The organism is Microbaculum marinisediminis (assembly GCF_025397915.1).
Classification (GTDB): Bacteria; Pseudomonadota; Alphaproteobacteria; order Rhizobiales; family Tepidamorphaceae; genus Microbaculum; species Microbaculum marinisediminis.
This window is the reverse complement of sequence record NZ_JALIDZ010000014.1, coordinates 1-56,509: the sequence shown is the minus strand read 5'-3', so window position 1 is coordinate 56,509 and position 56,509 is coordinate 1. Positions and strand designations below refer to the sequence as shown.

The 56,509-nt window shown below is 65.2% G+C and carries 54 protein-coding genes and 2 pseudogenes (1 of these 56 cut by a window edge); 38 read left to right on the top strand and 18 right to left on the bottom strand.

Annotation, left to right across the window (positions count from 1 at the left end; translation table 11 throughout):
* From MUB46_RS23030 to MUB46_RS22995, 8 genes are all read right to left on the bottom strand, one after another.
* Window positions 1-355: the start of a branched-chain amino acid ABC transporter permease gene (locus MUB46_RS23030; protein ID WP_261618318.1), read on the bottom strand. The gene continues 653 nt to the left of window position 1, outside the view; only the first 355 of its 1,008 coding nucleotides appear in the window; the start codon lies at window positions 353-355; its stop codon lies off the left edge, out of view.
* Window position 356: 1 nt separating this feature from the next.
* A complete protein-coding gene (locus tag MUB46_RS23025) occupies window positions 357-1,280 on the bottom strand; it encodes a branched-chain amino acid ABC transporter permease (protein WP_261618317.1) in 924 nt (307 codons plus the stop codon).
* A 77-nt stretch (window positions 1,281-1,357) separates the two neighbouring features.
* Entirely contained in the window at window positions 1,358-2,536 is a 1,179-nt protein-coding gene (locus MUB46_RS23020) for an ABC transporter substrate-binding protein (protein ID WP_261618316.1), read from the bottom strand.
* A gap of 71 nt (window positions 2,537-2,607) precedes the next feature.
* Entirely contained in the window at window positions 2,608-3,651 is a 1,044-nt protein-coding gene (locus tag MUB46_RS23015) for an amidohydrolase family protein (protein ID WP_261618315.1), read from the bottom strand.
* Between the two features lie 169 nt (window positions 3,652-3,820).
* On the bottom strand, window positions 3,821-4,369 hold the full coding sequence (locus tag MUB46_RS23010; RefSeq protein ID WP_261618351.1) for a 3-hydroxyanthranilate 3,4-dioxygenase: 549 nt from the start codon (window positions 4,367-4,369) through the stop codon (window positions 3,821-3,823).
* A 37-nt stretch (window positions 4,370-4,406) separates the two neighbouring features.
* On the bottom strand, window positions 4,407-4,838 hold the full coding sequence (locus MUB46_RS23005) for a RidA family protein (RefSeq protein WP_261618314.1): 432 nt from the start codon (window positions 4,836-4,838) through the stop codon (window positions 4,407-4,409).
* Between the two features lie 139 nt (window positions 4,839-4,977).
* Complete coding sequence (locus MUB46_RS23000) at window positions 4,978-5,940, bottom strand: LysR family transcriptional regulator (RefSeq protein WP_261618313.1); 963 nt, start codon at window positions 5,938-5,940, stop codon at window positions 4,978-4,980.
* A 108-nt stretch (window positions 5,941-6,048) separates the two neighbouring features.
* Window positions 6,049-7,077: a zinc ABC transporter substrate-binding protein gene (locus MUB46_RS22995; RefSeq protein WP_261618312.1), complete on the bottom strand. Its 1,029-nt coding sequence runs from the start codon at window positions 7,075-7,077 to the stop codon at window positions 6,049-6,051.
* A gap of 117 nt (window positions 7,078-7,194) precedes the next feature.
* Here MUB46_RS22995 and MUB46_RS22990 point away from each other — a divergent pair, with 117 nt between their 5' ends.
* Genes MUB46_RS22990 through dctP (MUB46_RS22980) form a run of 3 tightly spaced genes read left to right on the top strand, consistent with a single transcriptional unit; the run spans window position 7,195 to window position 9,950 of the window.
* Complete coding sequence (locus MUB46_RS22990; RefSeq protein WP_261618311.1) at window positions 7,195-8,040, top strand: ATP-binding cassette domain-containing protein; 846 nt, start codon at window positions 7,195-7,197, stop codon at window positions 8,038-8,040.
* Entirely contained in the window at window positions 8,040-8,858 is an 819-nt protein-coding gene (locus MUB46_RS22985) for a metal ABC transporter permease (protein ID WP_261618310.1), read from the top strand. Before MUB46_RS22990 ends, MUB46_RS22985 begins: the two co-directional genes overlap by 1 nt.
* A 51-nt stretch (window positions 8,859-8,909) precedes the next feature.
* Window positions 8,910-9,950 carry a TRAP transporter substrate-binding protein DctP gene (gene dctP / locus MUB46_RS22980; protein ID WP_261618309.1) on the top strand — a complete coding sequence of 347 codons (1,041 nt, stop codon included), beginning with the start codon at window positions 8,910-8,912 and terminating at the stop codon, window positions 9,948-9,950.
* 16 nt (window positions 9,951-9,966) lie between these two features.
* Here dctP (MUB46_RS22980) and MUB46_RS22975 read toward each other — a convergent pair whose 3' ends face one another.
* Window positions 9,967-11,571: a L,D-transpeptidase scaffold domain-containing protein gene (locus tag MUB46_RS22975; RefSeq protein ID WP_261618308.1), complete on the bottom strand. Its 1,605-nt coding sequence runs from the start codon at window positions 11,569-11,571 to the stop codon at window positions 9,967-9,969.
* A 157-nt stretch (window positions 11,572-11,728) separates the two neighbouring features.
* On the opposite strand from MUB46_RS22975, the gene MUB46_RS22970 reads away from it, so the two are divergent.
* From MUB46_RS22970 to MUB46_RS22925, 10 genes are all read left to right on the top strand, one after another.
* The gene (locus MUB46_RS22970; protein WP_261618307.1) at window positions 11,729-12,685 is read left to right on the top strand and encodes a hypothetical protein; all 957 of its coding nucleotides are present in this window, start codon (window positions 11,729-11,731) and stop codon (window positions 12,683-12,685) included.
* A 73-nt stretch (window positions 12,686-12,758) separates the two neighbouring features.
* On the top strand, window positions 12,759-13,982 hold the full coding sequence (locus tag MUB46_RS22965; protein ID WP_261618306.1) for a type II secretion system F family protein: 1,224 nt from the start codon (window positions 12,759-12,761) through the stop codon (window positions 13,980-13,982).
* A gap of 21 nt (window positions 13,983-14,003) precedes the next feature.
* Window positions 14,004-14,447 (top strand): type II secretion system major pseudopilin GspG, encoded by a 444-nt coding sequence (gene gspG / locus MUB46_RS22960; protein ID WP_261618350.1) that lies wholly within the window; start codon window positions 14,004-14,006, stop codon window positions 14,445-14,447.
* The gene (locus MUB46_RS22955) at window positions 14,422-14,910 is read left to right on the top strand and encodes a prepilin-type N-terminal cleavage/methylation domain-containing protein (RefSeq protein WP_261618305.1); all 489 of its coding nucleotides are present in this window, start codon (window positions 14,422-14,424) and stop codon (window positions 14,908-14,910) included. The genes gspG and MUB46_RS22955 overlap by 26 nt, the downstream gene beginning before the upstream one ends.
* Window positions 14,907-15,344 carry a type II secretion system protein gene (locus MUB46_RS22950; protein WP_261618304.1) on the top strand — a complete coding sequence of 146 codons (438 nt, stop codon included), beginning with the start codon at window positions 14,907-14,909 and terminating at the stop codon, window positions 15,342-15,344. Before MUB46_RS22955 ends, MUB46_RS22950 begins: the two co-directional genes overlap by 4 nt.
* A complete protein-coding gene (locus MUB46_RS22945; RefSeq protein ID WP_261618303.1) occupies window positions 15,341-16,006 on the top strand; it encodes a PulJ/GspJ family protein in 666 nt (221 codons plus the stop codon). The genes MUB46_RS22950 and MUB46_RS22945 overlap by 4 nt, the downstream gene beginning before the upstream one ends.
* Window positions 16,003-16,914 carry a type II secretion system minor pseudopilin gene (locus MUB46_RS22940; RefSeq protein WP_261618302.1) on the top strand — a complete coding sequence of 304 codons (912 nt, stop codon included), beginning with the start codon at window positions 16,003-16,005 and terminating at the stop codon, window positions 16,912-16,914. Before MUB46_RS22945 ends, MUB46_RS22940 begins: the two co-directional genes overlap by 4 nt.
* A gap of 86 nt (window positions 16,915-17,000) precedes the next feature.
* Entirely contained in the window at window positions 17,001-18,104 is a 1,104-nt protein-coding gene (locus MUB46_RS22935; protein ID WP_261618301.1) for a PilN domain-containing protein, read from the top strand.
* On the top strand, window positions 18,101-18,667 hold the full coding sequence (gene gspM, locus MUB46_RS22930; protein WP_261618300.1) for a type II secretion system protein GspM: 567 nt from the start codon (window positions 18,101-18,103) through the stop codon (window positions 18,665-18,667). The genes MUB46_RS22935 and gspM overlap by 4 nt, the downstream gene beginning before the upstream one ends.
* The gene (locus MUB46_RS22925) at window positions 18,664-19,578 is read left to right on the top strand and encodes a hypothetical protein (protein WP_261618299.1); all 915 of its coding nucleotides are present in this window, start codon (window positions 18,664-18,666) and stop codon (window positions 19,576-19,578) included. The genes gspM and MUB46_RS22925 overlap by 4 nt, the downstream gene beginning before the upstream one ends.
* Window positions 19,579-19,593: 15 nt before the next feature.
* Here the strand turns inward: MUB46_RS22925 and MUB46_RS22920 are convergent, their stop codons facing one another.
* The gene (locus MUB46_RS22920; RefSeq protein ID WP_261618298.1) at window positions 19,594-21,306 is read right to left on the bottom strand and encodes a GspE/PulE family protein; all 1,713 of its coding nucleotides are present in this window, start codon (window positions 21,304-21,306) and stop codon (window positions 19,594-19,596) included.
* 384 nt (window positions 21,307-21,690) lie between these two features.
* Between MUB46_RS22920 and gspD the strand changes: the two genes are divergently transcribed.
* From gspD to MUB46_RS22895, 5 genes are all read left to right on the top strand, one after another.
* Window positions 21,691-23,904, top strand: coding sequence for a type II secretion system secretin GspD (gene gspD / locus MUB46_RS22915; RefSeq protein ID WP_261618297.1), 2,214 nt, complete (start codon window positions 21,691-21,693; stop codon window positions 23,902-23,904).
* Window positions 23,901-24,491, top strand: a complete 591-nt coding sequence (locus MUB46_RS22910; RefSeq protein WP_261618296.1) for a prepilin peptidase — start codon at window positions 23,901-23,903, stop codon at window positions 24,489-24,491. The genes gspD and MUB46_RS22910 overlap by 4 nt, the downstream gene beginning before the upstream one ends.
* Window positions 24,492-24,511: 20 nt before the next feature.
* Window positions 24,512-25,066 carry a tetratricopeptide repeat protein gene (locus tag MUB46_RS22905; protein WP_261618295.1) on the top strand — a complete coding sequence of 185 codons (555 nt, stop codon included), beginning with the start codon at window positions 24,512-24,514 and terminating at the stop codon, window positions 25,064-25,066.
* 275 nt (window positions 25,067-25,341) lie between these two features.
* Window positions 25,342-26,574 carry a S8 family peptidase gene (locus MUB46_RS22900; protein WP_315902778.1) on the top strand — a complete coding sequence of 411 codons (1,233 nt, stop codon included), beginning with the start codon at window positions 25,342-25,344 and terminating at the stop codon, window positions 26,572-26,574.
* Window positions 26,575-26,620: 46 nt separating this feature from the next.
* The gene (locus MUB46_RS22895; RefSeq protein ID WP_261618294.1) at window positions 26,621-27,583 is read left to right on the top strand and encodes a D-alanyl-D-alanine carboxypeptidase family protein; all 963 of its coding nucleotides are present in this window, start codon (window positions 26,621-26,623) and stop codon (window positions 27,581-27,583) included.
* A gap of 31 nt (window positions 27,584-27,614) precedes the next feature.
* Here the strand turns inward: MUB46_RS22895 and MUB46_RS22890 are convergent, their stop codons facing one another.
* Window positions 27,615-28,349, bottom strand: a complete 735-nt coding sequence (locus tag MUB46_RS22890; protein ID WP_425256304.1) for a LysR substrate-binding domain-containing protein — start codon at window positions 28,347-28,349, stop codon at window positions 27,615-27,617.
* A 96-nt stretch (window positions 28,350-28,445) separates the two neighbouring features.
* Window positions 28,446-28,502, bottom strand: a pseudogene (locus MUB46_RS24420) (hypothetical protein); the annotation flags it as partial.
* A 182-nt stretch (window positions 28,503-28,684) separates the two neighbouring features.
* On the opposite strand from MUB46_RS24420, the gene MUB46_RS22885 reads away from it, so the two are divergent.
* The 12 genes from MUB46_RS22885 (at window position 28,685) to MUB46_RS22830 (ending at window position 42,122) form a co-directional block, all read left to right on the top strand.
* The gene (locus tag MUB46_RS22885) at window positions 28,685-29,878 is read left to right on the top strand and encodes a CaiB/BaiF CoA transferase family protein (RefSeq protein WP_261618292.1); all 1,194 of its coding nucleotides are present in this window, start codon (window positions 28,685-28,687) and stop codon (window positions 29,876-29,878) included.
* On the top strand, window positions 29,875-30,819 hold the full coding sequence (locus tag MUB46_RS22880) for a beta/alpha barrel domain-containing protein (protein ID WP_261618291.1): 945 nt from the start codon (window positions 29,875-29,877) through the stop codon (window positions 30,817-30,819). Before MUB46_RS22885 ends, MUB46_RS22880 begins: the two co-directional genes overlap by 4 nt.
* Window positions 30,820-30,871: 52 nt before the next feature.
* A complete protein-coding gene (gene dctP / locus MUB46_RS22875) occupies window positions 30,872-31,858 on the top strand; it encodes a TRAP transporter substrate-binding protein DctP (RefSeq protein ID WP_261618290.1) in 987 nt (328 codons plus the stop codon).
* A 13-nt stretch (window positions 31,859-31,871) separates the two neighbouring features.
* Window positions 31,872-32,438 (top strand): TRAP transporter small permease, encoded by a 567-nt coding sequence (locus MUB46_RS22870; RefSeq protein ID WP_261618289.1) that lies wholly within the window; start codon window positions 31,872-31,874, stop codon window positions 32,436-32,438.
* On the top strand, window positions 32,435-33,721 hold the full coding sequence (locus tag MUB46_RS22865) for a TRAP transporter large permease (RefSeq protein ID WP_261618288.1): 1,287 nt from the start codon (window positions 32,435-32,437) through the stop codon (window positions 33,719-33,721). Before MUB46_RS22870 ends, MUB46_RS22865 begins: the two co-directional genes overlap by 4 nt.
* Before the next feature lie 198 nt (window positions 33,722-33,919).
* A complete protein-coding gene (locus tag MUB46_RS22860) occupies window positions 33,920-35,146 on the top strand; it encodes an MHYT domain-containing protein (protein WP_261618287.1) in 1,227 nt (408 codons plus the stop codon).
* A gap of 161 nt (window positions 35,147-35,307) precedes the next feature.
* On the top strand, window positions 35,308-36,171 hold the full coding sequence (locus MUB46_RS22855; RefSeq protein WP_261618286.1) for an FAD binding domain-containing protein: 864 nt from the start codon (window positions 35,308-35,310) through the stop codon (window positions 36,169-36,171).
* Window positions 36,172-36,190: 19 nt separating this feature from the next.
* On the top strand, window positions 36,191-36,685 hold the full coding sequence (locus tag MUB46_RS22850) for a (2Fe-2S)-binding protein (protein WP_261618285.1): 495 nt from the start codon (window positions 36,191-36,193) through the stop codon (window positions 36,683-36,685).
* Entirely contained in the window at window positions 36,682-39,102 is a 2,421-nt protein-coding gene (locus MUB46_RS22845; RefSeq protein ID WP_261618284.1) for an aerobic carbon-monoxide dehydrogenase large subunit, read from the top strand. Before MUB46_RS22850 ends, MUB46_RS22845 begins: the two co-directional genes overlap by 4 nt.
* A gap of 108 nt (window positions 39,103-39,210) precedes the next feature.
* Window positions 39,211-40,089 (top strand): AAA family ATPase, encoded by an 879-nt coding sequence (locus MUB46_RS22840; RefSeq protein WP_261618283.1) that lies wholly within the window; start codon window positions 39,211-39,213, stop codon window positions 40,087-40,089.
* Window positions 40,086-41,261 carry a vWA domain-containing protein gene (locus tag MUB46_RS22835; RefSeq protein ID WP_261618282.1) on the top strand — a complete coding sequence of 392 codons (1,176 nt, stop codon included), beginning with the start codon at window positions 40,086-40,088 and terminating at the stop codon, window positions 41,259-41,261. The genes MUB46_RS22840 and MUB46_RS22835 overlap by 4 nt, the downstream gene beginning before the upstream one ends.
* A gap of 27 nt (window positions 41,262-41,288) precedes the next feature.
* Complete coding sequence (locus MUB46_RS22830) at window positions 41,289-42,122, top strand: XdhC family protein (RefSeq protein ID WP_261618281.1); 834 nt, start codon at window positions 41,289-41,291, stop codon at window positions 42,120-42,122.
* Window positions 42,123-42,180: 58 nt separating this feature from the next.
* Here MUB46_RS22830 and MUB46_RS22825 read toward each other — a convergent pair whose 3' ends face one another.
* The 5 genes from MUB46_RS22825 to MUB46_RS22805 all read right to left on the bottom strand — a co-directional run bounded on the left by MUB46_RS22825 (window position 42,181) and on the right by MUB46_RS22805 (window position 47,935).
* Window positions 42,181-42,927 (bottom strand): hypothetical protein, encoded by a 747-nt coding sequence (locus MUB46_RS22825; RefSeq protein WP_261618280.1) that lies wholly within the window; start codon window positions 42,925-42,927, stop codon window positions 42,181-42,183.
* Window positions 42,928-43,060: 133 nt separating this feature from the next.
* A complete protein-coding gene (locus tag MUB46_RS22820; protein WP_261618279.1) occupies window positions 43,061-44,059 on the bottom strand; it encodes an HAD family hydrolase in 999 nt (332 codons plus the stop codon).
* A gap of 81 nt (window positions 44,060-44,140) precedes the next feature.
* Complete coding sequence (locus MUB46_RS22815; protein WP_425256303.1) at window positions 44,141-45,802, bottom strand: arylsulfatase; 1,662 nt, start codon at window positions 45,800-45,802, stop codon at window positions 44,141-44,143.
* A 130-nt stretch (window positions 45,803-45,932) separates the two neighbouring features.
* Entirely contained in the window at window positions 45,933-47,582 is a 1,650-nt protein-coding gene (locus tag MUB46_RS22810) for an arylsulfatase (RefSeq protein WP_261618277.1), read from the bottom strand.
* A gap of 101 nt (window positions 47,583-47,683) precedes the next feature.
* Window positions 47,684-47,935 carry a hypothetical protein gene (locus tag MUB46_RS22805; protein WP_261618276.1) on the bottom strand — a complete coding sequence of 84 codons (252 nt, stop codon included), beginning with the start codon at window positions 47,933-47,935 and terminating at the stop codon, window positions 47,684-47,686.
* Between the two features lie 319 nt (window positions 47,936-48,254).
* Here MUB46_RS22805 and MUB46_RS22800 point away from each other — a divergent pair, with 319 nt between their 5' ends.
* From MUB46_RS22800 to MUB46_RS22780, 5 genes are all read left to right on the top strand, one after another.
* Window positions 48,255-50,069: a tetratricopeptide repeat protein gene (locus MUB46_RS22800; protein ID WP_261618275.1), complete on the top strand. Its 1,815-nt coding sequence runs from the start codon at window positions 48,255-48,257 to the stop codon at window positions 50,067-50,069.
* A 214-nt stretch (window positions 50,070-50,283) separates the two neighbouring features.
* Window positions 50,284-51,264, top strand: a complete 981-nt coding sequence (locus tag MUB46_RS22795) for a helix-turn-helix transcriptional regulator (protein WP_261618274.1) — start codon at window positions 50,284-50,286, stop codon at window positions 51,262-51,264.
* 185 nt (window positions 51,265-51,449) lie between these two features.
* Entirely contained in the window at window positions 51,450-52,232 is a 783-nt protein-coding gene (locus tag MUB46_RS22790) for a hypothetical protein (RefSeq protein WP_261618273.1), read from the top strand.
* A gap of 44 nt (window positions 52,233-52,276) precedes the next feature.
* Window positions 52,277-52,831 carry a hypothetical protein gene (locus tag MUB46_RS22785; protein WP_261618272.1) on the top strand — a complete coding sequence of 185 codons (555 nt, stop codon included), beginning with the start codon at window positions 52,277-52,279 and terminating at the stop codon, window positions 52,829-52,831.
* 390 nt (window positions 52,832-53,221) lie between these two features.
* Complete coding sequence (locus tag MUB46_RS22780; protein ID WP_261618271.1) at window positions 53,222-53,563, top strand: c-type cytochrome; 342 nt, start codon at window positions 53,222-53,224, stop codon at window positions 53,561-53,563.
* A gap of 4 nt (window positions 53,564-53,567) precedes the next feature.
* On the opposite strand, the pseudogene MUB46_RS24415 reads toward MUB46_RS22780, so the two are convergent.
* Window positions 53,568-53,681, bottom strand: a pseudogene (locus MUB46_RS24415) (IS1 family transposase); the annotation flags it as partial.
* Between the two features lie 179 nt (window positions 53,682-53,860).
* Here MUB46_RS24415 and MUB46_RS22775 point away from each other — a divergent pair.
* The 3 genes from MUB46_RS22775 (at window position 53,861) to MUB46_RS22765 (ending at window position 56,020) form a co-directional block, all read left to right on the top strand.
* Entirely contained in the window at window positions 53,861-54,010 is a 150-nt protein-coding gene (locus MUB46_RS22775) for a hypothetical protein (RefSeq protein WP_261618270.1), read from the top strand.
* Between the two features lie 241 nt (window positions 54,011-54,251).
* Window positions 54,252-55,502: a tyrosine-type recombinase/integrase gene (locus MUB46_RS22770; protein ID WP_261618269.1), complete on the top strand. Its 1,251-nt coding sequence runs from the start codon at window positions 54,252-54,254 to the stop codon at window positions 55,500-55,502.
* Window positions 55,502-56,020, top strand: a complete 519-nt coding sequence (locus MUB46_RS22765) for a hypothetical protein (RefSeq protein WP_261618268.1) — start codon at window positions 55,502-55,504, stop codon at window positions 56,018-56,020. Before MUB46_RS22770 ends, MUB46_RS22765 begins: the two co-directional genes overlap by 1 nt.
* Window positions 56,021-56,509: the final 489 nt, after the last annotated feature.

Below are 56,509 nucleotides of genomic sequence, written 5' to 3'. Positions count from 1 at the left end.
GGCAGAGCGCGCCCAGGGGCACCGCCACCAGCGCCGAGATCAGCACCGCGAGTGGCCAGACGAGGTGCCCGGACTCGGTGCCGGGCAGGCCGAACAGCGGCGAGCCGTCATAGGCGTGGAACGACAGGATCGCCACGACATAGGCGCCGATGCCGAGATAGGCGGCGTGGCCGAAGCTGACCAGGCCGCCGAAGCCGAGGATCAGGTCGAGCGAGATGGCGGCGATCGCGAAGATCAGGATGCGCGAGACGGTCGAGGTGAAATAGGCGTTGCCGAGCGCCTCGGCGATGAACGGGAAGGCGAGAAGCAGGATCAGGCCGGCGACCAGGAACGGCTTTTCGTATCGCATCGGCATGTCAGCGCGCCCCCGAGGCGGTGGGGAACAGGCCGCTGGGCCGGATGATCAGAACCAGGGCCATCAGCAGATAGACCATCATCGAGGACAGGCCGGCGCCGATGCCGTCGGCTTCGGCGGGCGGAAGGAACAGTTTCAGGAGGTCGGGCACGAAGGCGCGGCCGAGCGTGTCGACGAGGCCGACCAGAAGCGAGCCGATCAGCGCGCCGCGGATCGAGCCGATGCCGCCGATGACGATGGTGACGAAGGCGAGGATCAGGATCTGCTCGCCCATGCCGACCTGCACCGAGACGAGCGGTCCGGCCATGGCGCCGGCGAACCCGGCGAAGACGGCGCCGGCGGCGAACAGGGCGGTGTAGAGCAGGGCGATGTCGACGCCGAGCGCGGCCACCATCTCGCGATTGGTGGAGCCGGCGCGGATCAGCATGCCGGCGCGGGTGCGGGTGATCACGGCCCACAGGATCAGCGCAACGAGGATGCCGGCGGCGATGATGGCGATCCGGTAGACCGGGTAGGGGACGCCGGGGATGATCTCGACGGAGCCCTTCAGGGCGTCGGGCACGTTGAGGAACAGGGGCGTACGGCCCCAGATCATCGTCACCGCCTCGTTGATGAACAGGATCAGGCCGAAGGTCGCGAGCACCTGGTCGAGGTGATCGCGGTCGTAGAGCCGGCGCATCACCACGAACTCGATGACGACGCCGGCGAGCGCCGCGGCGGGCAGGGCCGCGAGCAGACCGGCGACGAACGAGCCGGTCCAGGCGGTGACGGTGGCGGCGACATAGGCGCCGATCATGAACAGCGAGCCGTGGGCGAGATTGATCAGGCCCATGATGCCGAAGATCAGCGTCAGGCCGGCGGCCACGAGGAACAGAAAGATTCCGAGCTGCAGCCCGTTCAGAATCTGTTCGACGAAAAGGAGCATGGACGCGCTTCCCCCCGGACTGCGTCGAACACCAGGAATCGGGCGGCCGGCACCCGGCCGCCCGGATACTCAACCGATCAGTTCATCGGGCACTTTTCGTGGTACGCGTCCACGTGATCCTCGGCGATGACGCCGGTGGTCACGAGATGGAGCTTACCGTCCGGGCCCTTCTCGGCCTTGATGGCGTACCAGTCGTGGATCGGGTGGTTGTTGTTGGCGAACTTGAAATCGCCGCGCACGGAGTCGAAATCGGCGGCCTTCAGCGCCGTGCGGAAGCCGTCCTGGTCGCCGGAAACCTTGCCGCCGGTCGCCTTCAGGGCGCTGGCGATCAGCTTCGCGGTGTCGTAGCCCTGGCTGGCATAGGGGGTCGGCTCGCGGTCGTACTTGGCGCGGAAGCCCTCGACGAAGGCCTTGTTTGCGGCATTGTCGAGGTCGATGTTCCAGTGGCTCGACGTGGAGACGCCGAGTGCGGCCTCGCCGACGGCCTCCATGATGCGCTGCTCGAGGCTCGGCGCGGAGACGACCAGCGGGATGTCGGCCTTGAGGCCGGCCTGGTCGTACTGCTTCATGAAGTTGATGCCCATGCCGCCGGGCAGGAAGTAGAACACCATTTCCGGCTTGTCGGCGCGGATTTTGGCGATCTCGGCGGCGTAGTCGGTCTGGCCGAGCTGCGTATAGATCTCATCGACGATCTCGCCGCCGAAGCGGCGCTTGAAGCCGGCGATCGCGTCCTTGCCCGCCTGATAGTTCGGCGCCAGCGCGACGGCCGACTTGTAGCCGGCCTTCTCGGCGGCGATGCCGGCGGCTTCGTGCAGGGAGTCGTTCTGCCAGGAGACGACGAAGTAGTTCTCGTTGCACTTCTCGCCAGCGAAGATCGACGGGGCCGAATTCGGGGAGATGTAGATCTTGCCCGCGCCGATGGTCATCGGCGCCACGATCGGCGAGATGTTGGAGAAGATGACGCCGGTGACGATCTCGACACCGTCGCGCTTGAGCATCCGGTCGGCGATCTGCTGGGCGTTCTCGGGCTTCAGACCGTCGTCCTCGACCAGGAGTTCGACATCGGCGCCGCCGAGCTTGCCGCCTTCCTCGTCCATCGCCAGCGTGAAGCCGTCGCGAACGTCCTCGCCCAGATACCCGGCGGGACCGGACAGGGTGGTGATCATGCCGATCTTGACCGGGTCGTCGGCGAAGGCCGCTGTCGCGACCAGGGCGGTGCCGATGCCGAGTGCGGCAAAAGTCAGTCTGGATGCCATTTGCTCTCTCCCGTTGGATTGTCCGTTGCACCCCTGGCGGATCGGGTCCGTTTCAAGCGGGGCAATCTGTTTTAGGGTTGAAATTCTTCCTCTTGGTTTGCCCTGTCAACGGTGTCTATTGGCGCCAGTCCAAAGAACCGGATGGCGTTTTCCCCCAGAATGACCCGTTTCTCGTCATCCGACAGACGTTTCGACCCGCGTACCAGCGCCCCCATCTTCTGCTCGCCGAGCGGGAACGGGTAGTCGGTGCCGAACAGTACCCGGTCTTTGCCCATCACGTCGACCAGCAGGCGCAGCGCGCCGTCGTCGAAGACCGCGGAATCGACGCAGAACCGGTCGACGTAGCTCGAGGGCGGGTTCGGACAGTCCTCGCGGACGATATCGCGGTGGCGCCAGGCGTTGTCGACGCGGCCGAGCAGATAGGGAAAGCTGCCGCCCCCGTGGGCGAAGCAGATCTTCAGCGAGCGTGGCAGGCGCTCGAAGGCGCCCGACAGGATGAGCGTGAGGATCGAGAGCTGCGTCTCCGCCGGCATCGCCACCAGCCATTGCAGCATCCATTTCGACATGCGGTCGGCGCCCAGCATGTCCCAGGGATGCACGAGCACCGGCGCGCCGATCGTCGCGCAGTGCTGCAGAAACGCGATCAGGCCTTCGTCGTCGAGGTCGCGGGCACCGACGTGATTGCCGATCTGGATGCCGCGATGGCCGTCGGCCATGGCCCTCTCGGCCTCGCGGCATGCGCGGTCGGTATCCTGCAGCGGCACCTGTGCGAGCGGGAACAGCCGGTCGGGCGCCGCGGCCGTCATGTCCAGCGCCGCGTCGTTGAAGATGCGGGCACAGTCGGCGGCTTCCTCGGGCTTTCGCAGGTAGGCGAACAGGACCGGTGTCGCGCACAGGATCTGCTGGTCGATCCCGTCGCGATCCATTTCCTCCAGCCGCTTGTCGACGCTCCAGCAGGCCGAATAGACCGGCCTGAATTCGCGGTCGCCGACCATGACCATCGCGTTGTCGTCATCGAGATGCTTCATCCACGGCCAGTCGGGCGTGCCGAAGCGCTCGGCGAGATCGGGCCACGTGTGCGGGAAGAAGTGGCTGTGCATGTCGACGGTGGTCATTGGGCCACGAACCTCGCAGGTCTCGCCGTGCCGCCTCTGGATTCCCGCCTTCGCGGGAACGAGCGGAAGAAGGATGGCGTCTCCGTGCCCCGCTCACTCCCTCGGCGGAGGGCGTGCGGGGCCGGAGACTTCGGAGCGGCCGGCATCAGCGGTGCGGGCCGGCTGCCGCTCAAATCTCGGCCCAGCCGGGGGGCGGAACCTTGCCGGGATGGACGGCGCCGCAGGTCTTGCACGTGCGCGCCTCCTCGTCGGCATAGAACGCCTCGTAGAGCGGCGGCAGGTCGTTGACGATGTCCTTGAGCTCGACCTCGATGCGGTGGACGAGGCCGCCGCACGCGAAGCAGTACCATTCGAACCCGTCCAGCATGCCGGGAACGCGCGGGCTCTCGACGACGAGGCCGATGGAGCCTTCCTGCGGGCGCTGCGGGCCGTGGCGGACATGGGCGGGCAGCATGAACACCTCGCCCTCGCGGATCGGCACGTCGTAGATCTTTCCGTTCTCGGCGATCTTCAGGATCATGTCGCCCTTGAGCTGGTAGAAGAATTCCTCGACCGGGTCGTCGTGGAAATCGACGCGCCGGTTCGGGCCTCCGACGACCATGACGATCATGTTCGACTTATTGTCGAACAGGTGCTTGTTGCCGACCGGCGGCTTGAGCAGGTGCTGGTTCTCGTCGATCCATTTCTGGAAGTTGAACGGCGTCAGGCTCGGATGGATGTTCACGGACGTCTCCCTTGCAACAGCCGCGGATGGGTCAGCCGCGGGGCTTGAACGCGATCGCCTTCATCTCCACGAGCAGGTGCGGGTGGGCGAGCTGGTGAACGGCGACGGTCGCCCGCGTGGGGCCGGAATAGTCGAAATACTCCGCGTAGGCGGCGTTGTAGCCGCCGAAATCGTTCATGTTCACGAGGTAGGTGGTGATCTCGACGAGATCCTCGAGGCCGGCGCCTTCGGCGGCGAGAATGTCGCCGATGTTCTCGATGACGGCGCGGGTCTGGGCGCGGATGTCGAGCACCCGCGTTCCCATCTCGTCGCTCTCCTCGGCGCCGGCGATCGTGTTGTCCTTGCGGCGCGCCGTGGTGCCGGAAACGAACAGGAAGTCGCCGGCGCGCTTGACGTGCGGGTAGGCGCCGCGCGGTTTCGGCTTGCCTTCGATCAGGCGGGCGGAAGAGCTGTCGTCGGTCATGTCGTTCCCTGCGCGAAGGACGGCGGTATGGACTTCCGGGTGGTTTCGGGCGGGCGGTTTAGGGCCGCGGCGGTACCGACGAGTTTGTCATGAACCGATATTCGGGCGAAATGAATTATTCCCGTTTTGATATAACCAATCAGAATACCTGGTCGGTCGTGTACTCCTCGGCGATCTGGGACGCGACGATCCGCAGTTCTGCCATCAGCGAGGCGGCGACCGGGGAGGGCGTTGCCTCGGCGCGCGTCGTCAGACCGACGGGCGCGGAGACCTTCGGAAGGGCGATCGGCAGACGCATCAGCCTGCCCTCGAGCACGTCCTGTCTCACAACCTGATAGGGCCAGGCGGAGATCGCGTCGGTTTCGGCGGCGAGCCGGCGGTTGGTCAGAACCGACACGGATTCGACGACGACCGGCGGAACCTGAAGGTCCGCCTGATGGAAGGCGTGGTCGAGCTGGCGGCGCAGCGTGGTTTCCTGCGGCGGCAGGATGAAGTCCCAGGCGAGCGTGTCGGCCAGCGTGATCTGGGGCGACGACAGCAGCGGATGGCCCGGCCGCACCACCAGGCAGGTGATCTCGTCGTACAGGGCCTCCTGGTGGGTGCCCTCGCGGCCGCGGAATTCGGGCAGGCGGCCGACGATCAGATCGAGATTGCCCAGCCTCAGCGCGGGCAGCAGCAGGTCGTTGGTGCCCTCGACGACCGTGACCGTGACCTTCGGCCGTTCGCAGCGCAGCCGCGACATGGCCGACGGCAGAAGGCGGGCGGAGGCGGCAAGCAACGTGCCGACGACGACACGGCCGCCGAGGCCCTCCTGGAGATCGCGGATCTCTTCACCGGCATGGCGCAGTTCGGTGAGGATCAGCCGGGCACGGCGGCTCAACGTCGTGCCGAAGGGGGTGGGAAGCACGCCGCGGTTGGTGCGGGTGAACAGCCGGACGTCGAGAATGCGCTCAGCCTCCTTGAGCGCCTTCGTCGCCGTGGGTTGCGTAATATTCAGGCTTTCCGCGGCCACCCGAATGGAGCCATGGTCTTCAATCGCGGCGATTATCCGTAGTTGCTTGACGGATAATCGCTGGGTTGCCTCGGCCAGACCTTCCGGCATCCAATCCACTCCCAAGGTGAGGCCGATTGGACCGCAACTTCACCGTATTGGGAAGCGAGTCGCTACTCATACTATAGGATACCGGAAGGCTTTGGCGTTATACCGTCGCTACATCGTGCTCTGGAAACAGTTGGCGAACGCGTCGCGGTTCGATCGGATCAGGTCCAGGTAGAGGTCCGGTCCGGGCGCGAGCGCGGCGCCGAGCGGGTCGAGCGTGCCGGTTCGGGCCGGGGTGCCTTCGACGATGACATCGACGAGTTTCGGCGGAAACTGCGGTTCGGCGAAGATGCAAACCCGGTCGTAGCGGCCGATCTCGGCACGGATCTCTCTCAGGCGCTGGGCACCGGGCTGGCGGTCCGGGCTGAGCGAGATCGCCCCTTGCGAGTCGAGACCGAAGCGCGACCCGAAGTACCGGAAAGCCTCGTGGAACGTGAAATAGGGGATGTCGCGATACGGCTTCAGGGTTTCGGTCGTATCTGCCTCGAGCTGCTCCAGGCGGGCCGTCAGATCCGCGCCGTTGCGGCGATAGATATCCGCGTTCTTCGCGTCCACGTCGGCCAGGACGGCGACGATTTCGGCGACCATGGCGCGTGCGTTCGCCGGATCGAGCCAGACATGAGGATCGGTTCCGGCATGGTGATGGGCGTGCTCTCCGGGTTCATCATCATGGTGGTCGTCATGGTGGTCGTCGGCGGCCTCCTCGTGATCATCGGGATGATCCCCGGCGTGTTCGTCTTCGCAGTCCGCATGGTCGTCGGTGTGCGCCTCGTCGCCGTCCTCGGGAAACTCCAGGAGCGTCATGCCGGGGGCGTGCAGCAGCGCGATGGCGCGCGCATCGGCGCCGAGGTTCGCGATCGGCCGTTGGAGAAAGGTCTCGAGTTCCTCGCCGACCCAGAATATCACGTCGGCATTCGACAGCGCTTCGGCGTCGGACGGCCGCATCGAATAGGTGTGCGGGGATTCGCCGCCGCCGACGAGCAGGTGCGGCTCTCCGACACCCTGCATGACACCGGCGACAAGAGAATGCAGCGGCTTGATCGAAGTAACGACTTCAGGTGTTTCCGCGTGTGCGGTTGCCGCGTTCAGCAGCAAGGCGAACGACGCGGCGGCAAGGCTTCGGGATCGGGACCGTCCCATGTGATGAACCCCTCTACAACGTTGGCTAAGGCGTGTTACACTATAACATATGTTATACTATAACAATCCGTGTTGGCGGCGCGTTGCCGGGTTGTCCCCCGTGAAAGAGACCGGAAAATGAACCAAATCATACCAGAGGCCCACGAAAAGCGGCGTTCCGCGGCCGCCGAGGCCGAAATCCTGCTCGGATGCCACGGCCTGGGCGTGCGTCGCGACGGACGCTGGCTGATCCGTGACGTCGATCTGGAGGTCCGTCGCGGCGAGATCGTCTCCATCGTCGGACCGAATGGCGGCGGCAAGACGACGCTGATCAAGACGCTGCTCGGGATCGAGCGGCCGTCGGCGGGGCATATCGTGCGCCCGCGGGGCGTGAAGCTTGGATACGTGCCGCAGCGCCTTGCCGTCGACCGCACCATGCCGCTGTCGGTGGAACGGCTGATGACGCTGGTGCGCCGCGCCCCCCGTGCCGACGTCGCCGCCGCGCTCGAGGAAACCGCCGTCGCGCATCTCCTTCGCCGTCCCGTCCAGGAACTGTCGGGGGGAGAGTTCCAGCGGGTGCTGATCTCCCGGGCGTTGCTCGGCAAGCCGGACATGCTCGTCCTCGACGAACCGGTGCAGAGCGTCGATTTCTCAGGCCAGGTCGATCTCTACCGGCTGATCGCCTCGCTGCGGGACCTGCATGGATGCGGCGTCCTGATGGTCAGCCACGACCTGCACGTGGTGATGCGGGCGACCGATCGCGTGCTGTGCCTCGCCGGGCACGTGTGCTGCACCGGCGAGCCCGGCGACGTCTCGCGCAGCCCGGAATACATGCGCCTGTTCGGACCGCAGGCCGCCGATACGCTGGCGATCTACGCGCACAAGCACGATCACGTGCACACGCCGTCCGGCGAGGTGGTGCCGGCGCATGGCCACGACCACGATCATCATCATCATGGGCACGCCGGGGAGGGCGGACACTGATGCTCGACGACTTCTTCGTCCGCGCGCTGATCGCCGGCATCGGCGTCGCGCTGGTGGCCTGTCCTCTCGGCTGCTTCATCGTCTGGCGGCGCATGGCCTATTTCGGCGACACCACGGCGCACGCGGCTCTCCTCGGCGTAGCGCTCGGCCTGCTCGCCGGCATCGGCCCGACGCTCGGCGTGTTCTTGATGACGGTGATCGTGGCGTTGCTGCTGGTCGTCCTGCTGCGGGTCGCCCGCGTCGCCGGCGATACCGTTCTCGGCATTCTGTCGCACGCCGCGCTTTCGATCGGCCTGGTGACCCTCGCGTTCATGACCTGGGTGCGCGTCGATCTTGTCGGCTACCTGTTCGGCGACGTGTTGGCCGTGGGACGGGCCGATGTCTACGCGGTGATCGGCGGCGCCGTAGTGGTCCTCGCGACGCTGACGGCGATCTGGCGACCCCTCGTGGCGGCGACCGTCGACCGGGATCTCGCCCGTGCCGAAGGCGTCAACGTCGTCGCCGTCGAGGTGGTCTACGTGCTGATGATCGCCGTGGTGGTGGCGATCGCGATGAAGATCGTCGGCATCCTGCTGGTCACGTCGCTGCTGATCATCCCGGCGGCCGCGGCACGCGGGTTTTCCCGCACGCCGGAGCGCATGGCAGTCATCTCGGCAGGGCTTGGCGTCCTTGCGGTGATCGGCGGGCTCTATGCGTCCGGGGAATGGGATACGCCGGCCGGTCCCTCGATCGTGGTGGCGGCGTTCCTGATCTTCGTGGTGTCCGCCGCGATCGCGAGCTTTTACGACGTGGTCAGGCGCGGCGCCGAGAACGGTTGACCGCGCGGGCGCGGCCGGGCATCCATCGGGGCAAGCCCGACTGGAGCCGGCATGCGCCCGATTGTCCGTTTTGTCCTCATTCTCGCGGTGCTTTGCGCCCCCCTTGGCGCCGCATCGGCGGAAAAGTTGCGCATCCAGTCGCTGGATGTCGCCGGCAGCATCGCGACCAAGGGGCTGGAAAAGTTCGCCAACGATCTGCGCGCAGCGTCGGGCGGGGAGATCGATATCCAGGTCCTGCCGGTTCGCAGCGCGGTCGGGCCCGCGGCGACGCTCGATGCGATGAAATCGGGGGCGATCGACGGGCACTATTCGTCGCCGGCCTATTTCGCCGGCAAGGACCCGGCCTTCGCGGTCCTCGGCGATTCGCTTGCCGCTTTCCCCGATCCGGAGACGCGGGACCGCTGGTTCGGCGAGAGCCGGGGGATCGAATACGCCCGCAAGCTCTACGGCCAGCATGGCGTGCAACTGGTTGGTGTCGTCTACTGGCCGGAAGAATGGCTGGTGTCGGACAGGCCGGCGACGATCATGATCGACCTGTCCGGCCTGCGCATCCGGGCGTCGAACGGGCCGGTTGCCGATTTCCTCAGGACGATCGGTGCCAAGGTCGTGGCCCTCAGCGGCCACGATACGCTGCGGGCGTTCGACCGCGGCGACCTCGACGCCGCCGACTGGGCGTCGCTTGCCGCCAATATCGAGGCCGGTGCCCACAAGACCGCCCGCTATGCCGTCCGGGCCCGCCATTCGATGCCCGTAACGGAGATATCCGTGTCGAAGGCGGCGTGGGACCGGCTGTCGCCCAAGGCGCAGGCGCTGTTCGAATCCAAGGTCGCCGCCTTCTCCCGGTCGCAGAAGGCCGCCTTCGACTTCGCGTTCGCCGCCGCCAGGGCCAAGGCGCGCGATCAGAGCATCACACTTCTGGAACTGTCGAAGACGTCGCAGGCCGAGATGCGCCGGCGCGCGCTGGCGGTCCTGGCAGACTGGGGCACGAAGTCCGAGGCCGCCGGCGATATCGCGGCGAGCCAGCGCGCGTTCCTGGAACGGCTCGGCCTGGTCGAGCCGACCGTGCCGGCGGCGGCCGGTAGCGGCGGCTAGTCGCTTATGCTTTTGCTCAGGACTTGATCTTGCCGTCGAGCGCCTTGCTGAGACGAAGATCCTCCAGATAGGGGTCCTTGGAGAAGCGCACGTTGCCGTCGGCGTCCATCCAGGCGGATTGGAACACGACCATGACGGGGATGCGCTCGACATCCGGCACGGTCAGGGTCTCGCGGCGGGCGAGCGTGCGTTCTAGGTAGTCATCGGGCCCGAGGCGGTGCTTGGCCAGCTCATTCATGAGATCGAGGCCGTCGACCACGGCGATGGCGCCCTTGGGCAGCCGCGGGTCGCACAGCTCCGACAACGCGTCCGGCGGGGCATCGAACAGGAACGCCTGGTCGGTTTCGCCCAGCCGATAGACGTAGCGGCCGTAGGGATTGTGGAAACCGGGTTTCAGGCGGAAGCGGAACTTGTTCTTCTGCTTCGTCAGGGTCGACTTCGGAATCTGGCGCCAGGGCATGGCGTCCAGCGGCATGGCGACGTCCTGATAGAGGAGCTCGAAGCCCTGCTCCTCGACGATTGCCGGGTTTTGCAGGAGGTCCGGGTAGAGCACGGTCTGGACGTAGTCGAACGGAACTTCCCAGCGCGGATTGAGGGTCATCGAGCTCAGGGTGTCGGCGACGATGGCCAGGTTGTCGCGCGGGCAGTTCGGCAGGATGCGCCATTCGCGCTCGATGCCGCCGGGGGTGAGCAGGCGCAGGATGCCGTCGCCCTTGTTGGCGATCAGCACGCGGTCGGCGAGTTCCTCGGGCATCCAGCGCAGGCGTTCCATCGACAGCATGATCTGTTCGATGCGCCGCTCCACGGGGATGTTGATTGCCAGCAGCGTGGGCTTGTCGAGATCCCCGGTCACCGGCACGTCGTGATGGAGCTGGAAGAGGCGCAAACGGCTCTCAAGCTCGGGATCGAGCGCGTCGGCCTCGCCGAAGGGCTCTTCGAAGCCGTATTCGATGTCGAGACGGGCCCTGAGGGCGGGGATGCGCGGATCAGTCTGCCCGGACGCCACATCCGGCCCGGGATCGATCGTGCCCCAGCCGCCCTGATGGCGGATGTCGATATACTCCGCCAGTTTGCCGCGCAGGCGGTCGTACTCGATGTTCAGCGGATCCCAGGCGTCGAAGAAGCTGTCGGTATCGGGGAACCGCCTCAGCGCCCGCAGCACGTTGTCGCCGTCGATCTCTTTGCGCGGCATGTAGAGATCCGGGTAGACCATGCGCGGCAGAACGCGCCCGACCTTGATGTCGGCGGCGAACATCAGGAAATGCGCCGCGAACCAGGCCTCTATCTCGGCCAGGCGTTCGGGCGAGGCGCCTTCCGTCTCGACTTCCAGGTCCTCGAGGAACTCGACGGGATAGCGGTTCGGATCGAGACCGTCATATTCGGCGTCGAGCATCCGGGTGATCAGACCACGCATCCGGTCGGTGCCGACGAACAGCGGCTCGACGTCCTCGTCGGCATAGTAACGGATCAGGGCAAGACGGTTGTTCTCGATCGGCAATGCCTTGCGGCTCTCGTCGCCGAGAAGCGCGCGGACGTTTTCGACCACGGGTCCCGCGGCATGCGCGGGGGCGGCGGCGAAAAGCAGCGCGACGACGAAAAACACGGTGCGGCGTAGGTTCATCCCGATCTCCGGAAAGTGGATCTGTCAGCCGCACAATCTATTCGGCTCGGGCGCGTTGTCACGTTTTCACCGCAACCAAAGGTTAGCCCGTGTGCGTGGAATGGCGTAAAGGCGGTCCGTTTTGCCCCGGCAAAGCCGCCATCGGAGGAACGGAAAAGTGCAGCGTATCGACGGTCGGTTCCTTCGTGTTCTTGCCTGTGCGGTGGGGCTTTCAGCAGGATTCGTACTGGGTGCGCGTGCCGAATCGGTCGGTGTCGCGGTCGCCAACGAGACGGTTCCGACGCTCTGCGCCGAGGAAGACAACGTCTATGTGACGCTGGCCGGCGACGACATCCGCCGGTTCCGGATCGGGGCGCGCCATCCCGCCTATGTCGGCACGATCGTCTCGGACGATTCGGCCGCCGACTTTTCCAACTGCGACCGCTCGGCCGAGCAGTTCTTCGAATTCGATACGCGGCGGGTGACCCTCTACGAGGACCGCTCGATCTGGCTGATCGGCTACGTCTACGAGCGCTACTGGCGCGACAAGGACGTCCCGGTCCATGTCGGCGACACGGTGGTGCACAACCTGCACATGGTCCAGCTCTGGGTGCAGGGACCGCGCGGGCCGGAGGAGTTCCTGGTGCTCTATCCCCCGGACGGCTACTGGCGGCTGCGGCCGCTGTCGCCGGCCCATCTCAAGGGCACCGCCTATGGCAGCTCGGTTCTGCTCGGTCCCGTGGAGACGAAGGTTCGACCGATCGTGGAGATCAGCGCGGTGCGCTTCGACCCGGAGGCCCGGCGCTTCGATCTGAGCTTCGATCGCGGCGGGTCGGCGTCCGTGACCGTCGGCGAGGCGGCGGAGGAGGGCGTCTTTCTCGACGTCGACTTCGGCGACAGCCCTGTCAGCGGCGTCTTCGGCGGCGTGCGCTCGATGTACGTGACGCCCGGCAACGCCGATGCCTCGGAGGTCGGCTGGCACGTGGGCGGGGCGCAAGCCTGGCAGATCGAGCCGCTGTCGGAATTTGTCTCCGCGCAGGATGTGCGCGAGCTCTGGGTCGGCCGCCACATCGTCTCGCGGCACAACACCAGCGCGCCCGACATGGTGTTCGGCGGCTTCGAGAGGGGACGGTAATCCGCGCCGGACGCTCGACACGACGGGCGAACGGGGGCAGTGTCTGCGCAAACGCGGCCACACGACTGATCTGATGACAAGATTCAGATACCAGGCGCTCAACACCTCGGGCGACTTGCTGACGGGCGAGATCGACGCCGAGTCGCGCCGGCAGGTGTTCGGCGAGCTGGAAAAGCTCGGCCATATGCCGATCGAGGCGACCGAGCTGAAGGACGGCGCGGGCGGCGGGACGGGCGGCCTCTTGTCGCGGCTGATCTCCTCCAAGCCCAGCCGCGAGGAAATCACCGAGATCACACGGGACCTGGCGATGCTGCTCAAGGGCGGCGTCAGCCTGCACGAGGCACTGCAGCTTCTCTCGCAGATGGGCGGCAAGCCGCCTCTGCGCAACCTGATGGCGGCGCTTCAGCGCGATATCGCCCAGGGCAAGAGCTTCGCCGAGGCGCTCGGCGTGCATACGGACGTGTTTCCGCCGACCTACGTGAAGATGGTCGAGGTCGCCGAATCGGCGGGCACGCTGGAGGCGACGCTCGACAAGATTGCGCAGGAGCGGACCCGGTCGGAGGCGCTAAGGCGGCGCGTGACGTCGTCGCTGACCTATCCGCTGTTCCTCGTGGTCGCCGCCTGCGGCGTTTTCCTGTTCGTGATGCTGCAGGTGATCCCGGAGTTCGAACGGGCCTTGTCGGGGTTCATGGACAAGATGGATCCGCAGGCGAAGATGATCTTCGCCCTGTCGCGGTTCGTGCAGGCGAATATCGACATGATCCTCGGCATCGTCGCGGTGCTTCTGGTCGGCGGGCTGCTCTTGTCGCGCAGCCGGGCGTTCGTCGGACTTCTGATCCGCACGCTGGCGCGGCTGCCGGGGACCAGACGGATCGTGCAGTTCCAGCAGACGGTGTTCTTCTGCTCGACGCTTGGAACGCTGCTTGCCAGCGGCGTTGACATCACCACGTCGCTGCGGTTGGTGCGCGACCTGTTTCGCGATCCGCGGGCGGCCGAGAAGGTGGATCAACTGATCGCCGAGGTGCGGCAGGGCCACAGGGTCAGCGACGCGCTCGCCAAGCTGAACTTGCTGCCGGCCTATGTGATACCCATCTTGCGCGTGGGCGAGGAAGCCGGCGAACTGGACACGATGGCGGTCAGGATCGGCGGTTTCTACGAGGACCGGCTTGACAGAGCGCTAGCGCGCCTGACATCCATTCTCGGACCTTCTATATTGATTTTGGTGAGCCTCATGATCGCGTGGCTCATCGTAACCGTCATCACCGCCCTTATCAGTGTAAACGAGCTGTTGGTCTAAAACGTGCTGGGACTATCGCAAATCGAACGGCGGAAGACGGGGGCAAGAAACAAACGAGACAAACGCGGCGGGTTCACGCTCGTCGAGTTGCTCGTCGTACTCGTAATCCTGAGCCTCATCATGGGTCTCGTCGGCCCGCGCGTGCTGTCCTACCTGTCGGACGCGCGGTCGAAGTCGGCGAAGCTGCAGATCGAATCGCTGTCCTCGGCGCTCGACCTGTTCTACCTCGATACCGGACGCTATCCGACCACGTCGGAGGGGCTCGACGCGCTGGTGAAGCGCGTGCCCAACGTCGAGCGGTGGAACGGGCCGTATCTGAGTCAGAATGCGGTTCCCGCCGACCCGTGGGGCAATTCCTACGAGTACCGTTCGCCAGGCGATACCGGTCCCTATGAGATTATCTCTCTCGGCGCTGACGGCCGAAAGGGAGGCTCCGGGGATGATCAGGACATCAAGAGCAAATAACCCCCCGCGCGCGGCCGGTGGCTTCGCGCTGATCGAAATGGTGGTGGCGCTGGCTGTGGTCGCGCTCGTGGTCGCGCTCGTGCTGCCGCGTGTCGCTCGCGAGCCGGGCCCAGGGGCGCTCGAGGCCAAGGCCTACGAGATCGCGTCGATCTTCCGCGACGACCGCAACGCGGCGATGCTCGGCCGGCGCGAGGTCGTTTCCCGCATCGACATGACCAACAAGGTGGCGTCGTCGGGATCGCGCGACCGCGCGGTCAAGGTGCCCGACAGCGTCGGCATCGAGCTGGTGCAGGCGCAGACCGAGGCATTTCCCGGCGGCGGCGGCATCCGGTTCTATCCCGACGGGCGCGCCTCGGGCGGCGTGGTGACGCTGCATCGGGGCCGGTACGGCTACCGGGTCAGCGTCAACTGGCTGACAGCGCATGTCGACGTCGAGCCCGTGACCGCGGTGGCCCGGCGATGATCGCCCGGGCCATCAGCGCCGGGACCGATCTGGCTCGCCGGTTCGCGCGCCGCCGCAGGGTGCGGTCCACCGGCGGCTTCCTGCTGCTCGAGGCGCTGGTGGCGGTCGGCATCATGGCCTTCATCCTGTCGGTGCTGCCATCGGGCGTGATCATCGCCCGCAAGAGCGTGCAGACGTCTGCGAACGTGGTCGGTGCGCGGCTCGTCGCAGAAGCGGTGCTGACCAACGAGTTCTCCGGTACCGATCTGACGGTTGGAACCAACGGCGGCACGCTCGACGGCTACGAGTGGGCGACGGTGGTGCGCCCGAACGAAGCCCTGCGCGAGGCTTTCCCGTCGCGGCAATGGCAGCCGTTCGACGTCATCGTGCAGGTGCTGGTTCCGAACGGGCCGAAGGTGACGCTGGAAACCATCCGGCTGGGGCGCGAGCGATGAGACGGCGCCTTGGCGGCCGGGCCGGCTACGTGATGATCGAGGCGCTGGCGGCGCTGGCGATCTCGGGGCTGGTGCTCGCCGCGGTTCCGCTGGCCTCGGGGATCCTGTTCCGGAACTGGGAGAAGGCGACATCCGGCTCCGATACCCTCGACCGGCTGGCGAGCGGACTGTCCGTGGTGCGCCGCGAACTTTCGATGATGCGCCGCGAGCGCTTCGCCGATCGCGACGCGGCAGGGCCGTATGCCTTCCTGGCAACGTCGGACACCATCGGCTTCGTTTTGCCGGATGCCTCCGACGGATCGGAGCCGGGCGAGTTCGTCGTGGTCATCAAGGTGCGGCCGGAGGCGAATGGCAACGCGCTGGTGCGCGGCATGGCGCCGTTCCGGCCGGACATGCGGAATTTCAATCGCCTGCGCCTGGATGACCCGGTGGTGCTGCTCAGCGGACCGTGGAAGTACCGCTTCCAGTACGCGGCACGGCGGCGCGACGGCCTCGAATGGCTCGACGAATGGCTGGATGAACAGGACCTGCCCGTCGCCATCCGGCTCGACGTGGTCGACTACACGAGCGAGCAGCGAGTGATCCCGCCGCTGGTGATCCCGATCCGTGTCGATGCCGAGCCGGGCTGTGTCGACGAGCGCGGCGGGGTGTGCGGGATATGATCCGGTTCCGTCGCCTCTCCCGGCCGCGCCGCCGCGATGGCGGCTATGTCACGGTGGTGGTGCTGACCTTCGCGGGCCTGATGGCGGCGCTGGTCGCGGCGACGCTGAACGTGGCGCGTCCGAGCGTCGGGCAGGCGCTCGTCAATATCGACGACATGCAGGCCGATGGCCTGCTCGAGGCGGGTATCTCGACCGCCGGCCTGGCGCTCTACAGCGCCAACCGGCCGGTGCAGTCGATCGATGGATTCGCCGTGCCGCTGGAAACGGGCGCCATCCGCCTGACCATCAAGGCCGAGGCCGGCCGGATCGACATCAACGCCGCCAGGCCGGAAATGCTGTCTGGCATCTATGCGGCGGCGGGCACCGGTGCGTTGAAACCAAGCGAGTTCGCCGCGCTGGTTCTCGACTGGCGGGACAGAAACAGCCGGGTGCGTCCGGGCGGCGCCGAGCGAGAGGAGTATGCCGCGCTCGGTCTCGACCACCGGCCGCGCGACGGGCCGTTCCTGTCTCTGGAGGAACTGCTGCTGCTGCCGGGAATGACGCAGGAGGATTACCAGAGGCTGTTGCCGTATCTGACCGTCTTCAATCCGCTCGGCGATATCGATCCGGGCAGTGCCGAGATGCCGGTCCTGCTGTCGGTTCCGAACATGTCGGAATCCGAGGCATTGGGCATCAGATCCGCCTTCAACAGTCCGGATTCGACGCAGCGGGAACGCAATCAGTTGATCCGGCCATATCAGCGCTATCTGACCGCCGATGGTAGCGATGTTTTCAGGGTGCTGGTCGAGGCCCGGCTCAACAACGGTTACACCAAATCGGTGGAAGCTGTATTGATGCCGGGGTTTCGGCGTATTCCCTACCATGTTCTGTACTGGCGGGTGCTCGATCCGCCGGAGGTTCCGTCGTGAATGCGGGACCGCGAACGATCCGGCGGGCGATTTGTTGGTGTTTACGTAATCGACTGGTATCAAGCTGATCCGTGATGGACGCCGTTGTGAAATTCTTCGGGTGGTGGATCGACGAACTGGCGCGCATTCTCGAGCCGTTCGTCGGCCGCGCCAGCGCGCCTGCGGATTTCGTCCTCGTGCAGCAGGGGGACCGGTTCGTCTGCATGCGGGGCGGCCGCAAGGGCATGACCGATGTCGGCGTGCTCGGTGGCGGGGGAACGCTCGATAGCGATATCCGGAAGAAGCTGAAAGTCCAGAACGTCGAGGTGCGGCTCGATCCGAACGTGGTTCTCGACAAGACGCTCGCCCTTCCGGCGGCCGGACAGCAGTATCTCGACGCGATCCTGCGCCACCAGATCGAGCGGCTGACACCCTGGGCCGCGGATCATGTGGCCTTCGACTACGTCGTCGGCACTTCGGAGCCGGTGGCCGAGGGGCAGGTCTCGATCCGTCTCGTCGCGACCGCGCGGGAGACGGTGACGCGTGCGCTCAAGACCCTCGCCGAGGCCGGAATCAAGCCGCGCGCGGTGGGCACCGCGACCGATGCGCCGGACCACGTGAGCCCGGTCGACCTGCAGGACGAGACCAAGACCGGGCGCCAGTCGTCTCTGCGCCGTTCGGTCGCCGTCGGTCTGGCGGCGACGGCCGCGGTCATTCTCATCCTCGGCGGCTTCCAGACCTGGGAGGTCTACCGGCTGTCGGCCGAGAGCGAAGAGGTCGAGACCGCAGTCGAAGCGCGGCGCGCGGTGATCGCGGAGGCGGTCGCCCGCACCACGTCGTCCGACGAATATCGTGCGCTTGCCGCCCGGAAAGCTGCCGCGCTGCCGATGGTCGTGTTGCTCGAGGAGCTGTCGAAGACGCTCCCGAGGGACACCTTCCTGACGGAACTCGATGTCGAAGGCAGCACGTTGCGCATCAACGGGACGTCGTCGGAGGCACCGGCGCTGATCCAGCTCCTCGAGAACGCCGATATCCTCGCCGATGCCCAATTCGGCGCGCCGACAACCCGCAACGAAAGGGGCAATGGCGACAGTTTCCAGATCGTGGCGAAGATCGATGAGCCGCCCACGGGGCAGGCTCCGGATGGACAGGCCCCCGATGGGCAGCCCCCCGCTGGGCAGGGTGCATCGCCGGGGGCGGATGGCGAATGAGCGCGGCTGCGACATTCGACAGGAAGCGGTTCGGTGCGGTCGCGCTGTTCGCGGTCCTGCTTCTGGCGGGGCTGATCTGGATCGGCTGGGCGTCGCTGGCGGTGTCGACGATCGGCGAGCAGCTCACCCAGCAGGAAGCGCAGCTCGACGCGCTGGCGATGCGCACGCGCAGCCTGACCGCGGGCGCGGGTGGCGACGGCACCGCGCAGATCGCGGTGTATTTCCCGGGCGACACGCAGGCGATCGCAGCGGCCGCCGTCCAGAGGACCGTCGACGAGATCGTCGAGAAAGCGGGCGGGCGCGTGGTCGAAAGCCAGATCCTGCCGGTGCAGCCGGACGAGGAAACGGCCAATCGGATCGATCTCCGGGCGTCGTTCGAGGCCGACATCGACGCCTTGCAGAAGGCGCTTTACGACATCGAGACCCATCTGCCGATGATGATGGTGAAATCGATGTCGGTGCGGTCCTTCGTTCAGGCCGGGCGCCGGGACGCCGACGAGAAGAACCCGATCCTCCAGGTGGCCCTGGTGGTTTCCGGCTTCTGGACGCCGGAGGAGCCATGACGCTCGTGCACCGTCATCGGCCGGACTGGAGCGGGCGCCTCATGCTGGCGGCGATCGCCGGGGCGCTGTTCGTCATGCCGGCTGCGGCGCAGGACGCCGCGGCAACGCGGGCGCGGGACGAGGCGGCGCGGACGGGCGTCGCCGCAACGCGGCCGGTTCTCGGCGAGCCTAAAGCGGGGCCCAGGGATGCGGCGCCCAAGGATGCGGCGGCGGACACCCCGCAAAAGCCGCTCCAGTCGCAAGACGCCGCGGCGGAGCCCCGCGCGAAGGCGAAAGCGCCTGCGAGAAAGGACCAGGGAAAAAAGCCCCAAAACCAGACAGCGCGGAACCAGACAGCCCAGAAAAAGGAGGCCCAGAAGAAGGTCGCCCAGAAGAACGTCGCCCAGAAGGTCCAGAAGAACGCGGCGCCTGGAAAAGTGCAGGACGTGTCTGTCTCCGGTGCCGGGTCCGGGGCCGTCAAGGACGATATCGACTCTCTAGACAGCCGGGCCGAGCTGATCGGCGGAATCGGCCTCAAGGATCTTCAGCAGACCCGTCAGGCGCCGTTGTTCACGCCGTCGCGCCAGAAGCCGAAGCCGCCACCTCCGCCGAAGAAGGTGGAGAAGCCGGCCAAGCCGCCGGCGCCGCCTGAGCCGCCCAAACCGCCGTCGCTGCGTCTCGTCGGCGTGGTGCTGACCGAGGAGGCGAAGATCGCGCTGATGATGGCGCAGGACAGATCGGTCAAGCGGCTCGCGCTCGGCGACGAGATCGACGGCTGGGCGGTGGTGAAGCTCGATCCGGAAACGGTCGAGCTCAAGCTCAAGGGGCAGCGCAGCGTCTACCGGATGTTCAAGCCGCAAGCGGCGGGCGCGGACTCCCCGAACGAGGACGGCCGCGGCCGGAACGCGCGAAAGAAGAAACGAAAAAACTAGCCGCGCCGCGTGCGGTCACGTGGTGACGCGGACAACCTCCGCGACCGAGGTCAGTCCCGCGCGGCATTTGGCGAGGCCGTCCTCCAGCATCGAGGTCATGCCTGCTTCATGGGCAAGCCGCTGCAATTCCGCGGTATCGACGTCGTCGTGGATGTGCTTGCGCAGCTGGGCGTCGAACTTCATCACCTCGAAGATGGCTATCCGGCCACGATACCCGGTGCCCCCGCACCAGTCGCAGCCGCCGCCGACGTAGAGGGTCTCGCCGGGCGCCAGCGTCAGCACGCCGCGCTCGATAAGGGATTCCGTCGTCGCATCCCCGGGCGGGGCCGGCTCGCGGCAGCGCTCGCACAGACGGCGGACGAGGCGCTGGCCGACGACACAGCGCAGTGCCGAGGCGAGCAGGAAGCTTTCCACCTTCAGGTCCAGCAGGCGGGCGACCGCGTCGGCGGCGTTGTTCGTATGCAGCGTCGTCAGCACCAGATGGCCGGTGAGGGCGGCCTGAATGCCGATCGAGGCGGTCTCGGAGTCGCGCATCTCGCCGACCATGATGATGTCGGGGTCGTGGCGCAGGAAGGACCGCAGCGCGGTGGCGAAGGTGAGGTCGATCGACGGCTTGATCTGGGTCTGGTGGATGCCGGGAACCTGATACTCGATCGGGTCCTCGACCGTCATGATCTTGCGCTGCGGATCGTTCAGGTAGGTCAGCGCGGCCGCCAGCGTGGTGGTCTTGCCGCTGCCCGTCGGGCCGGTCACGACGATCATGCCGTAGGGTTCGGCGAGCTGGGTGCGAAGCGCCATCAGGTCGTGCTGGGACATGCCGAGCCGGGCCAGATCGAGCGCCCGCGATTCCTTCACCAGAATGCGGATGACGGCGGCTTCGCCGTGCAGGGTCGGCATCGTGGCGATACGCAGGTCCGCCTCGGTGTTGACGATTTTCACACGGGCGCGGCCATCCTGCGGCAGGCGCCGCTCGGCGATGTTGAGGCCGGCGAGGATCTTGATGCGCGAAACGATGGCCCGGGCCATGCGGCTCGGCAGGTTCTGGTAGGGGCGCAGGAATCCGTCGACGCGCAGGCGCACCCGGACGGCGTCGCGCGAGGGCTCGATGTGGATGTCGGTGGCGTTCAGGTCGATCGCCGCTTCCAGCATCGCATCGACGGCCTGGACCACCGGGGCGCCGCGGGCAAGGTCGCGCAGGCGCTCGAGATTCTCGTCGCTGGCGGATTCGCCGTCGATCTCGCCTGCCTGCGCCGCGGCGTCGGTCGCCTGACCAGCTTCGCTTGCCGGCTCGACGTCGCGCTCGAACAGCATGGCGATATCTTCGAAGGCGACGATATAGACCGCCGGCGTCGTGCCGAGCGCGAGGCTCACCGCGCGAATCGCGTCCTCGTTGGTGGGGTCGGCGACGGCGAGGGAGGTACGGCCGTCTGTCTCGAAGGGATAGACCCAAGCGTCGCGCAGGAAACGGCGCGAAAGCCCCTTCATACCGTGCGGCCGGCCGGTGACCGATTCGGTACGCCCGCGCGGCAGGCCGTGGAACGCGGCTATCGCGTCCGCCAGATCGGTTCCGGTCAGGATTCCGGCTTCCCAAAGCTGTGCATAACTGCCGCGTTCCGGCGCTTCCAGCTTGGAAAGTGCGGCCCAATCGACACGCTCGGAAAACTCCTGCGCGTTCTTCAGGAACGCGGCGAAGGTTCCGTCGACATCGAGAACTTCGTTCGCTATCATCGAATTCGGACAGGGACCGGTCGGTGCGGCGTTTCCGCTATGCCCTACAAATAGATGGCGTAGGGGACTGTTGCAACCGAGCCACGACGATAAGAAGCAGGGACTCAACAGTCAAAAGACGGGGGCCAACAATGTCTCGTGGCGGGCATGCGATCCGCAGGCGGGTAGACTGAATCCAACGGGGTTTTCGCTAGTATCTTGTCTGCGATGCGGAAGGGTCTCTTCGAATAGGACCTCCGCATTAGAGGGTATATCTGTCTGCGTATCGGCGTCGCGATTCGTTCGGAATGATCGAGCCGCGTGATCGAGGCAGCCACGTTAGTTCGTACAGCCGGTCCGACCGGCGGGTAGCTGTCCTCAGGTGAGGAGGTAACCGAGGCGTCTATGCACCTGAGGTTAGTATTTCGTCTCACACTGCTGTTTCTGGTCGGATTGTCTGTCGTCTCCTGCCAGACAACGGAAGACCTCCTGTCCGTGCGCGGGTCGGGCAACCGCCTGTTCGGTTCCGTTCTCAACGCCGACCTGACGGCGCGGCAGCCGGATCCCGGCGAGGCCGGCGCTCAGGGAATCCACCGGGTCGATGGTGGCGCCGAACCAATGATCTACCCGGCGGACGGTTCCGGGGGGACGGGCGGGCCGTTCGTGCCGGCCACGGCCGGTGACGGCGGTGGCAGCTACAGACTGAATTTCGAAAACGCGCAGATCGGCGATGTCGTGCGGGCAATCCTGGGCGACTCGCTGGGCCTGAACTACGTCATCGATCCGAATGTGAACGGTCGCGTCACGCTCGTTTCGGCGCGGCCGGTGGCGCGCGACGAACTGCTTCCCACGCTCGAGGCGATCCTGAGGATGAACCAGGCCGCGCTGGTCACGGACGGCGCCGTCTACCGGGTCGTCGTCGATACCGACACCGGCAATCTCCGCGCCCGCATGAGCCGCGCTGGCCAGCCGGCCGGATACGGGCTCACCGTGCTGCCGCTGAGATTCGTGTCGGCGAATACGATGATGGGGCTGATCGACGGCTTCGCCACCAAGCCCGAGTCGATCCGGGTCGACGCCACGCGCAACCTCCTGCTGATTTCCGGGTCGTCGCCGGAACGGCGGACCGCGGTCGAAACCGTGATGACCTTCGATACGGACTGGATGGCGGACCAGTCGGTCGGCATTTTCCCGACCCGGGACGTGCGGCCTGAGACGATGGTCCCGGAACTCGAACGCCTTTTCGAAACGCAGGAAGGCCGGGCCGGCGCCGATCTCATACAGTTCGTGCCTATGGCCCGCATGAAGGCGGTGCTGGTTGTCTCCAAGCGCGACGACCTGATACGCCGGGCGGGAAACTGGATCTCGCGGTTGGACCGGACGAACCCGGCGGCCGAGACGGCGGTCAACGTCTATCGTGTGAAATATCGCGACGCCAAGCTGCTGGTGCAGATCCTCAGCGGCATCTTCGGCGGCTCGACGGTCGGCGGCGGGGCGGGAGAGCCGTCTCCGGCGGATCAGATCACGCCGGGGGCGGGCGTCTTCGCGTCGAGTGCGGACGGGGCCGAGCCGGGCATCGATGCCGGGGACGGCGAGATGGATGCGGAAGACGCGGCATCGGGGAGCGGGACGACCTTCGATTTCGCCCAGTCTCCGGCGTCGGGCGGCGGGGGAACGGATCTGTTCGCTGGCCAGACCTCCGGCGCAGGCGGCGGGGGACCGCGCTTCAGTGCCGACACGGCCAACAATTCGATCGTCATCTACGCCGACGGCGACACCTATCTGAAGGTCCTCGCAGCCCTGCGCCAGATCGACGTGCCGCCGCTGCAGGTCGCCGTCAACGTGGTGATCGCCGAGATCCGGCTGAACGATCAGCTGAAGTTCGGCGTACAGTATTTCATCAAGAGCGGCGACGTCGGGCTCAAGGACGATGTCGGGTCCATCGGCCTGTTCAACACCGTCGTCAATTCGATCAATCGCGAGCTGCCGGGCTTCAACTTCGTGATCGGCTCGGAGGAAAGCCCGGACGTCATCATCTCGGCCTTCGACAAGATCACCGACGTGTCGGTGCTGTCGTCGCCGTCGCTGGTGGTCATGGAGAACGAGACCGCGGCGTTGCAGGTCGGCGAGGAAGTGGCTGTTTCCACGCGCCAGGCGCAATCGGTGATCAATCCGGATTCGCCGACCGTCAACGAGATCGAGTATCGCGACACCGGCATCATCCTCAAGGTGACGCCACGGATCGCCGAGAACGGCATCATTTCGATGCAGATCCAGCAGGAGATCTCCGATATCGCGTCCGGCGCTTCGACCCTGACGCCGACCTTCACCAAACGCCGCATTTCCAGCTCGGTTTCGGTTGCGAGCGGCCAGACGGTGATGCTCGGCGGGCTCATCGCCGAAGGATCGGACAACAACCGGACCGGTATTCCGGTTCTGCATCGTCTGAAGGGCGTCGGCGACCTCTTCGGCACGACGGACAATTCCGCACGGCGCAATGAGCTGATCGTGCTGATCCGGCCGACCGTGATCCGGCAGGGGCAGGACGCCCAGCATGTCGCCGAGGAACTCAGGGCGCGGATGTGGAACATGCAACGCAACGCGACGGGGCAGCAGTGACGCTGTCGCCGTCATCGCGGCGCCAAGTGATCGCGGCGGCCGGCGGCGCCGCTCTCGCAGCGGTCGCGGCGCTGGCACTGGCCGACGGGACTGCGCAGCCCGACCGGGTTCTAGCCTCGGCGGTATTGGGCGCGGCCATGGCGGCGATCGCGCTGGAGGATTCGCTACGGCTGCGGGTGCCTGATCCGTGGGTTTACGGGGCGCTGGTTACCGGGATCGTCTGGAGCGCCGCGGTGCGGTTGCGGTCGGGTGACGGGCTGGTGGCCGCAGGCGGCGGGGTTCTGATCGCCGTCGCGGTGTGCGGCGGTGCGTTTCTGGCGGTGCGGGAGACGTTCTACCGGCTGCGCGGTTTCGACGGGCTCGGCTTCGGCGATGTCAAACTGGCGGCGGCCGGCGGGGCCTGGCTCGGCTGGGAAGGCTTTGCCTTCGCCGTCCTCGTGGCGGCCGCCGGTGCGCTTGCCTTCGTCGCGACTCGGGTTGCGCGCGGCCGGGGATGGAATGCGGATCAGCGCCTAGCCTTCGGCGCCTTCCTGGCGCCGGCGGTGTGGGCGACCTGGCTCGTATTGCAGGGCGCGGGCGAAGGGTGACGGGTTTCGGAGCCGGACAGATGATCGGGCATTGGGTGCGCGTGACGCCGAAACGGGGGACGGGCAGGGGCCTGCGGAAGGCGTTTCTGGCGGTCTGCTGCGTCGTGGCCGTGAGCGCGCCGGCGACTGCCGCATCGGTCGAGAGTGGCGTTGCTGCCTATGAACGCGGCGACTATTTCCGCGCCGTGCAGCAGTGGCGTCCGCTGGCGGAACGGGGCGATCCGAAGGCGCAGACCGCGCTCGGGCTTGCCTATTACCACGGGCAGGGCGTGCCGCAGGACTACGGCGAGGCGGTCGTGTGGTACCGCCGCGCGTCGGAGCAGGGCTATGCCTATGCCCAGGGTTTGCTCGGGTACCTCTATTTCCAGGGCCAGGGCGTCCATCAGGACTACATGGACGCTTATTTCTGGCTGAACCTGGCCGTTGCCGGCCTGCCGCCGGGGCGCGAGCGCGAACTCGCCATCACGCGGCGGGGCTACGTGCAGACGCAGCTGAGCCCGAACGAGTTGCACACCGTCCAGGAGCGCGCGGCCCAATGGCGGCCGGCGCCGGCCGTTCCCGAGGACGTGCAATAGAATTTTCGGCCTCTATTGGATAAGACTCCCGCTATAGACCCGTTAGCGGAGAGCCGAAGTTGGCGCGTTCTGTTGTCGAAACCGCGCGGAGGACGTCACATCGCGGAAGGGCCGGGAGTGTTCCGGTCTTCGCGGCAATCGCGGCCGTTTTCGCTGCATTCGCAACGGTACCGGGCGCCTCAGCCGAGCCGCGTATCTATCTCGGCGACGGCCATAACGGACTCGTCGAGGCAGATTCCGGGCTGCTTCTGAGCAGGGCCCGGAGCCGCGCCGATATGCGGGTCATCGTCGAACTGCGCACCGATTTCGTCCCGGAGGGCAAGCTGACGCTGTTCGGGGCCGCCAACCAGCGGACCGCGATCGACGGCCAGCAACAGCGGGTGCTGGCGCGGGTGGCCGGCGCGCAAAACGTGAAGCGCTTCCAGTCGGTTCCGCTGATGGCGATGACGGTGACTGCCGGACGCCTTCAGGCCCTCATCGACAATCGGGACGTTGCGGCGATCTACGAAGATGTCGCGGTGCCGCCGGCGCTCGACGCCAGCGTGCCGGTGATCCGGGCCGACGTCGCAGCCGGAATCGGGCGGATCAACGGTGGCAAGGGCTGGTCGGTCGTCGTGCTCGATACCGGCGTGCAACGCAGGCACGAGGCGTTCAGACGGAAAATCGCGTCGGAAGCCTGCTTCTCGACCAGTAGTGCCGATTCGAAGTCGCTTTGCCCCGGTGGCGCGCAATCCTCCACGGCCAAGGGGGCGGGAAACACCTGCCGGCGGTCCATGGACGGATGCGGGCACGGCACCCATGTCGCCGGGATCGCAGTAGGCAATCCGAAGGGCGCGGAAGCGATATACGCAGGCGTGGCGCCCAAGGCCTCGCTGATCCCGATACAGGTGTTCAGCCGGTTCTCCGGTTCCGCCTGCGCCGGGGCCGGCCCTTGCGTCCTGAGCTATACCAGCGATCAGCTTGCGGCACTGGAGCATGTGAACGCATTGGCCAGCGGCCGCAAGATCGCCGCGGTGAATATGAGCCTGGGGGGCGGGTTGCGCCGCAAGGCCTGTGGCAAGCACCCGCTGGCCCCGATCATCGAAACGTTGCGATCCAAGCGCATCGCGGTGGTGATCGCCGCCGGTAACGCCGGCGCCGACGGGCGGGTAAGCGCGCCAGGCTGCATTCCGGCGGCCATTACGGTGGCCAGTACGACGAAGACGGAGGACGTGTCGTCGTTCTCGAATTTTTCCAAGCTGGTCGATCTCGCCGCGCCGGGCAGCGACATCACGTCGACGATCCTGGGTAACCGGTTCGCCGTCCTGAGCGGCACATCGATGGCCGCCCCGCATGTCGCCGGTGCGTTGGCCTTGTTGCGGCATCGTTTCCCGAAGGCTTCGGTCCGGAAATTACGGCGTGCCTTGCGGTGTTCGAGCACACGGGTGACGCGCAACGGCGTCACCGTTCCGCGCATCGATGTCTACACTGCGTTCCTGGCGTTGAAGAACCGTCGCTGCACCTTGTAGGGATCGGCACAGGGATCGGCGCGATACGGCGAATGCGGGGCCAGTCATGAGACGGTTTGTCAACGCGGTTTCAACCTCGCGGCGGCTTTGCGCCGCGGCGGCGGTCGCCGTGGGCCTCGCGCTGGGGGCGGGCGGACACCCCGCATCGGCCGGGCCCGCGCTCGTCTTCGACGCCGATACCGGCGAGATCCTGCATGCGCATATGGCGACGACGAAATGGTATCCGGCGTCGCTGACGAAATTAATGGCCGCCTACGTGACCTTCGCGGCGATCGAGGCGGGCCGGATCGGGCTCGATACGCCGGTCGCCATTGGCGAGGGCGATCCGGCATTGGGCCTGACGCTTCCGCCCGGCACGATGTTGACCGTGGAGGAAACGCTGCCGCTGGTGCTGGCCGCCTCGCTGAAATTCGCGACGGAGGCGCTCGGCCGGACGGTCAGCGGATCTGTCGATGCCTTCGTTGCCGACATGAACGCGTCGGCCCGGCGTCTGGGCATGACCGATACCAACTATGTCAATTCGCACGGCTTCCATGCCGCGGGTCATATGACCACGGCGCGCGACATGGCGGTGCTGACCCGGGCGCTGAACCGGGAATTCCCGCAGTACCAGCGCTTCTTCGAGGTCCGGTCCGTCACCATTGCCGGGCAGCAGCGGCGAAACCACAACGACCTTCTCGGCCGGTTTCCCGGCGCGGATGGCATGAAGTCGGGCTATGTCTGCGAGTCCGGCTACAATCTGGTCGGCACGGCGACGCGCGAGGGCAGGCGACTTGGCGCGATCGTGCTGGGCGCCTTTTCGGCAGCCGAACGCGAGGCCGTGGCCGAGCAGATGCTAAAAGCCGGCTTCGCCGCCAGCTCTGGGGCGGTGAGCGTCACAATCGATACGTTGCCGCTGTCGCAAGACGGTCCGGTCGACATGCGTCCTTTTGTCTGCGGCAAGTCGCAGCCGCCCGCCGCGCTCGTCGGTTTTGGAACGATGGCGCCCCTGCCGCGGCCGAAACCCTGAATCTGCCGCGATCCGCGGACAGCCGGGGCCCTCACGCCTTGGCGTGTCCGGCGGGCGGGAGATCGATGAGCAACGTTGCCTCCCAGAGGCCGGAGCGAACAGCCTCGCCGATCAGGGCCGTGATGACGGCGCGAACCGCTTCGAGGGCATAGGTCGGGGGGCGCTCCGTCAGTTCGCAGATATGGAGCGTCCGCGACAGTTCCGGCTCGACGATCGGGCGGACATGCAGGTCGCCGCTCTCGATCCGTTCCTTCATGAACAGCCTTGTGCCGATGGTGCAGCCGAGACCGGCGAGCAGCGAGCCGCCGATCGCCTGCACCGAGTTCATCTGCAGGATGGCCCTGGCCTCGATCTTCTTCAGAAGCGCCACGTCGTTCATGATCGCGCGCGCCGATACGCCCTGCCGCAGGAAGATGATCGGAAGATCCAATAAGTCGCTGAAGCGCATCGGGTCATCCGTGTCGCCGATGATCTCGCGTTTTCCCACGCAGACCATGCGTTCATCGAGAACCGCCTGCGTCTTGAGCCGTGGGTCGGTGGGCGGGTTGTAGAGCAGCGCCAGCTCGACCTCGGACATCATCAGGTGCATCAGGGTCGAGCCCGACAGGCTTTCGGTCAGCGACAGCTTCACCTTCGGGTAGCGTTCCAGAACGGTGCGGGCGAGGTCGACCCCGATCGCCTTGACCGCAGAAAACGCCATGCCGACCGACACCTCGCCGGCGATTTCGCCGCCGGCGTCGATCACGTCCTGCTCGGCCGACGCCATCGTCTTCAGGATCAGTTTGGCGTGCGCATAGAGGCGTTCGCCCGCCGCGGTCGGCTGCATGCCGCGCGGCTTGCGCACGAACAGAGGCACCGAGAGTTCGTGCTCCAGATTGGCGAGGTGATGGCTCAGTGCCGAGACGGCGACGCGTTCGCGCTCGGCGGCGCGGGTTAGCGTTCCCTGTTCGAAAATGGCGGCGAAATAGCGGAGTTGCCGGCTGTCCATGGAGCGTCGAAAGGTTTCTAAAATTTCGAAAGCTGCTTTTGAAACATTATGATTTTGCGATTTAGCCGGCAACGATAACCTGCCAGACAACGACAATCGCAGGGAGGCAATTCATGGACCGGCCGTTCCGGCCGCTCGACGGCGTCCGCGTCGTGGAGATGAGTCACATGATCATGGGCCCGTCCTGCGGGTTGTTCCTGGCGTTCCTCGGGGCCGAGGTGATCAAGGTCGAGCCACCCGGCGGCGACAAGACCCGTGATCTCGGCGGGATGGGCGCTGCCTTCTTTCCGCTCGCGAACCGCGGCAAGAAGTCGGTGCAGCTCGACCTGACATCGGAAAGAGGGCGGGATGCCCTGCACAGGCTGCTCGATACGGCCGACGTGTTTGTCGAGAACTTCCGCGATGCCTCGCTTAGCGCCAGGGGCGCGGACCTCGACGCGCTGCACCGGCGATACCCGAGGCTGATCGTCGCCTCGCACAAGGGCTTCCTGCACGGGCCCTACCAGAACCGCACGGCGATGGACGAGGTGGTGCAGATGATGACGGGCCTGGCCTACATGACCGGCCCGTCAGGCCGCCCGCTGCGTGTCGGGTCGTCGGCCAACGACATCATGGCCGGCCTGTTCGGCACTGTCGCCGTGCTCGGCGCACTGATGGAGCGCGACAAGACCGGTGAAGGCCGTCACGTGCGTATCGGCCTGTTCGAGAACTGCCTCGTCCTCGTCGCGCAACACATGATCCAGTACGAACTGGAAGGCCGCAATCCGCCGCCCATGCCGGAACGTGAGTTCTCCTGGCCCGTCTACGATATCTTCGAGACGGCGGACGGCCGGCAGATGTTTGTCGGCGCCGTGACCGAGGGGCATTGGCACGCGCTGTGCGACCTGCTCGGCCTCGACGACCTCAGGTCCGACGAGCGGCTACAAACCCGCATGGACCGGATCAACGCGCGGGACTGGACGCTGCCGCGCATTGCCGCCGCACTCGCAGAGCGGACTTCCGAAGAGCTCGCGAAGGCGTTCGAGCCACTGGGCATTCCGTACTCGCCGATCGCCAGGCCCTGCGACATGTACGAGGATCCGCACGTGATGCGGCCCGGTGGCCTCGTCGCCTCGAAGCTTCCGGACGGCCGGCACTTCCGCGCGCCGTCGCTGCCCTTCGAGGTGGACGGCGAGATGTTCGACAATGGCGGCGACGTGCCGCGTATCGGGCAGGATACCGCCGCCGTCCTCGGCGCTCTCGGTCTCGACGAGGTGGAGATCGCCGCGGCGCGTGGCGCGGGCGAAAAGGAGAGGGCAGGCGCATGAGCAGGGTCGCCGCGCTGTATCCGAACGACACGGTGACCTTGCGCGAGGTGGGGCTGCGCGACGGCCTGCAACTGGTGAAGACCTGGCCTTCGACGGCGGCCAAGCGCGACTGGATCACCCGGGAATACGACGCGGGCGTGCGCCGCTTCGAGGTCGGCTCGTTCCTGCCGGCAGCCCGGTTCCCGCAGTTCGCCGACGTGGGCGCGCTGATCGAGCAGATCGACGGGCTTGAAGGTGCGAGTTCGGCCGCGCTTGCGTTGAACGAGCGCGGCGCCTCGGACGCGCTGGAGACCCCACTCGACGAGATCGTTTGCGTCGTGTCTGCAACCGAGGAGCACAGTCAGGCCAACGCCCGGCGCTCGCGTGCCGACGCGGTCGAGCTGATCCGCACGGTCGTGCGTCTGCGCGATGAGTCCGCGAACAGGCCGATCGTCAACGCCGGCATTGCGATGGCCTTCGGCTGCTCGATCGCCGGCGCGGTCGACCCGGCCGAGGTCCTGCGCCTTGCCGAGGCCTGCCTCGAAGCCGGCGCGGATATCGTCGGCATCGCCGACACGGTCGGCTACGCCGGTCCTAAGCAGGTCGGCGATCTTTCCGCGGCGATGGCGAAACTGTGCGGTGGACGGGCATTCATCGTGCATCTGCACGACACCCGCGGGATGGGGATCGCGAATGCGTCCGCCGCGCTCGATGCCGGCGCGCGCGTGCTCGACGGGTCGCTCGGCGGGCTCGGCGGCTGCCCGTTCGCCCCCGGCGCGACCGGCAATGTCGTTTTCGAGGATCTGGTCTACCTCTGCGAGACGAAAGGCATGCGTACCGGCATCGACATCGAACGGCTGACGGCGGTGCGCGAGATCCTGCAATCCGAGATGCCGGGCGAACACCTCTACGGATCGCTCGTGCGCGCCGGGCCGCCGCCAAATCTCGCATGGCGGCCGTGACCGCAGGACTGTTCTTGGACGTACGGCAATGACCACTCCCAGGGAGGAAACAATGGGAAAAACAACAACCCTCGTCGCCACGCTGGCGATCATGGCTTCGTCGGCGACGCTCGCCGAGGCAGCCACCGAAATGCGCTGCAGCCACCAGCTGCCGCCGGCGCACCACATCGCCAAGGTGATCGACCGCTGGGCCGAGGAAGTCGAGACGCAGTCGAACGGCGAGATCGACGTTCAGGTCTTCGGCGCCGATAGCCTCGTCGGCGCCAAGGAGAACATCGTCTCGGTCGCCAAGGGCGACATCGAGTGCGCCTTCTCGGTGAATTTCCAGTGGGGCAAGACCCTGCCGATCATGAACGTGACGCTGGCCCCGTTCGCGTTCGGCGATATCGAAGTCTGGAAGAAATGGCCGGACTCCGAAGCCGCCGCGTTCCTGAGCGAGAAGCTGCTCGATAAGGGCGTCCGGAACGTCGTCTGGCTGTTCACCACCAATACGTCGACCTTCACCCACAACGGCTCGTTCCTGGTCAAGCCGGAGGACTTCAACGGCATCAAGATCCGCGGCCTGACGCCAACCTTCGACGGCTCGCTTGCGGCGATGGGGGCCGCACCGGCCTCCATGCCCGGCTCCGAGGTCTATCAGGCGCTCGCCACCGGTGTGATCGACGCCGGGCTGACCGACGCGGCCGCCGCCGTGTCGCGCAAGTACTACGAGGTCCAGGATCACTTCACGGTGCTGCCGGTCATCAGCGTGTACTTCCACGGCTATGTGAATCCGGCCTGGTATGACGGCCTGTCGGACACGGCGAAGGCCGCGCTGGCGAAGGCGGGTGCGGAAGCCGCGAACTGGGCGATCGAGGCCTCGGAGGAAGCCGGCGCAGCCGCGCCCGGCCAGCTCGAGGAAAAGGGCGTGAAGGTGCACATCAACTCGGCCGAAGAGAATGCCGCGCTGGAGGCGGCGATGCGGCCGGCCTTCGACGAAAAATTCCTCGCCGACAGCCCGGACAGCAAGACCTTGATCGAGCTGGTCGGCAAGTTGTGAGGCGCAGCTTGCGATGAGCTTCATGACCGAAGGGGGGGAGGCGGCTGACGCCTCCCATCCACTCAGCCGCGTGGTCTACGCGCTGGCACGCCTGTGCGGATTCCTGAGCGCGCTTCTGATCCTGGTCATGCTCGCGGTCGTCATCTATGCGATCACGTACCGCTACCTGCTCAACGCGCCGATCCTCGGCGGCGACGAGCTGCTGGGCTACCTGCTGGTGGCCGCGATCATGCTGGGGGCGGCCGAGGCGCTGCGCCGCGGCGACCACATTTCGATCGATCTTATCGCCGACCGGGTGGGGCCCCGCGCCGCCCGAGGCCTCAGGCTCTGGGGCGATCTCGCGGTCCTCGTCTTCTCGGTCGTCCTCGGCTGGAGCGCCTGGCGCTCCGTTACCTTCGCCTACGACTTCGGGTCCTATTCCCCCGGATATCTCGAAATCGCCATGTGGATCCCGAAGTCGCCTGTTTTGATCGGCTCGGTGCTACTGGTGGCGACGGCACTGGCACGCATACTCGACGCGGCGGTGGGGCCGGGTAAGGCGACAGGCGCGGGGCCGGGCGCGGGAACCGGCCGGCAATGACGATCGTCCTCGTCTTCGGCGGCCTGCTCCTGCTGCTCCTGTCGGGCATGCCGATCTTCGCCGCGCTCGGCCTGACCGGGATCGCGGTCCTCGGCATTGCCGAAGGCAAGGTCTCGGGCATCGCCGATACGGTGTTCTCCCATTTCGACAATTCGATCCTGACCACGATTCCGCTGTTCGTCTTCATGGCGCAGGTGATGATCCGGGCGAAGGTGATCGACGATCTCTACGACATGGCGCACACGGTGATCGGCCATGTGCGCGGCGGCCTGGGAGTCGCCACCGTCGCGTCCTGCACGATCTTCGCCGCCATCTCCGGCTCCTCGGTGGCGACCGCCCTCAGCATCGGCTCGAGCGCGATCCCGCAGATGAAGCGGTTCGGCTATCCGGAGCGCGATGCGCTCGGCGTGATCGCCGCCGGCGGCACCCTCGGCATCCTGATCCCGCCGTCGGGACCGATGATCCTTTATGCCATCGTCTCCGAAGTCTCGATCGGAGCCCTGTTCCTCGCCGGCCTGGTGCCCGGCCTGATCATGGCGGCGGTCTTCGCGCTCTATTGCGTCGCCAGCGCAAAACCGGCCAAGGGCATCGAAACGCCGGACTGGGCCGGCTGGTCCAGGGCGATCGGTGCGATCCGCCGCTCGATCTGGGCGGTGCTCGCGCCGCCGATCATCATGGGCGGCATATTCTTCGGCGTCTTCACCGCCTCCGAGGCTGCCGCCGCCGGCTCCTTCTATGCGCTCGCCGTCGCGGTGCTCGTCTATCGCAATTTCGGCGTCCGCGATCTCTATGTCTGCGCCTACCAGACCATGCGCACGTCGCTGATGGTCTTCATGATCATCGCGGGGGCGGGCATCTTCGGACACGCGATCACCATCATCCGGCTGCCCGTCGGCGTCACCGAGGCGGTCACGCATTTCGGCCTCGGTCCGCTCGGCTTCATTGCCGTCGTCATGGTGCTGATCTTCGTGATGGGCATGTTCCTGGAGACGATATCGATCATCCTGATCACGACGCCGATCCTGCTGCCGACCATGGCGCAGCTCGGCATCGATCCGGTGTGGTACGGCGTCTTGCTGATGCTCAACCTGGAGCTGGCGCTGGTCACGCCGCCGGTGGGAATGAACCTGTTCGTGATCAAGGGCATCACCGACGCGCCGTTGTCGGAGGTGGTGCGTGGCGCGCTGCCTTACGTTCTGCTGCTGATCGGCGGATTGCTGCTGCTGATCGCCGCGCCGGGCCTTGCGACATGGCTCCCCTACAGCGCGGGATTTGGCCGCTAGGGCTGGGCGAAACGGGAGCGTTTGGGCGAAAAAGGGCGGTCAGGTTCGTCCTTTCCGTGCCGACCATCCGTTTCATCGCAGAGCATCGCCGCGCACCTGTTCGTGAGGACGCCGGGGGCACCCTTGCCGTCGCATGGCAGGACTTGGTAGGACTCGGGGCGAGGAAACGTCCCGGCCGCGATGGCCTAAGATCAAAGAATGGTCAGCGTCACCTACGATCCGGCCCTGGTGGTCGCTTCCGTGCTGGTAGCGATCATGGGGGCGTTCACCGGCCTGCGACTGACGAGCGGATTGCGGCACCTCGATCCCGCCGCCCGCCGCCCGCGCATCGCCGAAGCTGCGGTCGCGCTTGGCGGCAGCATATGGTCGATGCATTTCGTCGGCATGCTCGCGGTCAGCATTCCCCTGACGATCTCCTACAGTGCGCTGCCGACGCTCATTTCCGCCCTGGTGGCGATCCTCGTCGTCGGCGTCGGGCTGATCGCGCTGCATTTCGGCGCAAGGACGCAGGATCGTATCCTGATCGCCGGTACGCTGACGGGGCTGGGCATCGTTTCCATGCACTATATCGGCATGACGGCGATCACCGGGAACTGCGTCATCGCCTACAAACCGATCGGTCTCGTCCTGTCGACGGCGATCGGCATAGGCTCATCGGTCCTGGCGCTCGAGCTCGCCTATCGCCGGCGAACCTGGGTGATGACGGCGTGCGGCGCGGTGGTGCTCGGCCTCGCCATTTCCGCGATGCATTACGTGGCGATGATCTTCACCACCTTCGAAGCCACCGATACGGTCGTCTTCGTCGCCACCCCGAACATCTCGACGGGGACGCTGGCGATGATCGTCGCGCTCGCTTCCTTCGTCATCTGCGGCCTGTTCCTGCTGATGGCCATCCCGGTCGAGAACCAGGCGCGGCTGGCCATGCGGCCGGCCGGCGTGGCCATCGGTGTTCCAGGGGGCGTTCCCGGGGGCGCGCCCGTTACCGTTGCGGGCGCCTCCGGAACGGTGAGTGTGCCGCCGAAGGCGGATTCAGCCCTGTCCAAGGCCTATGTCGCCGGCGGCCCGAACGAAAAGAAGCCGGATCCGGGCCTGTCCGGCCGGATTCCCTATGAGCGCGACAATACGATCCGGTTCCTGGCCACCGAGCAGATCTCCGCCTTCCGGGCCGACGGCCACTACACGCGCGTCATCAACGGGTCCGCCGAGTTTTTCTGCCCCTGGTCCATCTCCAGGGTCGAAAAAGCCATCGAAACGGCACCGTTTATCCGGACCCATCGCAGTTATCTCGTGAATCTGCGCCATGTGGCGGGATTCAAGCGTGAAGGCGACAAGGCGTTCTGTTTCCTGAGCGGCGACCGGGAGGTCAGGATTCCCGTCAGCCGCTCGCGGATCTCGGACGTCCAGAAGGCGCTCGGCCTGCAGTAGCCGATCCATCGGGCCCCGCATTTCCCGCATTTCGTGCAGCCAGCCCGCATTTCGTGAAATTCACGCGCGTCCGGGTAGTTTGATCTCGCAACGGTAGCGCCTGCGGTCCCATCGTTCCTCCCAATGTGCGGTCGACCAAGAAGCCGCATGAGGAGGAGACCATGATACCTGGAGCATTCGACTACCATCGTCCCTCGACGGTGGCCGAGGCGCTGTCGCTTCTCGCCGAAGCCGGCGAGGACGGGCGTGTCTTGGCCGGCGGCCACAGCCTGATCCCGATGATGAAGCTCAGGATGGCGGTGCCGGAAACCCTGATCGACCTGCGCCACATCGGCGAGTTGAAGGGCATCGACGAAGCCGACGGAACCCTTACCATCCGCGCCATGACCACGCAGGCGGAGGTGATCGACTCCGGCCTGCTCGCCGAATATTGCCCGATCCTGCGCGAGACGGCTCTGCAGATCGCCGACCCGCAGATCCGCAACCTCGGCACCATCGGCGGCAACGTCGCCAACGGCGATCCCGGCAACGACATGCCGGCGCTGATGCAGGCGCTTGACGCGGCCTATGTGCTCGTCGGTCCGAACGGTTCGCGCGAGGTCTCCGCCCGCGACTTCTACGAGGCGGCCTACTTCACGGCCCTCGATGCGGGCGAGATGCTGACGGCGATCAGGATTGAGGCGCCGCCGAAGGGTCACGGCTACGCCTACGAGAAACAGAAGCGCAAGATCGGGGACTACGCCACCGCCGCCGCGGCGGTGATCCTCACCATGTCCGGCGGCAAATGCGACAGCGCCTCGATCGCGCTGACCAATGTCGCCGACACGCCGTTGTTCGCCGAGGCCGCCGGGGCCGCGCTCGTCGGTACGGAACTGGATGCCGTTGCGGTGAACGCCGCCGTCGCCGCCGCCGAATCCATCTGCCAGCCGGCCGAGGACGGCCGCGGCCCGGCGGATTTCCGTACCCGGATCGCAGGCCAGATGGTGCGCCGCGGCATCGCCCGCGCCGCCTCCCGCGCCCGCTGACACCATTCGAGAGACCGACATGAGCAAGATGCACGTCAAGATGACGGTCAACGGCAAGGCGGTAGAGGGCCTTGCCGAACCGCGCATGCTCCTCGTCCACTTCCTGCGCGAGGAGCTGAACCTCACCGGTCCGCATATCGGCTGCGACACCAGCCATTGCGGCGCCTGCACGGTGGACCTGGACGGCCAATCGGTGAAGGCCTGTACGATGTTCGTCTCCCAGGCGAACGGCGCGGACATCACCACGATCGAGGGCATTGCCGCGCCGGACGGGACCCTGCACGCGCTGCAGGAGGCCTTCCGCGAGCACCATGGCCTGCAGTGCGGCTTCTGCACGCCGGGCATGATCACCCGGGCCTACCGGCTGCTGCAGGAGAACCCGAATCCGACCGAGGACGAGATCCGGATGGGCATCTCCGGCAATCTGTGCCGCTGCACCGGATACCAGAACATCGTCAAAGCCATCAGCGCCGCGGCAGATGAGCTCGCCGGCGCGAGGGAGGCAGCGGAATGAACGACCAGACCCCGACAACCGTCGAACGCGCCGAGAAGCTCCAGGGCCTCGGCTGCAAGCGCAAGCGCGTCGAGGACGCGCGGTTCACCCAGGGCAAGGGCCACTATGTCGACGACATCAAGCTCCCCGGCATGCTGTTCGGCGATTTCGTGCGCAGTCCCTATGGCCACGCCCGCATCAAGTCGATCAACAAGGATGCGGCGATGGCCGTGCCCGGCGTGGTCGCGGTGCTGACCGCCGACGACCTGAAGCCGCTGAACCTGCACTACATGCCCACGCTGGCCGGCGACGTGCAGGCGGTGCTGGCCGACGAGAAGGTCCTGTTCCAGGGCCAGGAAGTCGCCTTCGTCGTCGCCGAGAACCGCTATGTCGCCGCCGACGCGGTGGACCTCGTCGAGGTCGACTACGAGCAGCTTCCCGCCATCAACAACGCCTTCAAGGCGATGGACGAGAACGCGCCCCTCCTGCGCGAGGACATCAAGGACAAGATGGACGGCGCGCACGGGCCGAGGAAGCACTACAACCACATCTTCAACTGGTCGGTCGGCGACAGGGAGGACACTCACAAGGCGATCGAGGGCGCCGACGTGGTGGCCGAAGAACTGATCACCTATCAGCGCGTCCATCCTTGTCCGCTCGAGACCTGCGGCTGCGTCGCCTCGATGGACAAGGTGAACGGCAAGCTGACCATCTGGGGCACCTTCCAGGCGCCGCACGCGGTGCGCACGGTCGCCTCGCTGATCACCAACATCCCCGAGCACAACATCCGCATCATCTCGCCGGATATCGGCGGCGGCTTCGGCAACAAGGTCGGCGTCTATCCCGGCTACATCTGCGCCGCCGTCGCCTCGATCGTCACCGGCGTGCCGATCAAGTGGGTCGAGGATCGCATGGAGAACCTGACGTCCACGGCGTTCGCCCGCGACTATCACATGAGCGGCAAGATCGCGGCGACCAGGGACGGGCGCATCACGGCGCTCGACTGCCACGTGCTCGCCGATCACGGCGCGTTCGACGCCTGCGCCGATCCGACGAAGTTCCCGGCCGGATTCTTCAATATCTGCACGGGGTCGTACGACATTCCGCTGGCGCACGTGTCGGTCGACGGCGTCTACACCAACAAGGCGCCGGGCGGGGTCGCCTATCGCTGCTCGTTCCGGGTGACGGAGGCGTCCTACTTCATCGAGCGGATGATCGACATTCTGGCGCGCAAGCTGGACATGGACCCGGCCGAGATCCGGATGAAGAACTTCATCCGGAAGGACCAGTTCCCCTATACCTCTGCGCTCGGCTGGGAATACGATTCCGGCGACTACGAGACGGCGCTCGACAAGGCGATGAAGACCGTCGACTACGCCGGGCTGCGCGCCGAGCAGAACGCGAACCGCGAGGCCTTCGATCGCGGCGAGACCCGCAAGCTGATGGGCATCGGCGTCGCCTTCTTCACCGAGATCGTCGGGGCCGGACCGGTGAAGAACTGCGACATCCTGGGGCTCGGCATGTTCGACTCCTGCGAAATCCGCATCCACCCGACGGGCAGCGCCATCGCCCGGCTCGGCACGATCAGCCAGGGGCAGGGCCACGCCACGACGTTCGCGCAGATCCTGGCGAGCGAAATCGGCATTCCCGCCGACCAGATCACCGTCGAGGAGGGCGATACCGATACCGCGCCCTACGGTCTGGGCACCTACGGCTCGCGATCGACGCCGGTCGCCGGCGCGGCCACCGCGATGGCCGGTCGTAAGATCCGCGCCAAGGCACAGATGATCGCCGCCTATCTGCTCGAGGTGCACGAGGACGACCTCGAATGGGACGTCGACCGCTTCCAGGTGAAGGGCAATCCCGAGCAGCACAAGACGATGGCCGAGATCGCGTTCGCCGCCTACAACCAGGCGATCCCGGGTCTCGAGCCGGGTCTCGAGGCGGTCAGCTACTACGATCCGCCGAACATGACCTATCCGTTCGGGGCCTATATCTGCGTCGTCGACGTCGACGTCGACACCGGCGTCACGGACATCCGCCGCTTCTACGCGCTGGACGATTGCGGTACGCGGATCAACCCGATGATCATCGAGGGGCAGGTGCATGGCGGCCTGACGGAGTCGCTGGCGATCGCCATGGGCCAGGAGATCGCCTACGACGAGATCGGCAACGTCAAGGGCAGCAGCCTGCTCGATTTCTTCCTGCCGACCGCGGTCGAGACCCCGGCCTGGGAGACCGACTACACGGTGACGCCGTCGCCGCATCACCCGATCGGCGCCAAGGGCGTGGGCGAAAGCCCGAATGTCGGCGGCGTATCGGCCTTCTCGAACGCGGTCAACGATGCGTTCGCCCACAAGGGCCTGACGCATACCCAGATGCCGCATGATCACTGGCGGGTCTGGAAGACGGCGGAAAAGCTCGGCCTGAACGGCTGAACGACCGGGGCTAGGAGCGGTTCTTGCCAGATTGGACCGCTCTATGTCTGGGGAGGGTGCCGGGGGCCGGATCTCGTATTCGGTCTCCGGTATTCCCAAGTTAGGACCATGGAAACAGTCGCGGATCTCAAGCAACGCCTCGCCCAGGTTCACTATGTCGCCGACGATACGCTGGCGACGGCGCTGCAGCTCGCCCTGACGCTGAAGCGGCCGCTCCTGCTGGAGGGCGAGGCGGGCGTAGGCAAGACGGAGATCGCCAAGGCGCTTGCCGCGATCCTGGATACCAGGCTGATCCGGCTGCAGTGCTACGAAGGACTGGACGCCAACGCGGCGATCTACGAGTGGAACTACCAGCGCCAGCTTCTGGCGATCAAGGCGAGCGAGCACGAGAACATCGGCGCCGCCGAGATCGAAAAGCACATCTTTTCCGAAGACTATCTGCTGCGCCGTCCGCTGCTGGAAGCGATCAGCCAGGACAAGGCGCCGGTGCTGCTGATCGACGAAATCGACCGGGCGGACGAGGAATTCGAGGCCTATCTCCTGGAGATCCTGTCGGATTTCCAGATCACCATCCCCGAGCTTGGCACTGTCACGGCGAAGAGTGTTCCGCACGTCATTCTCACCTCGAACGGGACGCGCGAGCTCTCAGACGCGCTGAGGCGGCGCTGCCTCTACGCCTATGTCGAGTTCCCGGATCCCGAGCGGGAACTGGCGATCATCCTGTCGCATCTGCCCGACATCGAGGAGCAGCTCGCGGTGCAGGTCGCCCGTTTCGTGCGGGAACTGCGGAAGGAAGACCTGGAGAAAGCGCCCGGCATCGCCGAGACACTCGACTGGGCCGCGGCGCTGACCGGACTGGGCCTCAAGACCCTCGACCAGGATCCCGACGCCTTCCAGTCGAGCCTGATCTGCCTGTTGAAGACGGAAGCCGACGCCAAGGCGGTGACCCGGGAGGTCACCGGCCGGCTCGTCGGCCACGCGGCATGACCGCGCCCGCCCACGCGCCAATCGCCCGCCGGGTGGCCGGCTTCATAGACCATCTGCGGCTGAACGATTTCGCCGTCGGTCCGGCCGAGACGCAGGCCGCGCTGACGCTCATCGACCGGATCGGGCCGCTTCAGGCGGCGCAGGTGCGCAACGGCCTGAAAATCCTGCTGACCGGCAGGCACGAGGAATGGGCGCGCTTCGACGACCTGTTCGAAGCCTACTGGTTTGCCCGCGGGCGCGAACGCACGGCGGCCGGTGCGGGCAGTCCGCACCAGCGCGCGGCCGCGACGAAACCGACGATCTGGTCCGATCATCTGCCCGACAGCGCGGCAAGCGGCCTCGGCGATGCGCGCGGGGGAGGGGACACTGAACAGGATGCCGCGGGCGAGGCGGCGGGCCGCATCGTCGCCTCGCGGCAGACCGCGGTGCGCAAGGCGGATCTTCGCCATGTCGCCGACCGCGACGAGATCGCCGAGGCCGAGCGGCTCGCCTACAGGCTGGCCGCGGCCATGCGCTACCGCCTGTCGCGGCGTTTCTCTGTCGCGGCGAAGGGGCCGAAGCTCGACCTGCGCCGCACCATTCGCGCCAATATCGGCCATGGCGGCGAGCCCATTACGCTGGTCCGTCGTGCCCGTCCGGACCGTCCGGTGCGCATCGTCGTGCTGCTCGACGTGTCGGGCTCGATGAAGCTGTACAGCCGCTTTTTCCTGCAGTTCGTGAAGGGGCTGGTCTGCGAGTGGATCGACGCCGACGCCTACCTGTTCCACACGCGGCTGATCCGGGTCACCGATGCGCTCAAAGACAAGGACACCGTGAAGGCCATGACCCGGCTGGCGCTGATGGCCGAGGGCTTCGGCGGCGGCACGAGGCTCGGCGAATGCCTGAAGGTCTTCAACGACCGCTACGCCAAGCGCGCGCTCAATTCGCGCACGGTCTTCATGGTGTTGAGCGACGGCTACGATACCGGCACGCCGGAGACGCTGGTCGCCGAGTTGACGCGGTTGAAGAAGCGGGTGCGCCGTATCGTCTGGCTCAACCCGATGCTGGGCTGGCGCGACTACGAGCCGATCACGCGGGCGATGGCGGCGGCGCTGCCGCTGATCGACCACTTCGCCGCCGCGAACACGTTGGAATCCCTGGCCGGGATCGAGGACGATCTTGGCCGGTTGTGAGGTGATGCCCCTGTCGGAGGCAAAGCGATGAGCAAGACCGCATCGAACACGCTCGACCTGATGGACCGCCTGCGTCAGTCGGGCGAGGATTTTTGCGTCGCGACGGTGATCCGCACCGCCGCGGCGACCTCGGCGAAGGCCGGCGCCAAGGCCGTGGTGACGCGCGACGGCGCGGTGCACGGCTTCATCGGCGGCGGCTGCGTCACCGGCGCCGTCAAGCGCGTCGGCCTCGAGGCGCTGGCCGACGGCAAGCCGCGCATGATCCGCGTCAAGCCGAAGGAGGACGTGGTCGAGCCCGTCGATGTGGACGGTGTGGAATTGCACACGTCGAGCTGTCCGAGCGGTGGCACCGTCGACATCTTCTTCGAGCCGATGCGGCAGGCCGCCCGGTTGGTGGTCTGCGGGGCGTCGCCGGTGGCCACGACGCTCGCCACGATCGCAGTCGCCATGGGCTACCGCACCATCGTCGCGGCACGCGAGGAAGACCTAGACCGGTTTTCCGGCATTGACGAAACGCGCACCGACTTCGATCTGGGCGCGCTCGACCTCGGCGATCGGGATGCTGTGGTCGTCGCGACCCAGGGCAAACGCGACCGCGAGGCGCTCAAGGCGGCGCTGTCGTCCGGCGCGGGCTATGTCGGCATGGTCGGCAGCAGACGGAAGATCGCCAAGCTTCTCGACCAGATCGGCCCGGAGGCGCCGGCCGACGCCAAGGCCGCCCTGCACGGACCCGCCGGCCTCGACCTCGGCGCCATCGAGCCCGAGGAGATCGCCCTGTCGATCCTGGGGGAGATCGTCAAGGTTCGCCGCCGGGCCGCCCGCGCGTGGCCGTCGGAATTGGCGGGCGGCGAGGCGGTCTGAGTGGCGTTCGTCCGACCCCGCGGTACCGCCTCCGGGGTCTACACGCCCCGGTCCGGCATCACTTCGGAAACAGGAAGGTCATGGAGAACCGGCCGCCCCAATCGGGATCGCCGGTCGGCGTTTCCGCCCAGTACCGGGCACCAACCTGGAACTGAACCTTCTGATGGAACACCGTGTAGATGTGCGAAACCATGAGGTTGATCGGGACGTTCCAGGTCTCGTTGGTCCAGTCGTAGGTGGTTTCGGTGTTCAGGAATATCCCCGTGGAGTCGGGGAACGTGTACCCCACGAAGGGCTGCAGGTAGGTCGCGTTCACCTCCGGCACGCCGTTCGCGCCGGCATATCCCCAGACGTGATTGGCCAGGACGCCCACCGTCCAGCCGTGTGATTGATAGAGCGCGACACCGGTCGGCCCGGCGCCCCACTGCCGCGAGCTCCAGCCGTTGCTTCCCGTCGGCCACAGGAATACCGGCCCGACACCCCAGGTGAATCCGCCTGTCGCCTTCGGCGAGAAGAAGAAGCTCTGCGTGGTGTCGCCGAGTCCGGACATCGTGGGAACGCCGGCCATCGGGCTCTGCAGGCTCTGCAGCGGCAGAATGGTCCGGACAATCAGGTTCCAGTCGTCGTTCAGGGTGATGGGAACGACCGGCTGGACGTTGAGATAGAACCTGTCGCCGTCCTTCGGGCCAAAGCAGCAATCCCAGTTGAACTGCAGCGGAAGACTGATCAGGTTGGCGATCGGGTTGGCCGCCTGCGCGGCAAGATCGGCATCATTGTCCTGCGCGACAGCGATGGCGGGCGCCATAAGCGCGATCGCGCCCGCTATGGACGCAGATAGACTTAGCCTCATCTTCCGTTCCCCCGATTTGCACATGGCGGTGCGTCGAAGACACGTGCCTGATTGAGACAGGTCAGCTGACGTCGGCTCGTCGGCCGGTCTACTGATCCGGGAAAACCTGTTTCCAGTCGTCCTTCATGCTGATCAGGTGCCAGCCCTCCTTGGGGGCTGCGTCCATCGCCTTGTCGAGCTTGCCGATATGGGAGTCGCGATCATAGGCGAACTCGCGCGCGGCATCGTCGTGGTGGACGATCATGCCGAGCCGCTTGCCGGGCCCTGTCGTCGTCCATTCCAACATCTGGAAATCGCCGTCGGAATTGCCGAAGGCCGCGATCGGCCGCTTGCCGATATGGCTCTGGATGCCGACCGGCTTGCCTGGTCCGTCATCGACGAAATTCAGTTCGGCCAGGCGCATGATCACCGGGCCCTTGTCGGATTCCTCGTATTTCAGCTTGATCGAGGAACCGACGACATTCTCAGGTGGAATGCCGTAGGTCGTTTCGGTCCAGGGGCGCATGAACTCGATGCCGCCGCCCGAGACGATGAAGACGTCGAAGCCGTTGGCCTTGAGGTAATCGATGAGTTCGAGCATCGGCTCATAGATCATCGCCGTGTTGAGCTTTCCGGTCTCGGGGTTCTTCGCCGTCGCGATCCAGTCGGTGACGATCTTCTCGAAGTCCTCGGTGCTCATGCCGGCGTGGGTCGCGGCGATGATCTCGGCGAGACCCTTCTTGCCGGACGCGGCGACGCTCTTCATGTCGCCGGCGAGCACGGACTTGAAGGGTTCCTTGTCCTTCCATTCCGGATGGTCGGGCGCCATCGCCTTTACCCGGTCCAGCGCGAAGGCGAGCTGCACATACATGGGCTGCTCGACCCAGAGCGTTCCGTCATTGTCGAAGGTGGCGATGCGGTTGTTGGGGGCTACGTAGTCCGGCCCGCCTTCGGTCGTTACCGCGGCGACGAAGTCGACGATCGCGGCCTTTGTCGCACCGTCGTTCCAAGAGGGAAGGGGATCGGTCTGGGCTTGCGCAGCGGCTGCGAGGGGAAGTGCGGCGAGCACCCCTGCAGCGATTATCGAAACGAATGATCGTCTGAGCATAGGACTGCCTCTTTCGCCATGGTGGTTGGACTTGGGCGGTTCGCCCCCTCGCAAGGCCGGGCGAACCGCATTGGTGTCAGGTCAGTTGCCGGTCCGGTTCTGCATGGCCTTTTCGACCTGAGCCTTGACGGCGGAAAGATTGAAACTCGCGCCCGGCTGCATCGGCGGATAGTCGACCGCCGACTTGGCCAGCGTCGCGACCTCCTGCTGGACGAAGACGAACCGCCAGAACTCGAACGCCCACCAGTTCGCGGCGAACAGCGAGTCCCCGATATTCATCTTCTCGAACGGATCGAGCCGCAGATTATAAATTCCGGGCCAATCGAGATGCACCTTCGGGCCGAACCACCCGTCGGGCTGATCGATGAAGACGTACTTGAAATCGCCGATCCGGGCCGAGGCCAGGGTGGACTCGGTGAAATACCAGACCTCGTTGCGCGCGGACTCGGCCCCCTTGGTCAACATGTCGAGCTGGTTGTAGCCGTCCAGATGAACCTTGTACTCCGTGCCGTTGAGCGTCGTGCCCTTCTTCAGGTCGGCGGCGATGTCGCCGTCGTAGCCGGCGGCGGCGACGAAGGTCGGGAACCAGTCGAGCCCGGACATCACGGCGTTGATGACCTGGCCTTCCTCGACCTTGCCTGGCCAGCGAACGACGAGCGGAACGCGGAAACCGCCTTCGGTGCCCATGCCCTTCCAACCCTTGAACGGCGTCGTGCCGCCATCGGGCCATGAGAACCCCTCGGTGCCGTTGTCCGTGGTCACCGCGATGATCGTATTGTCGGCGAGTCCCATCTCTTCGAGCTTGTTCATCACGTCGCCGATGATGTCGTCGAATTGGGCCATGCCGGCTTCCTGGATGGTCCAGCCGTTGTTCGCATTCCGCATCTTCTCGTATTTCGGAGAAAGATGGGTGAACACGTGCATCCGGGTCGGATTGAGCCAGACGAAGAACGGCTTGCCGTCCTGCTGGGCATTATCCATGAAGTCGAAGGCGCGGTCGCGGATGACTTCGTCGACCGTTTCCATGTTGTACTTGACGCCTTCGGTCGGATGCGGCGGCAGCGGTCCCTCGTCGATGATGCGCTGCTTACCGACCTTGCCCCAGCGGGGATCGACTGTCGGGTCGTCCTTGTCGGTGGCGAAGGTGTGCAGGAGGTTGCGCGGCCCGACCTTGTCGAGCAGGTCCTGCGGGTAGTTCGGATGCCACGGATCCTCCATGGCGTCGAGGTGGTAGAGGTAACCCCAGAACTCGTCGAAACCGTGGACGGTCGGCAGGAACTCGTTCCGGTCCCCCAGATGGTTCTTGCCGAATTGCCCGGTGGCGTAGCCGAGTTCCTTCAGGGCTGTCGCGATCGTCGGAGCCTTGTCCGGCATTCCGATGGTCGCGCCGGCCTGGCCGACCGTCGTCAGGCCCGTGCGGATCGGCAACTCGCCGGTGATGAAATTGGCTCGCCCGGCGGTGCAGCTCGCCTCGGCATAGTAGTCGGTGAAGATCGCCCCTTCCGCTGCGAGCTTGTCGATGTTCGGCGTCCTCCCGGCCATCAGGCCGCGGTGGTAGGCGCCGATGTTCCACATGCCGATATCGTCTCCCATGATGAAGACGATATTGGGCTTCTTGGCGTCCTGCGCGGCCGCGTCGGTGGCGGCTGGCGGGGCGAAGCCGGCTGCCATCATGAACGAGGTCGCCAGGATAGCGCTGAAACGCGTTCGCGCTTTGATTGATCGAGTGGCTAGAACAGACATTGTCAGGTCCTCCTCGGCTTGAGGTGTTTGCTGGACCGCTTGTCACGATCTCTCGTTCATCACCTGTCGGTTTTTTAGTCAAAAGTGGCTCGCCCCGCGCGAGGGCGGGGCGAGCCTTGTCGTTGGTCGATCAGTTGCCGGTCGGCAGCCCGATCTGGAACCCATCATTGGCCAGCTGTTCCTGGACATACTTGAACCGCTGGTAATTCGAGATGGTTATCGGTCCCGTATAGGTCTCGCTCTGCAGCTTGCGGGGCGGATACTTGACGTATGTCTTCATCAAATTCCCGACAGCCTCGTTTGCCGGAACAACGGCCCACGTGCTTTCGGTGTAGTTGGTCATGAAGATGTCGTAGCGCTCCTGTGGATCCTGCAGGAGGTCGAAGACCTGCGGGATGGTGGCGACGTATTTCGACGGGCCTTTCCAGCCGAGATTGGTATCGACCGCCAGTGCGCCGGTTTGTGCGCCGTCGTCACCGCGCAGATTGAAGACATATTTGAAGTTGCCGACGCGAACGGCGCCCGGGCTCAGCTCGTCCTCGGTGAAGTAGAACCAATCCTTGCGATCCGACTTGCCGGTTCCCGTCCAGACGGGCGTCATGTCGTGGCTGTCGAAGATGATCGGCTGGCCTTCGCGGTCGTTCTCCGGAAGCGCCTGGCCGGCAAGCGACGCGAAGGTCGCCATCAGGTCGAGACCGCCGAGGATGTCGTGGCTGACGGTGCCGCCTTTCACATGGTTCGGCCAGCGGACCATGGTGGGAACGCGGCTGCCGCCTTCGCGAACCGTACCCTTGGTGCTGCGGAACGGTGTATAGCCGGCGTCCGGATAGACGTCCTGCCAGGCGCCGTTATCGACGGTATAGAAGACGACCGTGTTGTCGGCGAGGCCCAGCTCGTCGAGCTTCTTCAGGATGTTGCCGACACGGGTGTCGAGCTCGACCACGGCATCGGCGTATTTGGTCTTCGAGATCGACTTGCCCTCGAATTCCGGCGCCGGCATGTTCGGCTGGTGGTTCTTCATGAAGTTCACGTTGATGAAGAACGGCGTGTCCTTGTCCTTCGCCGCGTCCTCCAGGAACTCGATCGCGTCGTTCTCCACGTATTCATCGACGAAGGGAATGCCGACGACGCCCTTTTCCGGCGTATTCACGTACTCGCCGTTGACCTTGAAGTCTTCCTTGGCCTCTTCGCCGGCGTTGCCGGACAGCGAGCCCTTGGTCACCTTCTGGAACATCTCCCGCAGTTCCGGGCTCATGCCCTTGTGCCATTTGGGATCAGTGTAGGTGTAGGCGTTGAGGTGATAGAGGAAGGCGTGCTTCATCACGTCATAGCCCTGCGCGTTCGGCAGCGCGTAGTCGCTCTCGCCCAGGTGCCATTTGCCGGTGAAGTAGGTCTTGTAGCCCGCCTCCTTCAGGACGGAGGCCAGCGTCCATTCCGCCTTGGGAAGACCGCCGCCCTGGCCCTGGAAGGCCACGGTCGTCATGCCGCTGCGGTTGGGAATGCGACCCGTCTGGATCGCGGCGCGGCCGGGCGTGCAGCTCGGCTGACCGTAGAAGTTCGTGAAGGTCATGCCTTCATCGGCCAGACGGTCGAAGTTCGGGGTCGGCATGCCCCGTCCTTCGCCACCGAGATACGGGCCCAGATCGCCCCAGCCGGTATCGTCCGAGACGATCAGCAGGATGTTCGGCTTGCTGCCCGCGGCGGTCTGTGCCTGTGCCGCGCTGTACGCGGCAAGGCCGAGCGCGAGCGCCGGAAGAATTGATAGGGCTATTCGGTTCATACTCCGTCTCCGGTTGGGGTGAAATGTGTTGGGCCGTGTCATCGGTCCCTCCTGAGTTTGCGTTTCCTGTTTCTTGCCCGGACCATTCGGTGCCCATTCGCTCACGAGCCTTCTCGGGCCTGACAATTCTCAAGCTGGGTCAGGATTTCGGCCTCGAGTTCCACGAGGAAGCTTCGGTACTCCTCGATCCTTGTGCTGTTGTCGGACGAGATGTACAGCCAGTTGCTGAGCGCGGCCGCGGCTTCCTCGTAGTCCTGGCAGATGGCCCTGAATCGGGAGTCGCTGGCGCAGCGCCGTCGGATGTCGAGCTCTCGCCTCGGAAACCGGTCGACGATTGCGCGGATCGCCTCCATTGCACCTGTCCGCGGTACAGTTCGGGGCCGATGACAGCAGCTGACGGCAGCATTCGGCGGCAGCGCGCGCGGCCCCTCACTTCGATTGTTCGTTTGGTCGGAGGAATCTAACCCCATTTCGCCCGGTAAAGGCGAGGTACGAACATGTTCGCACGTGTTTCCGCATGCGCCGGATCGCGAGAAAACGACGGACTTTCTCGTTGGGTGCCGCTACAATCCGACCATTACGATACGGAATTCAGGCTCGATGCTTGGGATTCCAAGTGCGGGCTCAATTGCTTGCCGTTGCTGTCGGCTATTCTGGATCGAGGGCGTATCAGTGCCGAGTCACAGTACGGTTACCCGGTCTCCGATTCCGCCGAGCGGCCCGTCCCCGGACGAGGTGCGGGTCGAGCTGGAACGCATCCTGACGAACCCGGACCTACAGGCGAGCGAGCGGCGGCGTGCCTTTCTGCGGTACATCGTCGAGGAGACACTTTCCGGACGGGCCGATCGCCTGAAAGGCTTTTCAGTCGCGATTGCCGTGTTCGGCCGCGACGAAACGTTCGATTCCCAGACAGATCCGGTGGTTCGCCTGGAGGCGCGGCGTCTGCGGCGCGACCTCGACAGTTACTATGTCGACGCCGGAAGCCACGATCCCGTCCGCATCTCGATCCCGAAAGGCTCATACGTGCCGCATTTCGAGTGGCACGAGCCGGCTCTTGCCCCCAACGCAACACCTGCGGAAGCGGGAGGGAGGACTAAGGAGCCCGGCGTTGGTGAAACCACCGGTAAACCGGACGATACTGCGGCGTCCGGGCGCGGACGGCGGCCCGTTCTTCTGATTGCGGCCATCATGTTCGCAATCCTCGCCGCGGCGATCGCCGGCTGGATGTTGATGAAGCGCATGGCCGGTGTCGAGCCGATCGCCTCGGCCGATACGGTTAATCAGCCGGCCGTCGTCGTCCTGCCGTTCGAAGCGTTGGGGGATTCCGAGACCAACCGCTATCTCGCCACCGGGATCAGCCAGGAGCTGATCGGCGATCTCATGCTGTTCCCGGGCTTCCGGATCTATACGTTCCCGGCCTCACAGGAGAAGGATATCCGCGCTGCTGGACCGACCGAATTGGGGCGCGACCTCGGCGTTGCCTATGTCGTGAGCGGCAGCGTACGGGCCGAGGCGGAAGAGGTCCGCGTCGCGACCCAGCTGACCGATGCCGCAAGCGGCCAGGTGCTGTGGGCCCGTGCCTACGAGCGTCCGCTGGAGCCCGATGCCCTGATCCAGGTGCAAAGGGACTTGTCGGCGGAAATCGCCACCGAACTCGGCCAGCCCTACGGTGTCGTCAACAGCGAGATGAACGTCCGGCTGACCACTCCGCAGGTGTCGGACATGCACAGCTACGTCTGCGTGCTACGCGCCTATGCGTTCCGCCGCAATTTCTCCAGCGCGGACTTCGCGCCGGTGCTCCAGTGCCTCGAAGAGGCCGTGCGGCGCGACCCGGCCTACAGCGATGCCTGGGCGATGCTGGGATGGGTTCTCGTCGACTCCGGCCGGATCGGGATTCGCGGCGAGGACAAGCGGCAGGAAGAATATGACCGGGCCCTGCAGGCGGTGACGCGGGCGGCGACGCTCGCGCCGAACAGCCCGTTGGCGCTCAAGGCGCTTGCCGCAGTCAATCATTACATCGGCCAATACGACGAAAGCGAGCGTCTCGCCCGCATGGCGGTGGATCTCAATCCTTACGACCCCGAGGCGCTGGCGCAGCTCGGCTGGCGGCTCGCCGTACGGGGCAAGTTCGAGGACGGCATACCCATCCTCAAGCGCGCCATCGAGCGATCGGCGAACCCGCCGGGCTGGTACTTCGTTCTCGTCGCGATCGATCTGTATCTGAAGGGGGACTTCGAGCAGATGCTGTCCGTCGCCGAGCGGTCCGCGCCCGACGGCCGAGGGGTCAGTCAGGCGCTGATCGCCATCGCCGCGGGTGAGCTGGGGAAACGCGATATGGCACGGACGGCATTGGCGAAGATGTCGGATTACGAATCGATTTCCAGTGATCCGGCCAGCTATTTCCGGCGCCACGGAGCAACCGACGCCATAACCGATGCTCTTGAGACAGGGCTCGAAAAGGCGCGCCGGATAGCGACTGGGGCCTGAATCCAATTAGCTTGTCCGACATCCATGCGGTGCCCTTTCGGGCGTCACGGCGGTGCTTCTCGCCCGGGCCTTAACTCGGCCGGCCGCGACGGATCGATCCTCGCCGAGCATTCCGGATGGCCTATCTTCATCGATGGAAATCCAATGTTTTGCGCGATTCTTGGATAAGCCGCGGCGAAACGGGCCGAAAAAATTAGCCGACAAGTATATTTTCATGGATGATAAGTACGGGCTTGTTTCAGACTTTCTATTGACCCTCTATTCGGATGCGGCGGACTGTCATCCCGATGCGTTCCGTGTTCGCACGTTGAAACGACTTCAGGGACTGTTGGACTTCGATTTCGCCGTTTGGGGCGGCGGTACGGCGCAAGGGCGCCGGGTGACGGATCTCGTCACATTCGAGCAAAGCGCGCGGGTACTGCAGGATTGGTCGGGCGTGGCCGATCAGGACGCGTTTTGCGATATCACCCTGCGCCACCTGGGACAGACCGGGCGGTTCGACGATATCGAAGGATATCGCGATACAGTCGCCTACAACGAGCATTGGAAGACATTCGGCGCGCGTCAGATGATGGCGACGATTTCGGCTGAGCCGCTCGACGGCTATGTCAGCTTCGTCGGTTTGTGCTCCGACACGAACGCGGACGTCTTTTGCGACAGGGCGCGGATGATGAAGGCCATGCTCATGCCGCATCTGTCCTCCGCGCTTAGAATTAACCGCGAAACGGCGCTCCTGCGCCATGCCGGCGAAAGCAAATCGGTTGGTCTTGTCGACCAGGGCGGTTGGGTGCTGATCGCGCCCGACCCGTTCACCGATCTGGTGCGACGGGAGTGGGGCGTGTCGGCCCGTTTGCCGGAGAACGGGCTGATCGTTCTGTTGCGCGGCAAGGCCTGGCAGGGCCGCGCGATCGCGGCCCGCGCGCAAAAGCTGGGCGGGCATTATCTGGTCCGTTTGACCGCTCTTGGCGCGTTTGCCGGGCTGACTCCTCGAGAAAGGCAGGTCACGCGGTTCTATGTGTCCGGACTTGATTTCCGCGAGATCGCCCGGGAGCTCGGTGTCGCGCCGTCGACGGTGCGAAATCACATCAGCAATATCTTTGAGAAGCTGGACGTCGGCAGCAAGACGGAACTGATCCAACGGCATATGGATGTTTTCGGATCCGCGAATGCAGAGGGGCTGGATCCGCATCGATAAGCCGAAGCGCGAGCCTGCATCGCGCCGCGTCCCGTGCCACGACGCATAGTGCATCTGCACTATTTGCTTTTCCGAACATCGCCGGTTTGTTCGCCACGGAGTCCGAGCCATTGAGCGGTGGTCGGACGGTCGCCCGCCAGTCTGCGCTTTGCGCGCGCCGGCCGGACTTGAATGAGGAGTGCGTTGTGACGCTGAAAAACCGTATGGCCGGGATGATCGCGGGGCTGGCGCTGGCGGCCTCGGCGGGTGCGGCCGTTGCCGAGATCGATGGCTATGGTCCGGACAACTGGCGTGTGGTGGGGGTAGCGAGAGATGACGTGCTCAACGCCCGCATGGGGCCGGACAGCCGCTATCCGGTGATCGAGTCCTTCCGTCATGACGAGGGTGGGCTGGAACAGATCACCTGCGTTCCGTTCATTCCGCCGGCGCATTTCCTGCGGATGAGCGAGGCCGAGCTCGATGCGCTGCCGCCGCGCTGGTGCCTGATGCGTGATCGCACACTGGCGCGCGCGGGCTGGGTCAATGCGGGGTATCTCGAGCCCGATTACGGCCCTGCCGATGCAGAGTCCGTTGCGAGCATCCCCGGCGACGATCCGGTCGCCGCGGCCGAGGAGCTTGTGCGCGCGCTCTATGAAATGCGGTCTAATGAATATCGGGGAATGACCACCGGTCTCTATACACCGGCCGGCGCGCGACGGTTTTTCCACGCCGACCTCGTTGACCGGTTCCTGTCCGGCGCGGCGGGAGCCGATCCCGTCTATGGGGCGCAGGACTTCGAGGGGCATTGCGAGGCCCCGCGTCGCCATCCGGACCAGCCCATGCTTCGCGGCATGATCACCGTCATCGTCGATTGCACCAATTTCGGGCAGCGGCAACGCGCCGAATACAACTTGCGCGTGGATCCGGTTGCGCCCGACAGCACGCCCCGGATCTTCCGCATCAGCCATGACGGCTGGGAATTCCCCTGATCCAGTATTTTCCAACACCCTTACAAAGACCCAGGAGCACAGACTTGATCCGGTTCGCCCATCTTCTGATTCCGGCCGCGTTGTTGGCCGCGCATCCCGCTTCGGCGCTCGACACCGAGACGCTCGGCAGCGTGACCGCCACGATCGGTGACGTCGCGTATCAGGGAGAAACGCTCGCCTTCCCGTCCGAAGGGTCGGCAATGGCAACCTTCATAGCGATCGGGCCGTCGGTAATGGTGACGATTCAGGCGCTCGATCCGGAGGCGGAGGCGCGCCTGGACAATACGGTAACGATCGACCTGACCGTGATGGGCAGGGACCAGGCGGCACCGATCATCACCGCCAGCGTCAGCTGGTGGCCGGGCGGAATGGACGAGCCTTTCTATATCAGCGACGAGAGTGGCGGGATCATCAGCGACGAGAGCGGCGGGAACGCCGGTATCACTCTGGAAAGCCTGTCGCTCGATGGCGACCCGCATGTCAGGGGAACAATCGAGACGCGCATCTGCCGCAAGGAGGGGCCCTTTGTGGAGGCGGACACCAGCGATTGCCTGGCCGTATCCGGCACTTTCGATACTGCGATCAAGCCTCAGCAGTGAGGCCCAGAACGGGTCGTTGGTCCCCGTCATCGGGTTGCGCGTGCGGAAGACACACGCGCAACTGTCCGCCCCGGTTTCAGGCGATCCGAGCGCTTGGCGGGATGCGTGGCGGTGCCAGCCTGGGGAGTGCCCTTGGCGGTGCATTGATTGGCGGACCTGTCGGCGGCGCGACTCGAAGGCCGCTGCTGCGCCCCTCAGACCCCGCCGCAGGGATGGCGGCAAGTGGCGTGCTTGGCGGCATGTTCGTGGCGGGCCCGGAGGACGAGGCCTATTAAGACGGTTGCCGCGTCCTGAAACGTCCCGCCGGCGGGACGTTCTGGCTCACAGCGCAGTGTCGTGGCACAATGCCAATCAATCGCAAGAAGGTGAATAGTGAACGGAGGGTCATCGATGACGAACTCCTCATTAGCCTTGGCTTTCGCGATTTGCTCTGGCCTGTCGACATCTGCGCTGGCTGATGGCGACCCCGCCAACGGCAAGAAATTGGCACAGGGTTCAATGTGCGCGCGTTGCCATGGTGTGGATGGCAATGCTCGCTCGACGTCTCTGCATGTGGTGCCGTTGCTTGCTGGACAGCCTGCCGCGTATTTGATCCAGGAGATGAAGAACTATGCCGAGGGAACACGGGTAGATTCGAGCAAGAACGGCCAGATGGCGAAGGAACTGCGACTGCTTGGTGAGGCGGAATATGCAGACATTGCCGCCTACTACGAGTCTCAGAAGCGCTATTAGCCCGTCATTCCATATCGTGCACGGTATCCGAAGGGCCTGCGGACATCGCGGGCGTGACGCGCATCGTCTTGTGAATGCGGCAGAAATTGTAACAGACGAAAGAGAGTGCCAGCGCGTAGCCCTCCGATTGGAATCCGACTCGCATGAGCGCACGACAGGCGCACCTGATGGAGGCGGAAACCCCCGCCAGGCTCTTGTCATCAACCACCGTGAGGGGGGCGATGACCGACAGCACGTCCTTTAAATACACGACCCGGCGCGAGTTCTTCCCGGCTACAACCACGAAGGAAGCTTGAAATGTCGAAGACAATCACCCGCCGCGCCGCCGTCACGGGTCTCGCAGCCGCTCCGGCCGCCGCACTTGCCGGCAGCCTCCCCGCCATTTCGGCGGGCAACCCCGAAGTGACCCTATGGTCACCAAAAGTCATGGGACTTGTTTTTAAGTAATTGTTTTAGCGTGGAAAATGGTGCGGCTGAGGGACTCGAACCCCCGACCCACGGTTTACAAATCTCATTTTGACCCGGAGTCTAAGTCTTTGTGAGACGGACACTTTTTCTTAGAATGCAGCATAACTCATTGATTCAAAGTCGACTCTGTTAGTCATGTGCCGGTCATTGCGTGACACTGTATACGCATTATATACCGTCAATTGGACGGACATAGTGCGGACACGGGAGCCCACGGTTTATGAAACAGCGGCTTGTCGACAAGGCCCGCAAGGGCGACACGAACGCGGTGACGCCAATTGACCTGCCGGTGCCGATCACAGGCAACAAGGTCTACTACGACGTCGACCTGAAGGGCTTCGGCTGCCGAGTGACAGCCAAGGGCGCCCGCGCTTTCATCCTGAACTATCGAAACCGCTCCGGCCGCGAGCGGCGGCTCACCATAGGCTCATGGCCGGACTGGTCCGTTTCCGCCGCGCGGACGGAAGCCAGCGAACTCAAGAAACGGATAGATGTCGGGGAAGACCCGATGGCCGAGCTTGAGGCTGATCGCACAGCGCCGACGGTTGCGGATCTCTGCGAACGTTTCGAGGAGGAGCACCTGCCGAAGATCCGGAAGAGTACGGCGAAGGACTATCGGGCTATGATCGCGAAGGAGATCAAGCCCGCGCTGAAGCATCTGAAGGTCGCTGAAGTCAGCTTCTCTGACGTTGAGGCACTGCACCGGAAAGTAACGAAGCGTGGCGCACCTGGGAGGGCCAATCGGATTGTTTCGCTGGTCTCCAAGATGTTTGCACTGGCAATCAGGTGGAAATGGGCCGCCGATAATCCCGCGAAGGGGATTGAACGAAACCCGGAGCAGCCGCGGCACCGATATCTATCCGGGCAAGAGCTTGGCGCTCTGACTGCCGCCCTGGCCGAACACAAGGACCAACAGGCGGCGAACATCATCCGCATGTTGCTGTTGACCGGCGCCCGCAGGGGCGAAGTACAGGCGATGCGGTGGGCGGATATAGATCTTGCCAACGGGATCTGGACGAAGCCCGGCAGCACAACAAAGCAGAAGACACTACACCGGGTGCCGCTTTCAGCGCCCGCGCGGCAACTTCTGGCCGATATCCGGACGCAAGCTGAAGTAAAGGCGCGGAGTCGGCGGGAGCCGGCCGAGGTCTCTGAATACGTTTTCCCCGGCCGGACCGGGGCGGGGCATCGCGTTGAGATAAAGGGCGACTGGGCCTCACTCTGTCGAGCCGCTGAGATTAAGGACGCGCGCATCCACGACCTGCGGCACACTTACGCCTCGATCCTCGCCAGCGCGGGGCTATCACTTCCTGTCATTGGCGCTCTGCTGGGGCACTCACAGCCCGCCACGACCGCCCGATACGCCCATCTATTCGATGACCCATTGCGCGCCGCGACAGAGCGTGTCGGCGCCCTTGTGATGCCGCATATGTCGGAAGGCGAAGTCGTAGAAATGAAGGGGCGCGGGTAATGGTTGAGACTGATAGCCCCTTACAGAATTTGATCGATGGGCTAGAATGTGCCGTCTACGCCTTCGCCGAAGACAAGCGCGCTGGCCACATTGAGGCGGTTTATCGAGTGAGCTGCTACCTTCTCGACATTGGCATCGAAACGAGATTGTTAGCGCCACTAAACGATCTGCTTGGCGGCTTCGAAAAACGGGATGGAAATCAGTCAACTATGGACAAGGCGCAAGGCGACGCACTCATAGTCGCTGCCGTCAAGCTATTGATCGAAGCTGGCTGTAAAGCCAAGGAAGCGCGGAAGAAAGTTGCGCTAGCGCACGGTGGCCTGAGCGAAGCGCAGGTCGGCAATCTCTATAAAAATATAACGTCTAAAAGAAAGTCTAGCGGCGCAAGGAAGACGGCTGATGTGCTTCATCAGGAATTTTTGAGCAAAACGAAAAATATGGTTCCATCGCCAGATCGGCGCGCCCGTGTTGCGCTTGAAATGGTTCAGGAGCGATTTAGCCCAAACATTAAAGTGTAAATCACCCCTTCGAAAAATCCGGGGCGTGTTTCTACCATGTCTTGCATCGTCAACCCACCGCCATGCGGTGACCTAGTAAAGGTGCAAGATGAGCGATGTTGGATTGCTCGACTCCTATCTCAGCAGGGCAGAACTCGCCCGCGAGATGAGGGCGTCGGAGCGGACAATTGCCCGCTATGAGAACCTGCCAGACGGGCTGCCAAGTGTCATGGTAGCTGGTCGGAAGTTCTATCGGATTGATGCCGTTAGAGATTGGCTTGCCCGTCGTGAGCGCCATCGGAACCCCCGGAGAGGGGCGTGATCGATGCCATATCCAGATACGGCGAAGCCGGCCCCTGCAGGAACAGGGAACCGGCTTCAGATAACTGATCATGCTTGGCGGCTGATCACTTCAGAAGATAGCGCACACAGTGCATTAGTTCAACCGTCATGGCGTCCGATCGGCTCGATAGTCGCCGTTGATGGTCAAGGACTTGTCATCGGCTGCTT

Coding starts and splice junctions, on each gene's coding strand:
- MUB46_RS22815 (WP_425256303.1), bottom strand. CDS start 45,802: ATGTCTGTTCTAGCCACTCGATCAATCAAAGCGCGAACGCGTTTCAGC.
- MUB46_RS22885 (WP_261618292.1), top strand. CDS start 28,685: ATGGACCGGCCGTTCCGGCCGCTCGACGGCGTCCGCGTCGTGGAGATG.
- MUB46_RS22990 (WP_261618311.1), top strand. CDS start 7,195: ATGAACCAAATCATACCAGAGGCCCACGAAAAGCGGCGTTCCGCGGCC.
- MUB46_RS23020 (WP_261618316.1), bottom strand. CDS start 2,536: ATGGCATCCAGACTGACTTTTGCCGCACTCGGCATCGGCACCGCCCTG.
- MUB46_RS22965 (WP_261618306.1), top strand. CDS start 12,759: ATGACAAGATTCAGATACCAGGCGCTCAACACCTCGGGCGACTTGCTG.
- MUB46_RS23005 (WP_261618314.1), bottom strand. CDS start 4,838: ATGACCGACGACAGCTCTTCCGCCCGCCTGATCGAAGGCAAGCCGAAA.
- MUB46_RS22865 (WP_261618288.1), top strand. CDS start 32,435: ATGACGATCGTCCTCGTCTTCGGCGGCCTGCTCCTGCTGCTCCTGTCG.
- MUB46_RS22825 (WP_261618280.1), bottom strand. CDS start 42,927: ATGGCGCCCGCCATCGCTGTCGCGCAGGACAATGATGCCGATCTTGCC.
- MUB46_RS22925 (WP_261618299.1), top strand. CDS start 18,664: ATGACGCTCGTGCACCGTCATCGGCCGGACTGGAGCGGGCGCCTCATG.
- MUB46_RS22780 (WP_261618271.1), top strand. CDS start 53,222: ATGACGAACTCCTCATTAGCCTTGGCTTTCGCGATTTGCTCTGGCCTG.
- dctP (WP_261618290.1), top strand. CDS start 30,872: ATGGGAAAAACAACAACCCTCGTCGCCACGCTGGCGATCATGGCTTCG.
- MUB46_RS22985 (WP_261618310.1), top strand. CDS start 8,040: ATGCTCGACGACTTCTTCGTCCGCGCGCTGATCGCCGGCATCGGCGTC.
- MUB46_RS22850 (WP_261618285.1), top strand. CDS start 36,191: ATGAGCAAGATGCACGTCAAGATGACGGTCAACGGCAAGGCGGTAGAG.
- MUB46_RS22795 (WP_261618274.1), top strand. CDS start 50,284: ATGGATGATAAGTACGGGCTTGTTTCAGACTTTCTATTGACCCTCTAT.
- MUB46_RS22890 (WP_425256304.1), bottom strand. CDS start 28,349: ATGGCGTCGGCCGAGCAGGACGTGATCGACGCCGGCGGCGAAATCGCC.
- MUB46_RS22880 (WP_261618291.1), top strand. CDS start 29,875: ATGAGCAGGGTCGCCGCGCTGTATCCGAACGACACGGTGACCTTGCGC.
- MUB46_RS22900 (WP_315902778.1), top strand. CDS start 25,342: ATGCGGGTCATCGTCGAACTGCGCACCGATTTCGTCCCGGAGGGCAAG.
- MUB46_RS22840 (WP_261618283.1), top strand. CDS start 39,211: ATGGAAACAGTCGCGGATCTCAAGCAACGCCTCGCCCAGGTTCACTAT.
- MUB46_RS22905 (WP_261618295.1), top strand. CDS start 24,512: ATGATCGGGCATTGGGTGCGCGTGACGCCGAAACGGGGGACGGGCAGG.
- MUB46_RS22940 (WP_261618302.1), top strand. CDS start 16,003: ATGATCCGGTTCCGTCGCCTCTCCCGGCCGCGCCGCCGCGATGGCGGC.
- MUB46_RS22770 (WP_261618269.1), top strand. CDS start 54,252: ATGAAACAGCGGCTTGTCGACAAGGCCCGCAAGGGCGACACGAACGCG.
- gspD (WP_261618297.1), top strand. CDS start 21,691: ATGCACCTGAGGTTAGTATTTCGTCTCACACTGCTGTTTCTGGTCGGA.
- MUB46_RS22860 (WP_261618287.1), top strand. CDS start 33,920: ATGGTCAGCGTCACCTACGATCCGGCCCTGGTGGTCGCTTCCGTGCTG.
- MUB46_RS22820 (WP_261618279.1), bottom strand. CDS start 44,059: ATGCTCAGACGATCATTCGTTTCGATAATCGCTGCAGGGGTGCTCGCC.
- MUB46_RS22975 (WP_261618308.1), bottom strand. CDS start 11,571: ATGAACCTACGCCGCACCGTGTTTTTCGTCGTCGCGCTGCTTTTCGCC.
- dctP (WP_261618309.1), top strand. CDS start 8,910: ATGCGCCCGATTGTCCGTTTTGTCCTCATTCTCGCGGTGCTTTGCGCC.
- MUB46_RS22950 (WP_261618304.1), top strand. CDS start 14,907: ATGATCGCCCGGGCCATCAGCGCCGGGACCGATCTGGCTCGCCGGTTC.
- MUB46_RS22805 (WP_261618276.1), bottom strand. CDS start 47,935: ATGGAGGCGATCCGCGCAATCGTCGACCGGTTTCCGAGGCGAGAGCTC.
- MUB46_RS22895 (WP_261618294.1), top strand. CDS start 26,621: ATGAGACGGTTTGTCAACGCGGTTTCAACCTCGCGGCGGCTTTGCGCC.
- MUB46_RS22835 (WP_261618282.1), top strand. CDS start 40,086: ATGACCGCGCCCGCCCACGCGCCAATCGCCCGCCGGGTGGCCGGCTTC.
- MUB46_RS22955 (WP_261618305.1), top strand. CDS start 14,422: ATGATCAGGACATCAAGAGCAAATAACCCCCCGCGCGCGGCCGGTGGC.
- MUB46_RS22830 (WP_261618281.1), top strand. CDS start 41,289: ATGAGCAAGACCGCATCGAACACGCTCGACCTGATGGACCGCCTGCGT.
- gspM (WP_261618300.1), top strand. CDS start 18,101: ATGAGCGCGGCTGCGACATTCGACAGGAAGCGGTTCGGTGCGGTCGCG.
- MUB46_RS22995 (WP_261618312.1), bottom strand. CDS start 7,077: ATGGGACGGTCCCGATCCCGAAGCCTTGCCGCCGCGTCGTTCGCCTTG.
- MUB46_RS23015 (WP_261618315.1), bottom strand. CDS start 3,651: ATGACCACCGTCGACATGCACAGCCACTTCTTCCCGCACACGTGGCCC.
- MUB46_RS23000 (WP_261618313.1), bottom strand. CDS start 5,940: ATGCCGGAAGGTCTGGCCGAGGCAACCCAGCGATTATCCGTCAAGCAA.
- MUB46_RS22870 (WP_261618289.1), top strand. CDS start 31,872: ATGAGCTTCATGACCGAAGGGGGGGAGGCGGCTGACGCCTCCCATCCA.
- MUB46_RS22765 (WP_261618268.1), top strand. CDS start 55,502: ATGGTTGAGACTGATAGCCCCTTACAGAATTTGATCGATGGGCTAGAA.
- MUB46_RS22775 (WP_261618270.1), top strand. CDS start 53,861: ATGTCGAAGACAATCACCCGCCGCGCCGCCGTCACGGGTCTCGCAGCC.
- MUB46_RS22945 (WP_261618303.1), top strand. CDS start 15,341: ATGAGACGGCGCCTTGGCGGCCGGGCCGGCTACGTGATGATCGAGGCG.
- MUB46_RS22845 (WP_261618284.1), top strand. CDS start 36,682: ATGAACGACCAGACCCCGACAACCGTCGAACGCGCCGAGAAGCTCCAG.
- MUB46_RS22810 (WP_261618277.1), bottom strand. CDS start 47,582: ATGAACCGAATAGCCCTATCAATTCTTCCGGCGCTCGCGCTCGGCCTT.
- MUB46_RS22855 (WP_261618286.1), top strand. CDS start 35,308: ATGATACCTGGAGCATTCGACTACCATCGTCCCTCGACGGTGGCCGAG.
- MUB46_RS22920 (WP_261618298.1), bottom strand. CDS start 21,306: ATGATAGCGAACGAAGTTCTCGATGTCGACGGAACCTTCGCCGCGTTC.
- MUB46_RS23025 (WP_261618317.1), bottom strand. CDS start 1,280: ATGCTCCTTTTCGTCGAACAGATTCTGAACGGGCTGCAGCTCGGAATC.